Raw genomic sequence first — 56,209 nt, forward strand, 5'->3', positions numbered from 1 at the left:
CGGCTGAATTTATCCGAAGTCTCCGGAAAGACGAAGATCTCTGATTTAGCACTGTACTGAATTTGGGCCAGGGTCAGAAAGACGAAGATCTCTGATTTAGCACTGTACTGAATTTGGGCCAGGGTCATTTATCCGAAGTCTACAGAAAGACGAAGGCACTGATTTTGGGCCAAGGTCAGCAGCTTTTTAGGCATAAGTAAGTTAACATCTAAGTCACATTTCAAGCCGCGCACTCGTCGCGCGGTGACCACACTTGACAGGAGTATGTAATGTCCAAGCAACAGATCGGCGTCGTCGGTATGGCAGTGATGGGGCGTAACCTCGCGCTCAACATCGAAAGCCGTGGTTATACCGTCTCCGTTTTCAACCGCTCCCGTGAAAAGACCGAAGAAGTGATTGCCGAGAATCCCGGCAAAAAACTGGTGCCTTATTACACGGTGAAAGAGTTCGTTGAATCCCTTGAAACGCCTCGTCGTATCCTGTTAATGGTGAAAGCGGGCGCAGGTACTGACGCAACCATCGATTCGCTGAAACCGTATCTGGAAAAAGGCGATATCATTATTGATGGCGGTAACACCTTCTTCCAGGACACAATCCGTCGCAATCGCGAGCTGTCTGCTGAGGGTTTTAACTTTATCGGTACCGGTGTTTCCGGTGGCGAAGAGGGCGCGTTGAAAGGACCGTCCATTATGCCTGGCGGTCAGAAAGATGCCTATGAACTGGTGGCGCCGATTCTGACGAAGATTGCTGCCGTGGCGGAAGATGGCGAACCGTGCGTGACCTACATCGGTGCCGATGGCGCGGGTCACTATGTGAAAATGGTTCATAATGGTATTGAATATGGCGATATGCAGCTTATCGCTGAAGCCTATTCCCTGCTGAAAGGTGGCCTGAACCTCAGCAATGAAGAGTTGGCGAGCACCTTTACCGAGTGGAATAACGGCGAGCTGAGCAGTTATCTGATCGACATCACCAAAGACATCTTCACTAAAAAAGATGAAGACGGAAACTATCTGGTAGATGTCATTCTCGATGAGGCCGCCAACAAAGGGACCGGTAAATGGACCAGCCAGAGCGCGCTGGATCTTGGCGAACCGCTGTCGCTGATTACCGAATCCGTCTTTGCGCGTTACATCTCTTCGCTGAAAGCGCAACGTGTCGCCGCGTCTAAAGTGCTCTCCGGGCCGAAAGCGCAGCCTGTGGGTGACAAAGCGGAATTTATCGAGAAAGTGCGTCGCGCGCTGTATCTCGGCAAGATCGTTTCCTATGCGCAGGGCTTCTCGCAGTTACGCGCTGCGTCTGAGGAATACCACTGGGATCTGAACTACGGCGAGATCGCCAAAATTTTCCGTGCGGGCTGTATTATTCGCGCTCAGTTCCTGCAAAAGATCACCGATGCTTACGCAGAAAACGCCGGTATCGCTAACCTGCTGTTAGCGCCTTACTTCAGGAAAATTGCTGATGAGTACCAGCAGGCGCTGCGCGATGTCGTGGCTTACGCAGTGCAGAACGGCATTCCTGTTCCGACATTCTCTGCCGCGGTGGCCTACTATGACAGCTATCGTGCCGCGGTACTGCCAGCTAACCTGATTCAGGCGCAGCGTGACTATTTTGGTGCGCACACCTATAAACGTACTGATAAAGATGGTATTTTCCATACCGAATGGTTGGAATAATTTCTGCCAGCTTGTTTAAGCCCGGCTTAATGCCGGGCTTTTTTTTATCTATATTCTTATTGATTTATCGCGTTTGCTTAATATTAACTTAATAATCTGTGTTTATCGTAATGAAGATAATCTGAATTGTTCTCGTCTGCGTTGCAGTTTATTTACTCAGGCGCTAAAACTTTAATATCTTATCAGGATGCGAATACATCATGATTCATCATTAAGTTAATTCTGAGAGTAAATAATGAAAATCACGATATCCGGGACGGGTTATGTAGGCTTGTCTAATGGTTTGCTTATTGCACAACACCACGATGTGGTGGCGTTAGACATTGTTCCTTCCCGTGTTGAACTGTTAAATGATCGGATATCTCCGATTGTTGATAAAGAAATTCAGCAATTTTTAAAGGACGATAATATCAGATTCAGAGCAACGCTGGATAAGTTTGATGCGTACCAGAACGCAGATTACGTCATCATAGCTACGCCTACAGATTACGATCCAAAAACAAATTATTTTAATACGTCCAGTGTGGAATCGGTCATTCAGGATGTGGTAAGCATCAACCCTGCAGCTGTTATGATTATTAAGTCTACGGTACCGGTAGGCTTCACTGCGGCAATGCGTCGGCAGTTTGCGACAGAAAATATCATTTTCTCCCCGGAATTTTTACGTGAAGGTAAAGCGCTTTACGATAACCTTTATCCTTCACGTATCGTTATTGGCGAGCAGTCTGATCGCGCCAGAGAATTTGCCGCGTTACTCCAGGAAGGGGCTATTAAGCAGGGTATTCCAACGCTGTTTACAGACTCTAGTGAAGCGGAAGCCATTAAACTTTTTGCCAATACTTACCTCGCCATGCGAGTCGCTTATTTTAACGAATTAGACAGTTATGCTGAAACGTTAGGATTAAATACCCGACAAATTATTGAAGGGGTGTGCCTCGACCCGCGTATTGGTAATCATTACAATAATCCCTCGTTTGGTTATGGCGGATATTGCTTGCCAAAAGATACCAAACAGTTGCTGGCTAATTATCAGTCGGTACCTAATAATATTATCTCCGCCATCGTTGAAGCAAACCGTACGCGTAAAGATTTTATTGCCGATGCTATCCTCTCCAGAAAGCCAAAAGTGGTGGGAATTTTTCGCCTGATCATGAAGAGTGACTCCGATAATTTCCGCGCCTCATCGATTCAGGGGATCATGAAGCGCATTAAAGCGAAAGGCGTAGAGGTCATCATCTATGAACCCGTAATGAAAGAAGATACTTTCTTTAACACTCGCCTTGAACGTGATTTGCGCTGTTTTAAACAGCAGGCGGATGTCATTATTTCCAACAGGATGGCGACAGAGCTTTCGGATGTCGCTGAAAAAGTGTATACCCGCGATCTTTTCGGTAGTGACTAATAAAGAACCGGGGCTTGATAAGTCCCGGTGATTCATTGACCAAATAAATGGAAAAAAATATCTGTTTTTATCATTAATCCTATAGCATCTATTTTAGTTATGACTACACTATTTCCAGCTTCATCCTTTTTTAATTAGGGTATCTATGACAGTGGATAATAATACGTTTTCCGGGCGTGGGAACGATCCGGAACAGATTGATTTGATTGATTTATTACTACAGTTGTGGCGTGGGAAGATGACCATTATTGTAGCTGTTATTATCGCCATTTTACTGGCGGTAGGCTATCTGATGATAGCCAAAGAAAAATGGACATCCACGGCGATTCTCACCCAACCCGATGCTGGGCAGGTTGCCACCTATACCAATGCGCTCAACGTCTTGTATGGCGGGAATGCCCCCAAAATTTCGGAGGTTCAGACAAATTTTATAAGCCGCTTTAGCGCGGCGTTTTCCGCATTGGCGGAAGCGCTGGATAATCAAAAAGTACCGGAAAAGCTCACCATTGAACAGTCGGTAAAAGGGCAGGCGCTGCCGCTCTCGGTTTCTTACGTGAGTAACACCGCTGAAGGGGCGCAGCGTCGGCTGGCGGAATATATCCAACAGGTGGACGAAGAGGTCGCGAAGGAACTGGAAGTTGACCTTAAAGATAACATCACGCTGCAAACCAAAACGTTGCAGGAGTCCCTTGAAACGCAGGAAGTGGTGGCGCAGGAGCAAAAAGATCTGCGTATTAAGCAAATCGAAGAAGCGTTGCGCTACGCGGATGAAGCCAAAATCACGCAGCCGCAGATTCAGCAAACCCAGGATGTTACCCAGGATACCATGTTCCTGCTGGGGAGCGATGCGCTAAAATCGATGATACAGAACGAAGCGACGCGTCCACTGGTCTTTTCACCGGCCTATTACCAGACGAAGCAGACTCTGCTGGATATTAAAAATCTGAAAGTGACTGCCGATACGGTGCATGTCTATCGTTATGTAATGAAACCAACGCTGCCGGTTCGTCGCGATAGCCCGAAAAAAGCCATTACCCTTGTGCTGGCTGTATTACTGGGGGGGATGATCGGCGCCGGAATTGTGCTGGGACGTAATGCGCTACGTAGCTATAAGCCAAAAGCCTTGTAAGTTTCTTTGCCGGATGGCGGCTATCCAGCCTACGGAACGCAAAATTCCACCAAAAAACCGGGCGTTGCCCGGTTTTTTTTTACACTTATTGATGGCGCTTACGAAGATTATTAATCACGGTGGTAAGATTAAGATCCTGATCCTGCAACAGCACCAGCAAGTGATACATCAAATCAGACGCTTCGTTAGTCAGCTCAACACGATCGTTGACGGTTGCCGCCAGCGCGGTTTCTACACCTTCTTCGCCGACCTTTTGCGCAATACGTTTGGTACCGCTGGAGTACAGTTTCGCCGTATACGAGCTGGCCGGATCGGCGGTTTTGCGCTCTGCCAGCAGTTGCTCCAGTTGGTAGAGAAATAACCACTGATGGCTGGCGTCGCCAAAGCAGCTATTGGTGCCTTTGTGGCAGGTCGGCCCAACAGGATTTGCCAGCACCAGTAGCGTGTCGTTGTCGCAATCCGGCGCAATGCTAGCCACCTTCAGCACATGGCCTGAAGTTTCACCTTTAGTCCACAAACGCTGTTTTGTGCGTGAGAAGAAAGTAACGTTGCCGGATTCAATGGTCTTGTCCAGCGCTTGTGGATTCATGTAACCCAGCATTAATACTTCGCCAGATACCGCATGTTGCACGATGGCTGGCATCATGCCGTCAGTTTTTTCCCAGTCCAGCTCGCGGCGTTGTTGCTCTGTTAGCATATCCTGATCTCCACGCCCTGGCCTGCCAGGTACGCTTTTAATTCGCCAATATTGATGATTTGCTTGTGAAAAACGGAGGCGGCAAGCGCGCCGTCGACATCAGCATCACGGAATGCCTCAAGAAAGTGTTCCATCGTGCCCGCGCCACCGGAGGCGATCAGCGGCACGCGGCAAACGTCACGGACTTTTTTCAGTTGCGTCAGATCGTAACCGTTACGCACGCCGTCCTGGTTCATCATATTCAGGACGATTTCGCCCGCGCCGCGTTGTTGTACCTCTTGCACCCAGTCCAGCGTCTCCCACTGCGTCACGCGGGTACGGTTCTCATCGCCAGTATACTGGTTAACGTGGTATTTCCCCGTAGCGTCGTCAAACCAGGTATCAATTCCAACGACAATGCACTGTACACCAAAGCGGTCAGCCAGACGGGTAATCAGAGTTGGGTCAGCCAGGGCCGGGGAGTTCACGGAGATCTTATCCGCTCCGAAAGAGAGAATTTTGGCGGCGTCGTCAATTGACCGAATACCGCCCGCTACGCAAAACGGAATGTCGATCACCTCGGCTACGCGCGACACCCAGCTTTTATCCACTACACGGCCATCGCTGGAGGCGGTAATGTCATAGAACACCAGTTCGTCCGCGCCTTCGTCGGCATAGCGTTTAGCCAGCGGGACGATATCGCCAATGATCTCATGGTTGCGAAACTGTACGCCTTTCACCACCTGACCATCACGAACGTCCAGACACGGAATTATGCGTTTTGCCAGCATTGGATAGCCTCCTTAACGGTAAATTTCCCTTCCAGTAGCGCGCGTCCGACAATCACGCCGCGCACGCCGGTGCCGCGCAGGGCGGCGATATCATCGATATCGCCAATACCGCCGGAGGACTGAAAGGCGATCTGCGGATATCTGGCGCATACCTCTTGGTATAGCGAAACATTAGAACCCGCCAGCGTGCCGTCGCGAGAAATATCGGTACACAGCACATGTTTCAGGCCGACGGGGAGATAGGTTTCCACCAGTTGTTCCAGCGAGATGCCGGAGTTTTCCTGCCAGCCGCTAACCGCCACCTGTTTGTTGCCGTGTTCGTCTATGCGAACGTCCAGCGCCAGTACCAACGCCTGCGCGCCGAAACGTTCAAACCAACCTTTCACCACCTCAGGGGATTTTACTGCCGTTGAACCTACGACCACACGGGCAACGCCAGCCTCCAGTAATGCCGCAACGTCTTCTTCGGTACGCACGCCGCCGCCGACCTGAACAGGCACGTTCACGCCTGCGACCAGCGTTTTGATCAGCGATATCTGTCGATTAGCCGGATCTTTAGCGCCGGTCAGATCTACCAGATGCAGCACTTCAGCGCCCTGGGCGACGTAATCCTGCAAACGGGGCAGGGGATCGTTACCGTAATCCCGCTGCCGGGCATAGTCGCCCTGATGGAGACGCACCACGACGCCGTCGATTAAATCTAATGCCGGAATAATCATTACATCTCCAGGAAATTTTTCAGCAACTGCGCGCCCGCCGCGCCCGAACGTTCCGGGTGGAACTGCACGCCGAAGAAGTTGTCTTTCTGTACCGCGGCGGTGAACGGCTCGCCGTAATGACACTGAGCGATCGTCCACGGATTGACCGGCATCGCGTAGCTGTGAACAAAATAAAAATAGGCGCCATCTTCAATGCCCTGGAACAATCGATTGCCCGCCTGCGGATAAACGCGATTCCAGCCCATGTGCGGTAGCGGCAGACCAAAATCGGTCATTTTCGGCACATCTTGTTCGATAATGTTCAGCAGATCCACGCCGTGCGTCTCTTCGCTGCGACGCCCCAGCAGTTGCATACCCAGGCAGATACCCAGTACCGGCTGAGTACACGCTTTAATTAAGTCGATTAGTTCACGTTCGCGTAGTTGATCCATAGCGGCTTGCGCCGTGCCCACGCCCGGCAGAAAGAGTTTGTCAGCGCGTAATACGATTTCCGGTTCCCGGCTGACCACAGGAGCATAGCCGTGGCGCGCCACGGCGGATTTTACCGAGCTTAAATTGGCGCAGCCGGTGTCAAGGATGACGACGTTCATCACAGCACTCCTTTCGAGGACGGCAATGTATCGCCCTCCACGCGAATGGCCTGCCGTAGCGTACGACCAAAGGCTTTAAACAAGCTTTCAACGCGGTGGTGATCGTTCTTACCCTTAGTCTTAAGATGCAGGGTGACGCCCATGGTATAAGAGAGCGAGCGGAAAAAGTGTTCAATCATTTCTGTGCTCAGATCGCCCACGCGCTGGTAAGTAAATTCAGCTTTATATTCCAGGTGCGGACGACCGGAAATATCCAGCGCACAGCGCGCCAGGCACTCATCCATCGGCAATACAAAACCGAAACGGCAGATACCGCGCTTGTCGCCGAGCGCCAGCTTTAACGCCTCGCCGAGCGCCAGCCCGGTATCTTCTACCGTGTGATGATCGTCAATATAGAGATCACCCTTAACGGTAATCTCCATGCGAAAGCCGCCGTGGGTGGCGATTTGATCAAGCATATGGTCAAAGAAACCGACGCCGGTATTAATCTTGCTGTTGCCTTCGCGATCCAGCCAGACGCTGACATCAATCTGCGTTTCTTTAGTGTTGCGCGCCACATGCGCATAACGATCGCGTTTCGTTAGCTGTTTGCCAATCATCGACCAGTTCAGCGTTTCACGGTGATAGCGTAAACCCGTAATGCCCATATTATCAGCGAGCTGGATATCGGTCGCGCGATCGCCAATCACATAGCTATTGGCGCTATCCATCGCGTGCTCCGCCAGATAGCGCTCCACCAGCTTCACTTTGGGCTTACGGCAGTCGCAATCTTCTGCGGGCAGATGAGGGCAGATGAGCACGTCATCAAAGTGTATGCCCTGAGAGGTGAAAATCTGCATCATCAGGTTGTGTGGTCCGTCAAAGTCCGCCTGCGGGAAGCTTTGCGTGCCAAGCCCATCCTGGTTAGTGATCATCACCAGTTTAAAACCCGCTTTTTGCAGCGTCAGCAATACGGGAATGACCTCTGGCTCGAAGGCCAGCTTATAAAAGCTGTCTACCTGAAAATCACTCGGCGGTTCGGAAATTAAGGTTCCGTCCCGGTCGATGAAAAGATACTTCTGACTCATACTGGCTCCGCACGTAAGGCGTCAATGACGCGCTGGTTTTCCTGGCGGGTGCCGACCGTAATCCGCAGGCAGCCGCTTAAAGAAGGTTGTTTATTCTGATCGCGTAAGATAATGCCCTGATCCCATAATGATTTAAACACGCTGCTGGAGGCGGTAAACCGCGCCAGAATATAGTTGGTTTCAGAGTCAAAGACGTGTTCTAAGCAGGCGGCCTGTTGTAGGCCATTTACCAGATGCTGACGTTCCTGCACAATCAGCCTCACGCGCTCGCGCATCGCGTTTATTCCCCGCGGACTCAGCGCCTGGGCGGCGATATCCGCCACCGGCGTGGAGAGCGGATAAGGGGCGATCACTTTTAACAGCAGGTTAATCACCTCTTCATTGGCCAGAGTAAAGCCGCAGCGCAGACCCGCCAGCGCAAAAGCTTTCGACAATGTGCGCAGAATAACCAGATGAGGATATTCAACCAGCCAGCCTGCCAGCGTGGCCTGCGGGCAAAACTCAATATAGGCTTCATCGGCGACGACCATCGCTTTACCGCGCGTCAACTCCAGCAGCGTGCGCAGATCCTGCGGGTTGATAAGTTGTCCGGTGGGGTTATTGGGGCTACAAACGAACACCACTTTTGCGCCGTCAAGGTTGTCGTAAATCCCCTGTAGATCCAACTGCCAGTTTTCAAGCGTGGGAACCGTTCGGCGCGCTACGCCAATGGTTTCGGCGCTGACGCTGTACATACCGTAAGTGGGCGGGCAGTAGAGAATGGCATCTTTCCCCGGTTCGCAGAAGGCACGGATCATCAGTTCGATCCCTTCGTCCGCGCCGCGGCTGACCAGCACCTGCTCAGGCTTTACGCCAGCATATTGTGCGTAGTTTTCAATCACGGCCTTTGGCTGGCATTCCGGGTAGCGGTTAAGCGTTTGTTGGGTGAGCTGAAACTCCACCGCTGTCGGGAATTCATTAGCGTTCAGCCAGACATCGCCGTTACCGCCCAGACGGCGGGCGGACTGATACGGTATCAGGTTGCGGACATTTTCACGGGCTAAGTCAGCGACACTGAGAGTATTTTCAGTACTCATGCTTGCTCCTTGAGGACGTTTACGCGCAGGGTAACGGCATTTTTATGGGCGGTCAGGCGCTCTGCTGCCGCCAACGTTTCAATGGTTGGCGCCAGCGCGGAAAAGCCCGCTTTCGACAGCTCCTGAACGGTCATTCGTTTCTGAAAGTCCGCCAACCCAAGACTGGAACAGGTAGCAGTATAGCCATAGGTGGGTAAAACATGGTTGGTTCCGGAAGCGTAATCGCCTGCGGATTCCGGCGACCAGTCGCCGAGAAATACCGAGCCGGCGCTGGTAATCGCATCCACCAAATCACGCGCATTTCGCGTCTGGATGATTAAGTGTTCCGGCCCATATTGATTAGAGATAGCGACGCACTGCGCTAAATCTTTGGTCACAATCAGACGACTGGCGCGCAAAGCCTGACGGGCGGTTTCCGCGCGCGGCAGTTCAGCCAGTTGACGTTCTACCGCCTCCGCTACCTTGCGGGCGATGTCGGCATCCGGCGTCAGAAGAATCACCTGTGAATCCGGGCCGTGTTCTGCCTGGGAAAGCAGGTCAGAAGCGACGAAATCCGGCGTTGCGCCGCTGTCGGCGATCACCAATACTTCAGACGGCCCGGCAGGCATATCGATAGCCGCGCCGTCGAGACGCTGGCTGACCTGACGTTTGGCTTCGGTCACGAAGGCGTTGCCGGGGCCAAAAATTTTATCGACTTTCGGAACTGATTCGCTGCCGAAGGCCAGAGCAGCAATCGCCTGCGAGCCGCCGACGTTAAAGATCTCCTGTACGCCACACAGTTGTGCCGCATAGAGGATTTCATCGGCGATGGGCGGCGGCGAGCACAGAACCACTTTCTGACATCCCGCAATACGCGCCGGCGTTGCCAGCATTAGCACCGTTGAGAAGAGCGGAGCCGAGCCGCCGGGAATATACAGACCGACAGATGCGACGGGACGCGTAACCTGCTGGCAACGCACGCCAGGCTGGGTTTCCACATCTACTGGCGGCAGCGTTTGCGCGGAATGGAACGTTTCAATATTTTTGACGGCGGCGGCCATCGCCTGTTTTAATTCTTCGCTCAGACGCGCGCCGGCGGCGGCTATCTCTTCAGCGGTGACACGTAGTGATGTTACTTCAGTTTTATCAAATTTGGCGCCGTATTCACGCAGGGCGTCGTCACCGCGCGTTTTTACATTATCCAGAATATCGCTGACTGTACGGGTAATGCTATCAGAGGCGGAAATCGCCGGACGCGTCAGTAATTCACGCTGCTGTTCAGGGTTACAGTTGTTCCAGTCAATCAGGGTATTGAAGCCCATGGTTTTTACTCCATCATCTTCTCGATCGGCAGCACCAGAATCGAGCTGGCGCCAAGCGCTTTCAGTTTCTCCATGGTTTCCCAGAAGAGAGTCTCACTACTGACCATGTGCATCGCCACGCGCTGTTGCTCGCCCGCCAGCGGCAGAATCGTTGGTCGCTCGGCGCCTGGCAACAGGGCGATAACCTCTTCCAGGCGTTCGCTCGGCGCGTGCATCATGATGTATTTCGATTCGCGCGCCTGAATCACGCCCTGAATACGGGTCAGCAATTTATCGATCAGTTGTTGCTTACTCTCCGCTATTTCACCGTCGCGCTGGATAAGACAAGCTTTAGAGCGATAGATAACTTCGACTTCACGCAGGCCGTTAGCTTCAAGCGTCGCGCCGGTAGAGACTAAATCGCAGATAGCATCGGCCAGTCCCGCGCGCGGAGCGACTTCGACCGAGCCATTTAACAGACAGGATTTAAAAGAGACGCCTTTCTGGTCAAGGTAACGTTTGAGGAGATGCGGATAAGAGGTGGCGATACGTTTACCCTCCAGCGCCACCGGGCCGTCCCAGGCTTCGTCAACCGGCGTCGCCAGCGACAGGCGGCAGCCGCCGAAGTCAAGACGGCGCAGGGTAAAATAGCGCGGATCTTCGCCCTGCGCGCGGCGGTTAAGCAGCTCTTCTTCCAGTACGTTCTCGCCAATAATGCCGAGATCGACCACGCCATCCATTACCAGACCCGGAATGTCATCATCACGCACGCGCAGGATATCAATCGGCATATTCTCCGCCATCGCAATCAGGCGCTGGGTGTGTAAATTAATTTTTATGCCGCAGCGGGCCAGCAATTCTCGTGAATCATCGCTTAAACGACCTGATTTCTGAATAGCTATGCGTAAGCGGGTGTTGTCTAACATTTTGTGTTCCTCTTTATCCTGTCTGAACCGGTCTGTATCGCGCGCTAAAAAAAAGCCCCCGGAAGATGATCTTCCGGGGGCTTTCTCATGCGTTCATGCACCACTGGAAGATCTGAATGTCTCCCAGCACACATCGCCTGAAAGACTAGTCAGGGTGATGGTGATGATGGTGGTGTTTAAATTGAACGCGTGTCATAAAAATTCCGATGAATGCTTATTCATTTTATGCCTCTTAACCTAAACCACTTTTACGCCTTAAAGCAAGCGCTTTTTTCATTTCGTATTTATAGTATGAATTGTCAGTCACGGCGGGCTAGCGTAGCCTTATGTATAAGGCGTTAAAGTCAGGAGAAAATGGATGAAAAAGGTCGCAATTGTCGGTTTAGGTTGGTTAGGCATGCCGCTGGCAATGTCGCTGGCAGCGAGAGGCTGGCAGGTTACCGGCAGCAAAACCACCCTTGACGGGGTGGAAGCGGCCCGTATGAGTGGCATTGAAAGCTATCCGCTGCGTCTGGAGCCGGAGCTGGTCTGTGAAGCAGATGATCTTGACGCTCTGCTGGATGTCGATGCACTGGTGATAACGCTACCCGCGCGTCGTAGCGGGCCGGGAGAGGATTTTTATCTGCAGGCGATGCAGGAGCTGGTCGACAGCGCGCTGGCATACCGTATCCCGCGTATCATTTTTACCAGTTCGACATCTGTTTACGGCGATGTGCAAGGCGTGGTGAAAGAGAATACGCCGCGTAATCCGGTAACGGCCAGTGGGCGTACCCTGAAGGAACTGGAAGACTGGCTGCACAACCTGCCGGGCACGTCAGTGGATATTCTGCGGCTGGCGGGGTTGGTCGGGCCGGGACGGCATCCCGGACGTTTCTTTGCCGGAAAAACCGCGCCGGATGGTCAACACGGAGTCAATCTGGTGCATCTTGAAGATGTAGTCTGCGCAATTACTCTCTTGCTACAGGCGCCGAAAGGGGGGCACATCTATAATATATGTGCGCCGGCGCACCCGGCACGCAACGTGTTCTATCCGCAAATGGCGCGCTTGCTGGGAATGGAGCCGCCGCATTTTCGTGACGCGCCGGATAACGGCAAAGGGAAGGTTATCGACGGTAGCCGAATTTGTAATGAGCTTGGATTTGAATACCAGTATCCCGATCCGCTGGTGATGCCGATGGAATGAGTCGCTGTCCAGCAGGTGGTCTCCATATAGCGCAAGGGGACGAGTATGAAACCACTGCTGGACGTTCTGCTTATTCTTGATGCGTTAGAATTAGAAAAAGAGGGCAGCTTCGCGGCGGCATCGGCAAAATTATTCAAAACGCCGTCCGCCCTCAGTTATACCGTTCATAAGCTGGAAAACGATCTTAATATCTAACAGCTCGACCGTAGCGGTCATCGCGCGAGATTTACGCGAGTCGGTAAGATGCTACTGGAAAAATGCCGTGAAGTGCTGCACACCGTTCGCGAGCTGAAAAAGCAGGCAATTAAACTGCATGAAGGCTGGGAGAACGAACCGGTCATCAGTGTGGATGATACCTTTCCCTTTTCTCTTCTGGCCCCGCTTATTGACGCTTTTTATCAACGCCACAGCGTGACGCGCCTGAAATTTGTTAATGGCGTTCTCGGCGGCTCATGGGAGACGTTGACGCAGGGAGGGGCGGATATCATCGTTAGCGCCATGCGCGCGCCGCCGGCAGACACCGGCTTTGGCTTTGCAAGCCTGGGCGCTCTTGAACTGGTGTTTGCTGTCGCTCCTCATCATCCTCTGGTTCATGAAGAGGAACCGCTTAGCCGCCAGACGATTAAACGCTTTCGCGCGATTGTGGTTGGCGATAGCGCCCATTCATCACGAACGACAGGATCTGAATTGCTCGACGCTCAGGAAGCGATTACGGTTTTTGATTTTAAAACCAAGCTGGAGCTGCAAATTAGCGGCCTGGGATGCGGCTATTTACCGCGTTATCTGGCGCAGCGATTTTGGAAAGCGGCGCGCTTATAGAGAAGAACGTGGTGGCGCAAATCGCCTATGAACCGGTATGTATTGTCTGGAATGGACAGGCCGCCGGGCTGGCCAGCGGCTGGTGGTGGGATGAAATTTTAGCAAATCATGCTATTGCTGGGGGGGATGCAAAATCGCCGATTTAAAAATCAATCGCTTATGAAAAATAATTTTTTGATCGCGCTCTCATTCTCTTGTCATTTCACTTCAATTTAGGGCAGAATACGCCGCTTGCAAAAAATGACACTAACCGACGTTTTAATACGCGTCGGTTATTTTTTTGCTTCAAACACATCATTCAATACCAAGAGGCCGGGCTTCGTACCGGATAGATACTTACTTAAAAATCGACAGTTGTTGTCGCTGAGGAATCCAGAAAATGGGGCAATTTTTTGCTTACGCGACGGCATTCGCCGTAAAGGAGAATGACCATGTCGCATAACGTTACTCCAAACACCTCTCGCGTGGAATTACGTAAAACGCTTACGTTAGTTCCGGTTGTAATGATGGGTCTTGCCTATATGCAGCCGATGACGCTGTTCGATACATTTGGTATCGTTTCAGGCCTCACTGACGGTCACGTACCGACGGCATATGCATTCGCGTTAATCGCGATTCTGTTTACGGCATTGAGCTACGGGAAACTGGTGCGTCGTTACCCTTCTGCGGGGTCGGCGTACACCTATGCCCAGAAATCCATCAGCCCGACCGTTGGCTTTATGGTGGGTTGGTCTTCTCTACTCGATTATCTGTTCGCGCCGATGATCAACATTCTGTTGGCGAAAATTTATTTTGAAGCACTGGTGCCCTCCATTCCGTCATGGGTCTTTGTTGTGGCGCTGGTGGCCTTTATGACGGCCTTTAACCTGCGTAGCCTTAAATCGGTCGCTAACTTCAACACCGTGATTGTGGTGTTGCAGGTGGTGCTGATTGCGGTCATCCTGGGTATGGTGGTTTATGGCGTATTTGAAGGCGAAGGCGCCGGTACGCTGGCGAGTACCCGTCCGTTCTGGTCCGGCGATGCGCACGTTATCCCGATGATTACGGGGGCGACGATCCTGTGCTTCTCCTTTACCGGCTTTGACGGCATCAGTAACCTGTCGGAAGAGACCAAAGATGCTGAACGCGTGATCCCGCGTGCAATTTTCCTGACCGCGCTGATTGGCGGCCTGATCTTCATCTTTGCGACCTATTTCCTGCAACTGTATTTCCCGGATATTTCTCGCTTTAAAGATCCGGATGCGTCTCAGCCGGAAATCATGCTGTACGTGGCGGGTAAAGCCTTCCAGGTGGGCGCGCTGATTTTCTCTACTATCACCGTACTGGCTTCCGGTATGGCGGCGCACGCAGGCGTAGCGCGCCTGATGTACGTCATGGGGCGCGACGGCGTATTCCCGAAAAGCTTCTTCGGTTACGTTCATCCGAAATGGCGTACGCCAGCGATGAACATCATTCTGGTCGGGGCGATCGCGCTGCTGGCGATTAATTTTGACCTGGTGATGGCGACGGCGCTGATTAACTTTGGCGCGCTGGTTGCGTTCACCTTCGTTAACCTGTCCGTGATTTCGCAGTTCTGGATCCGTGAGAAGCGTAATAAAACGTTGAAAGATCACTTCCAGTATCTGTTCCTGCCGATGTGCGGCGCGCTGACGGTTGGCGCGTTGTGGGTTAACCTGGAAGAGAGCTCAATGGTACTGGGCCTGATCTGGGCGGGTATCGGGCTGATTTATCTGGCGTGCGTCACCAAAAGCTTCCGCAACCCGGTTCCACAGTACGAAGATGTCGCGTAATCGCGCGTATTATCGACAATAACAAAACCGGAGGCAGTGCCTCCGGTTTTTTCTCTGTTATCCGGCACGTTTGCCGGATGCGGCGTAAATATTTATCCGCTCTGGATTAACAATACCCGTCAGGCATTGGTCAATTACACAATCTCAGTTGCGTACTGCCACAGTGATTTCAGCAACCCCAGCTTCGTTTTATCTTCCGCATACTGCTGAGAAAGCATCTGCAATTCATTGGCATACTGTTGTAAAAACTCTGGCGTCAGCACCTGACGGCGATGCGCCAGCCAGCGCTGCTGCTCTGCGTCATCCAGCGTACCGGGAAAATTGCGCGCGCGGTAATTAAACAGCAGCTTCTCAATGCGTTTATCGACAAAGGTAATATCCAGCGCGGGCAGGTTACGTGGCTCGGTTTCGAGTACGATTTTCATGGCTGCGCGATCGGAATCGCTGAAGAAACCATCATAGAGCTGGGCATCGACGTTATCCGGGGAGGAAAAAGGTTCGGCTTCGGCGAAAATCGCCACCACTTTATCGCGAACCTGCGGGTTTTCACGCAATACTTTCAGGTTATCCAGGCAGTGCTGGCGATTAATTCCCAGCCGGTCCGCATCCTCCGGGCGCAACGTATTCGCCTGCGCCAGGACCGGACATTTATTGATATGCACCAGCTTTACCGGCACTGCGGCGTTATTGCCAAGATCGGCTTTGGCCGTATAAAGCCGATCGCGAAGGGTATCGCTGTCTAGTTCAAGAAGAGGGGAAATATCGCCTGCTAAATCGACCACGATCACCGCGTTCCGATTTTCAGGATGCCACGCCAGCGGCGCGACCCAGCTTGTATTGCCACGCCACGCTCCAAACATGCCGGAGATATGCACCAGCGGCTTCATTTGCGGAACGTCAATCAGCGCTGCCAGTTTATGTTTACTGCGGTGGCTATAAAGATAATCAAACAGACGCGGCTGGCGTGTTTTCACCAGTTGCGCCATCGCAATAGTGGCGTAGACATCGGCCATCGCATCGTGAGCGTTGCTGTGTTCGATATCGTTCGCTTGGGTTAAATGTTCCAGACGAAAGCTAGGCAGACCGTCGTCGTTTTCCGGCCAGTTTATCCCCTCAGGGCGCAGTGCATAACAGGCGCGCATGACATCCAATATATCCCAGCGTGAATTATCATGCTGCCAGCTCCAGGCGTAGGGATCGTAAAAGTTGCGATAAAAAATATTGCGCGTGACTTCATCATCAAAACGAACATTGTTGTAGCCCACAACGCAGGTTTTAGGAACGGTAAACAGCGCATGGATGCGTCTGGCGAAAGCGGCTTCGTTTTCTCCTTTCTCACACGCTTCCTGCGGCGTGATGCCGGTAATCAGCACCGCGCCGGGCTGTGGCAGATAATCATCGGCGGGTTTGCAGTAAAATACGTCCGGTTCGCCAACAATATTGAAGTCGTTATCTGTACGGATTGCGGCGAATTGCGCAGGTCTGTCGAGGGCCGGATGCGTACCGAAGGTTTCGTAATCGTGGAAGAGGAATGTGCTCTGTATGCTGTCGTTTTTAACTGTCACTTGATGTACACGCCTGATGTGATATGTATATGAAATAAGATGCTTTTAATGCTTTTAGTCATTGATTGCTTCTGTCTGTACACGTTTATATACTGTTGCTTATGCGATTTTGCGTACAGAAAATTAACATGGCGATCAGTGACGTTAAACTTCGCTCTACCTATGGTAAACCATATTCAGGTCCATCTGAAGTTATTGATTCTGATGGGCTGACTCTGGCCCAAAATCCGTGCAGTGCGTGACAGTCCAGCACTGACCGGCACGCCAACACCGGAGACCACTGCCGCAGGCCGGGATATTGCTACAACAGCGTTTGTGGCTGCGAAAGTGGTGCCGCTGGTGGGTTTTGCACCGGACGCGCTGAAACCAATGGCCTCCCGGTAGGGATACCATTATTAAAGTGGTATTTGTAATTAACGCGCCGCAAAAATATTATTTAAAGCGTATTTATAAGAGATATCAAGATTTTCTAATAATGACCGCATAACAATATCTGAAAGATATTTTATGGTTTTTACTTGTTCTTTAGATATATCCTGATTAATGAAGTATTCATATAGCGCACAATATGATTTCTGCTCTTCTGCTGATGAATGCTTTCCTGTCAGGTAAGGAAGTGAAATATTGCATTCACTTTCTGCCTGCATTGCTACCTGGCCAATAACAGAAAAAAATGATTTTCCACTTAATTCAAGTATCATCATAAACCAGAATCTGATAAGTGGATCTTTATTTTTCATTCCGTGCAGTGAAAAATTAACAAGATTTTTCCGGTGAGAGTCCATATCAGTATTCAGAAATATAAACTCAAGCGTATCACTTGCACTCCAGCGTAACATATCATCAAGTTTCAGAGCCTTCCAGTCATTATAAAATAAAGCACTATGGCAGGCCAGATGCCGGGCATAATCGTTAATAAGAAGCTCTCCCATTGAGCCAGGGCACATATAGGTAAAAATGTAATTATTGATATCTCTGTACATCATGATATCTACAATCCACAGAGGTATAAAGCATTTTATCTTTAATTCAGCATTTATTGTAGAGGATTTTACCCAGTCAAAGAAAGGGTGCTCATCAATTTCCCTGAGATAACTGTCCACATAATGTATAATTTCTTCGTTATTTTTTTGTGTCTGAGTAATGTTTATTTCAGAGGGGGGGGTCAGAATTTTCCCTTCCGTTTTGACAAGATTGCTGAAATTATGAACTTCATGTTTAACAATATACTTTAATGTATAGTGATAGAATGCATCATGTATTCCTGTAAAAATATCAAACATTCTCTGAGATAAATTTCTGACTTTATCATAATATTCCGGGAGCAGAACTTCATTTTCAAAGACGCCTTCTGACTTCCAGACATGCCCATTCTCAAGGCCAAGATGGAATGAACCAAAATAGCGTAATTGAACCCCCAGTTCATGGGCGACTTCATCTGCTATAGGACTTATTTTAGAAAAAAATACGTTACCGCAGGTTTCTCCGGATTCAGAGTGAGAATATCGCAATATTGGGTCATTGTTATCATCAACGCAAAGACGCATAAACTCGACGCCATATTTTCTGAAACATTCCATTTCAGGACTAATAAATAACCAGTATATAATGTCGCTGGCCTTCCAGTTTAACTTATCATCAAGATAGAGTTTTCTCCAGTCCTCAAGAAATAATCTTGAATGTGTTTCGTCTTCAGTAGTTCCTGCATTAATAACAGATTTGAATTTAGAATCTGTTGTTGCAAATCTTATGACCCATTTATTCATATCCCTGAAGTTCATCACAAAATGAGCCATCACAGGGGCAAACATTAGTTTGTTTTTTAACGGGATAATATCGGAATCAATAAGCTTATAGAACGCATGGCTTTCAAGCTTTGCTCTCTGATAATCACGGAAATGATAAAATTTTTTCATTTTTATTACGCCCCCCCCTTAATGAGGTACTTTATGATTTGATAGGTTGGTTTTTAGAGGTTTCACCTGCGAAGATGACATCGTTAATTGACAAATATTTGGGCTTATGTGTAAGTAAAACTACTGCATATCTATTTTGGCCATGAATAAAAACCGGACGCTCAACTCAATCTAATAGTTAGTTGAACAAAATTGTCAATACTAATATTATTAACAGTATAAAATTTTCTGACTGATTGCTGTAACGTTGAGAGTGCGGCCCAAATTTTTTACCTGACGATACCAGCCCTTATATCTTTTCCAAAAAAATAAAATCATATTTAGAAGTGTTTTGCTTTTTTAAGATTTCAACCGCTTCTTGACTAAGTCCGTCGATATGTTTTCCAGCGTCTGGTGATGCTGGGAAATGCTGATCGTAGAGATTTATACAGGAAACCTGTTCAAATACAGGTTGATGAATATCAACAGCGTGAACCCTGGAACCGAATCGAGGCCTTCTCATACACTTCTCCTGCTTCCAGGGCAAAGAAAAAATCGTCATTAGATAAAAATAAATATCATCAATTAAACTCCTTTCCGGAAATGGAATTTTATTGTTAATTAATAATTGTTTGGAGTATATATCAAAAGTGCCATTTCTATTTAACAGATTAGCATCCGAAGTATGCGGAGCACGAAGTTTGATTGTCAAAATTGAAACTAAGAATGCTTTTTCTTCGTTATCAAGTAGCCGCAGTTCCTTACAAAGATTGCTGATATTTTCTTTGAACGTTTTTCTGATTAATTCAAGACTTTTTTTCTGATGCTTTCCAAATAACATACTCCACAAAATGCCAATGGTAAAAATATAATAATATAATTTATCACTGATATGTTTACAATAAATTCTGTAATTATTTTTGAGGCGCTATCTTCTGAACTGTGTACTTGAGTAGTTTTCGTGAAGAAACTACTTTTATCTTTAGTGTTTGTAATGCCTGGCTCGACCTTATTAACCTCAATGTGATTATTTATATAAGCGAATCTCCGACTCTCTTTAGGTAAAAATAAACCCGCTGAGGGAGAGTAAGATAGTTTAATTTTTAGGTTTAATGATGCACCTGGGTTATTAAAACTAATGTTATGCCAAACATGATCATGTTTTTTGCTCTTTGGGGGGGGTGATGTCGCTTGGATGTGATTCGTGAAACAGATTTTATTTGCTGGCATCTTCATTACCCCCCTATCATCAAAAGAGTTTGATCAATAATTGATAAAATAAAGAAGTAATAATGGATGGCTGCTAAACGGCTGAACACCTCAAAACCCGACAAAATATGGTGTCCATATTAAGTGAAAAGGTAGGATGCTGCTTGCCGTCAATCATTGGTTCACGATGACTGGTATTAATTTTAGCGCTGCAGGAAGAGTACCAAAAGGCGCTATACACATCAGCACGGCATGTTAGGAGTACCGACAGTAAAAACTCAGTAGGAAAATTACTGGAATTAATTGACTTTTTTAAAATATTATTGTGCGTTATTAGAGTTATATTTTTCTTATCATTAAAAGGTAATTATTGGGTAATTATTGAATTTATTTAATCACATTCACCCTACGTGTTCAGAAGAATGTAAAGTTTTTATAAGACAAATGGTTTTGTTCTGTTGCGGCATTTTTTTAACAACTGTGTAAGTTTGTGATTAAAGCCGAAATTTCATAATACAACTTACATATAATCTTCAGTTATATCTAATAACAGGAGGTTATATGAGCATAAGTCGTCGTTCTTTTTTGCAGGGGGTAGGCATAGGCTGCTCTGCCTGCGCACTGGGCGCTTTTCCGCCTGGGGCGCTGGCGCGCAACCCGGTTGCCGGAATTAACGGTAAAACCACGCTAACGCCAAGTTTGTGCGAAATGTGTTCCTTTCGTTGTCCTGTTCAGGCGCAGGTAGTCAATAACAAGACCGTTTTTATCCAGGGCAATCCTTTTGCGCCGCAGCAGGGAACACGCGTATGCGCCAGGGGCGGGAGCGGCGTCAGCCTGGTTAATGACCCGCAACGGATTGTAAAACCCATGAAACGCAACGGACCGCGCGGCGGCGGTGAATGGCAAGTGATTAGCTGGCAACAGGCTTACCAGGAAATTGCGGCGAAAATGAATGCCATCAAAGCGCAGCATGGCCCGGAGTCCGTGGTTTTCTCTTCCAAATCGGGTTCGCTATCCAGCCATCTTTTCCATCTGGCGACTGCCTTTGGTTCGCCTAATACTTTTACTCATGCCTCAACATGCCCTGCCGGGAAAGCTATCGCGGCAAAAGTGATGATGGGCGGCGATCTGGCGATGGATATCGCCAACACGCGCTATCTGGTTTCGTTTGGCCACAATTTGTATGAAGGTATTGAAGTCGCGGATACCCATGAATTAATGACCGCGCAGGTGAAGGGGGCCAAAATGGTCAGCTTTGATCCGCGCTTGTCGATATTTTCCAGCAAGGCAGATGAATGGCACGCTATTCGCCCCGGCGGTGATTTAGCGGTTCTGCTGGCGATGTGTCACGTCATGATTGACGAACAACTCTACGATGCGTCTTTTGTCGAGCGTTATACTACCGGATTTGAACAATTAGCACAGGCGGTAAAAGAGGCGACGCCGGAATGGGCGGAAGCGCAGGCCGATGTCCCTGCCGACGCTATTGCGCGGGTGACGCGCGAACTGGCCGCCTGCGCTCCCCATGCTATTGTCAGCCCTGGCCATCGCGCGACGTTCTCCCAGGAAGAGATCGATATGCGGCGGATGATTTTTACGCTCAATGTACTGCTCGGTAATATTGAGCGCGAAGGTGGGCTGTATCAGAAAAAAGGCGCGTCGGTTTACAACAAACTGGCCGGGGAAAGGGTCGCGCCGACGCTGGCGAAACCCAACATTAAAAATATGCCGAAACCGACAGCGCAGCGTATCGATCTGGTCGCACCGCAATTTAAATATATCGCTGCTGGCGGCGGCGTGGTGCAAAGCATTATTGATGCGGCGTTAACCCAGAAGCCTTACCCGATAAAAGCGTGGATTATGTCACGGCATAATCCCTTCCAGACCGTCACCTGCCGCCCGGACCTGGTAAAAACCGTTGAGCAACTGGAGCTGGTGGTCAGTTGCGATGTCTATTTGAGCGAAAGCGCAGCACATGCCGACTATCTGCTGCCGGAATGTACCTATCTCGAACGGGATGAAGAGGTATCGGATATGTCGGGACTGCAACCGGCTTACGCTCTACGCCAACAGGTTGTAGAGCCGATTGGCGAGGCGCGTCCGAGTTGGCAAATCTGGAAAGAACTTGGCGAGCAGTTGGGGTTAGGGCAGTACTATCCGTGGCAGGATATGCAGACGCGTCAACTCTATCAGTTGAATGGTGACCATGCCTTAGCGAAAGAACTGCGGCAGAAAGGGTATCTTGAATGGGGCGTCCCGCTGCTATTACGCGAACCGGAATCCGTTCGCCAGTTTACGGCGCGTTATCCCGGCGCTATCGCGACGGACAGCGATAACACCTATGGCGAACAGCTTCGCTTCAAGTCGCCCTCTGGCAAAATAGAGCTTTATTCCGAAAATCTGGAGGGATTGCTCCCAGGCTACGGCGTTCCGCGCGTTCGTGATTTTGCGCTCAAAAAAGAGAATGAGCTTTACTTCATTCAGGGCAAGGTGGCCGTTCATACCAATGGCGCGACGCAATACGTACCTTTACTCAGCGAGTTGATGTGGGATAACGCGGTCTGGGTTCATCCGCAAACGGCACGAGAAAAAGGCATCAAGACTGGCGATGAGATCTGGCTGGAAAATGCCACGGGTAAAGAAAAAGGTAAGGCGCTGGTGACGCCCGGTATCCGTCCGGACACGCTATTCGTCTATATGGGATTCGGCGCTAAAGCCGGGGCCAAAACGGCGGCGACGACACACGGCATCCACTGCGGTAATTTACTACCGCACGTGACGAGCCCGGTATCCGGTACGGTAGTACATACCGCAGGCGTGACGCTGAGCCGGGCATGAGGAAGGAGGGAACCATGAATCATTTAACAACCCAGTACGTCATGCTGCATGATGAAAAGCGCTGTATTGGCTGCCAGGCATGTACCGTTGCCTGCAAAGTGCTTAATGACGTGCCGGAGGGGGTTAGCCGCGTACAGGTGCAAATTCGCGCGCCTGAACAGGCGTCTGACGCGCTCACGCATTTTCAATTTGTCCGCGTCTCCTGTCAGCACTGTGAAAATGCGCCATGTGTTAGCGTTTGTCCTACCGGAGCGTCATACCGCGATGAAAACGGTATCGTTCAGGTTGATAAATCGCGCTGCATTGGCTGCGATTATTGTGTTGCCGCTTGTTCTTTCCATGTGCGCTATCTGAATCCGCAAACCGGCATCGCCGACAAGTGTAACTTCTGTGCCGATACGCGGTTGGCCGAGGGGCAGTCTCCGGCGTGCGTATCCGTTTGCCCAACGGACGCGCTGAAATTCGGCAGACTGGATGAGAGCGAGATCCAGCGCTGGGTCAACCAGAAAGAGGTCTATCGCCAGCAGGAGGCGCGTAGTGGGGCTGTCAGTTTGTACCGTCGTAAAGAAGTCCATCAGGAGGGTAAAGCATGAATACTATCTGGGGAGCGGAACTACACTATGCGCCGGATTATTGGCCGCTGTGGTTAATTTACGCAGGAGTCGTGGTGCTGCTCATGCTTGTCGGACTGGTTGTCCATGCGTTATTGCGGCGGATGCTTGCGCCAAAAACGGCGGGCGGCGAAGAGCATCGTGACTATCTCTACTCGCTGGCGATTCGCCGTTGGCATTGGGGAAATGCGTTACTGTTTGTTTTATTACTGTTAAGCGGTTTATTTGGTCATTTTTCTCTCGGCCCTGTAGCGCTAATGGTGCAGGTGCATACCTGGTGTGGTTTTGCCTTACTGGCTTTCTGGGTCGGGTTTGTGCTGATCAATCTCACCACAGGTAACGGGCGTCACTATCGGGTAAATTTTTCCGGACTGGTGACGCGCTGCATACGCCAGACGCGTTTTTACCTTTTTGGCATCATGAAAGGGGAAGCGCATCCGTTCGCGGCAACAGAGCAGAATAAGTTCAATCCACTGCAACAACTGGCATATCTGGCGATTATGTACGCGCTGGTACCGCTGTTAATCATCACCGGTTTGCTGTGTCTCTATCCGCAGGTTGCGGGTCTGGGCCCTGTGATGCTGGTGCTGCATATGGCGCTTGCTATCATCGGCTTACTGTTTATTTGCGCGCATCTCTATCTGTGTACTCTTGGCGACACGCCGGGACAAATTTTCCGTAGCATGGTTGACGGCTATCACCGTCATCGTACCGCGCCGCGCGGGGATAAGTCCGCCGTCTGAGTATATCCATAAAATAAAGTCAGCAAGAAAATGTGCCTTGTGTCACATTTTCTTGCAATTTATCCATGTTTGTTTAACTGAACTTCCGTAAAAAGAACGGCAAATTGAGACCATCCTGAGGACATGCTGTTGAAACGCCGTTTGTTTATTGCCGCTTCTTTATTCGCGATGCACCTTTCTCCTGCGCTTGCGGCCGATGCCGTAAGTTTTGCTCCCCAACCGCCAGCCATTGATGCAGGCGCCTGGGTGTTGATGGATTACACTACGGGACAGGTTCTTACCGCCGGTAATGAACACCAGCAACGTAATCCCGCCAGCCTTACCAAGCTAATGACGGGCTACGTCGTCGATCGCGCCATCGATAGTCATCGTATCAGCCCTGACGATATCGTCACCGTTGGGCGCGACGCCTGGGCGAAGGATAATCCGGTGTTTGTCGGCTCCTCGTTGATGTTTTTAAAAGAAGGGGACCGCGTGTCGGTACGTGATTTAAGCCGTGGCTTAATTGTGGATTCTGGTAACGATGCTTGTGTGGCGCTGGCGGATTATATCGCGGGCGGGCAGCCGCAGTTTGTAGCGATGATGAACAGCTATGTGAAAAAACTCAATTTGCAGGATACCCATTTTGAAACCGTACACGGGCTGGACGCGCCGGGACAACATAGCTCCGCGTATGACCTGGCCGTACTCTCACGGGCGATTATTCACGGCGAGCCTGAATTTTATCATATGTACAGCGAGAAGAGCCTGACCTGGAACGGTATCACGCAGCAGAATCGCAACGGCTTATTGTGGGATAAGACAATGCATATCGACGGGCTTAAAACCGGACACACGTCGGGAGCGGGATTTAATCTTATCGCATCGGCGGTGGACGGGCAGCGTCGACTTATCGCCGTTGTCATGGGGGCGAAAAGTGCGAAAGGCCGTGAAGAACAGGCGCGAAAACTGTTGCAGTGGGGCCAGCAAAATTTTGCGACGGTGCAGATTTTGCACAGCGGCAAAAAAGTGGGCAGCGAGCGGATCTGGTACGGAGACAGAGAAAAGATTGCGCTGGGGACGGAACAAGACTTCTGGATGGCGCTGCCTAAAGCGGAAATTCCGCATATCAAAGCAAAATATGTGCTGGATAAAAAAGATCTGGAGGCGCCAATCGCCGCTCATCAACGGGTAGGTGAAATAGAGCTCTACGACCGGGATAAACTGATCGCCCAGTGGCCGCTGGTCACTCTGGAGTCGGTTGGTAAAGGCGGTATGTTCTCTCGACTGAGCGACTATTTTCAGCATAAAGCCTAAGCCGTTGTAACGTGCCATGCGCCTCAATCTCCGGCGTCGCAAATGGTGGGAGTGCGAGTCTGCTCACATAATAATCACTCTGTCCTTGTGACGATGAAAAGTAAAATTATACTGTATATAAGTACAGTAAAATGATGGAGGCAACATGGATTACGAAATCAGGCAGGAACAAAAACGTAAGATAGCCGGTTTCCACATGGTCGGCCCATGGGAACAAACCGTAAAGCAGGGTTTTAAACAACTGATGATGTGGGTAGACGGAAAGCAAATCGTCCCGATTGAATGGATAGCCGTTTACTACGATAATCCGGATGAAGTGCCTGCGGAAAAACTCCGCTGCGATACCGTGGTTTCCGTAGCGGAGAATTTTGTCCTGCCGGACAATAGCGAAGGCGTAATCGTGACTGAAATCGAAGGCGGCGAATACGCCACCGCTGTCGCACGCGTTGAAGATCACGATTTTGCGACGCCGTGGTATCAGTTTTTTGACGCTTTGCTACAGGACAGCGCTTACCAGATAACCTCTGAGCCCTGTTTTGAAACCTATCTGAATAACGGCGTCGAAGACGGATACTGGGATATTGAAATGTATATTCCGGTACGGCGGAAGTGATTGATTCGTTTTCAACCTGAAAATAGCGGACGGGTAGGTTGTTCCGTCCGCCAGTGCTCATTTTTGCTATAAAGCAGGTACAATGCTTTTTTTGCCATTCCCGTAAGGAGTGCAAGAATGCGTGCCGATAAGTCATTAAGCCCTTTTGAAATAAGGTTGTACCTTCATTATCGCATCGTGCATGGCATACGTATCGCCCTGGCATTCATTTTTACCTTTTTGCTGGTTCGTCTGTTTTCTATTCCCGAAGGCACATGGCCGCTTATCACTTTAGTGGTGATCATGGGGCCCATCTCGTTTTGGGGTAATGTGGCGCCTCGCGCTTTTGAGCGCATAGGCGGTACGATTTTGGGTGCCGCATTGGGACTAGTGGCGCTACGCCTGGAGCTCTTTTCCTTACCGCTGATGCTGGTGTGGTGTGCGGTAGCCATGTTTTTATGCGGGTGGCTGACCTTAGGGAAAAAACCGTATCAGGCATTACTGATAGGTATAACACTCGCTGTTGTTGTCGGCGCTCCCGCGGGCGATATGGATACGGCATTATGGCGTGGCGGGGATGTGATTTTGGGGTCGCTACTGGCGATGTTGTTTACCGGCATCTGGCCGCAGCGCGCCTTTTTGCACTGGCGCATCCAACTGGCGCATTGCGTCACGGCATATAATCGGGTGTATCAGGCGGCGCTGTCGCCGAATTTGCTGGAGCGTCCCCGGCTGGATAGGCATTTGCAACAGTTGCTTAATAATGTGGTCAAAATGCGCGGGCTGATAACGCCCGCCAGTAAAGAAACCCGGATACAAAAATCTGTTTTCGAGGCCATTCAGACCATTAACCGCAATCTGGTCTGTATGCTTGAATTACAAATCAATGCCCACTGGGCGACGCGCGCCAGCCATTATGTGATGCTTAACGCGCAAACATTGCGTGAAACCCAGCAGATGACGCAGCAAACCTTGTTAACCATCGCACACGCCTTGTACGAAGGCAATCCGCAGCCGGTAATGGCAAATACCGGTAAACTGAATGATATCGTTGCTGAGCTGCGGCAATTAATGAACGAGCAGCAGGGTGACACGGTGGCTGAGACGCCCATCCACGGCTATGTCTGGCTAAGTATGGAAACGGCGCGACAGTTGGAACTGCTTTCGCATTTGATCTGCCGGGCTTTGCGCAAATAAAAAAAGATGGGGCGAATGATTTCGTTGCTGCTTCGATTCAGCAAAGATTAAGAGTATGATACTAATAAAGGATAAAATGAGTATTACTGGCAACGGTTTTATCCCCGAACGTTCAGGTTCCCGCAGGCGGCGACGTAACGGCGTTTCTTCTGACGGCTTGAAGTATCACGGGGATAAACGTAATGTTTATCCACTAGCGGTTGCTTAACGAATCCGAATCTCACATTATCAGGGGTGTAAAAATGGAAACAACCAAGCCTTCTTTCCAGGACGTGCTGGAGTTTGTTCGTCTGTTCCGTCGCAAAAATAAACTGCAGCGTGAAATTCAGGACATTGAGAAGAAGATCCGTGACAACCAGAAGCGCGTGCTGCTGCTGGACAACCTGAGCGACTATATCAAGCCGGGTATGAGCGTTGAGGCGATTCAGGGCATCATCGCCAGTATGAAAAGCGACTATGAAGATCGCGTTGATGATTACATCATCAAAAATGCCGAAATCTCCAAAGAGCGTCGCGACATTTCCAAAAAGCTGAAAGCGATGGGCGAAATGAAACACGCCGATGTAAAAGCCGAATAATGCGCTACGGCAGTGGGAGCGTATATCAGGCTCTCACTGCAGTTTGACCCCGCCAGTTACCATCTTGAGTAAATGTTGTTTTGGCCAGTGTCGGGTAAGTTTTTTCTCTGCCAGCTTACTTTTCAGGCGCGCAATGTCATGACGTTTCCGGTCCAGCATCAGACCCACCACGCTACCGCTATGCGCCACATTCAATCCGTATAAATCGCACTCTTCGACCAGCGACAGCAGGGCGGTAAATCCCGGCTTAGGTAACAGAGTCTGGCTGGCGATAGCGCTAAGTGTTGCCGCCTCACCCAGTCGGAGCGGATTTTGCGTTATACAGGCCTCCTGCACCAGACTCCAGGCCTGCTGCAAGGTAGCTGAACTTGCTAGTAATTTCTGCCGCCGGGGGAGACGGTGATAATCTTGCGTGCGTAGCGTGGCCGGGCTTTCCAGCACCAGCAAATCGAGTGGCGGCGGTGGTTCGCAGGCGATTTGCGTGGCCGCATTATTGTGATCAAACAGCGTTAATTGATGAAAAACGGTGCTATCGGTGGGTTCTATTGAGACACAAAGCCGTGCAAGGGTAGCTTCATCCAGCGAATGGCCAAGATGATGCGCCGTTGCCACCGCCGTAGCGGCGATATCTGCGGTGCTGCTGGCCATGCCTTTGGCAATGGGAATTGACGAACGCACGTCGACGCGAATCTCGTTACTCCAGTGCGCAGGATACTGCCAGTGCGCCAGAATGCGCTCCACCATCGCCCGCGACAATGGGCGCTCGTTTACCAACGGCGGCGCAGCCGTGACTGCTACGGTGCTGTACCAGTCAACCGGGCAGGAGACCAGTTTCTCACTGCCCAGAATCCATCCCTGGATAAGTTCCCCGCATGAGGCGGGGCATTGCGCAACAGCCACGTTATCACCTTTCAGGTACGAATAGGGTGCGCGCATAGTGTCATGGTAAAAGTGTTATTACCATGACTTGCCGCAATTCGTCGTATAACGCTCTCAGGCTGGTACACAAAGCCCTTCCGTGGCCGGTAGCGCAATGCGCATAACGTCTTGTGCGATCATTAACTCTTCGTTGGTGTTGATGACGGCGACTTTCACCAGGGCGTTCTCCGTCTGGATAAATGTCGCATTACGCTGATTTTTCTCTTCATCAACGGCTAAGCCTAAAAATTGCAAATTATGGCAAACCGCCGATCTGGCGCACGCTGAGTTCTCACCAATGCCCCCAGTGAATACCAGCGCATCCAGTCCACCCATTTGCATGATATAACTGCCAATGGTGGCGCGAATGCGTTCGGCAAACAGGGTGAGAGCGAGTTTAGCCTGCCGGTTACCGGTATCGGCTGCCTGTTCGACATCGCGGTAATCAGACGACACGCCAGAAACGCCCAGTAAGCCTGACTCATTATTTAATAACTGATTCAACTGTTGCGGCGTTTTGCTTTCGCGCTGGGCTATCCACGGCAGAATAGAGGGATCAATATCTCCGCTACGGGTGCCCATCATCACGCCTGACTGCGGCGTAAAGCCCATCGACGTATTGACCGAATGCCCGTTTTTGATGGCGCAGACGCTGCTACCGTTTCCAAGATGACAACAAATCACCCGTAATGTGCTGAGTGGTACGCCCAGCTTTTCAGCCAGAACGCCGCTGACATACTTATGGCTGGTGCCATGAAAGCCATAACGGCGAATCCCCAGTTCGGCGTAATAACGCCAGGGAAGCGGGTAAATATAGGCGGGTTCATCCAGCGTCTGGTGAAATGCCGTATCAAACACGGCTACGGAAGGGGCATCAGGCAACAGTTGACGAAAAACGTGAATACCCAATGCGTTTACCGGGTTGTGAAGTGGAGCCAGTTCAGCAAGACGTTCGATTTGCGCTAACGTTTCATCAGTGACCAGCGTCGAGTCTTTAAAAAACTCACCGCCGTGCGCCACACGATGGCCCACCCCGTCAATGTCCCGCAGACTGTTAATGATTTGATAACCCAGCAACTTTTCCAGCAGCAGCGTTACCGCATCGCGATGATCGGCAACGGGGACGGTTTCCTGCCATTTTTGGCTGAGCGTCTTAATTGTCACCTGCGCATCCGCCATTCCAATACGCTCAATCAACCCCTGGCAGCGCATGTCGCCTTGCGGCATCGCCAGTAACTGAAATTTCAGCGATGAGCTGCCCGCGTTAATTGCCATTATGTTGTGCGTCATAAAGATTCCTTAGCATTCAAAAAAGCAGCCATTTCATCAAATCCGGATTTTGTTACCGAGCTGGTGATAAAAACCTGTTGCGCGCCAGCCTGTTCCAGCCAGGTGCGGACACAGGAAATTAGCGGTGGACTGGCTAAATCAGATTTGGTGACGATCCCGATCGTGGGGCGGTTCATCGGTGCGGTAAACCCCGGTGAAAAAGGCGACCACGCGGCGTCAGCGTTAAGTACCAGTGCGATAACCTCCGCGTCGCAGGCGCTGGTCAGCAGGGCGCTGTAGAGACAGCGGTTTTCCAGATATTCCCCTGGCGTGTCGATGGCGGCGGGGGACCAGATAATCGTCTGCGTTTTTTGATAATGGAGCGTCTCTCCACGCCAGCACTGCATTAATGAGATTTTACCGCATCGCGAAGGGCCAATGAGCATGATGCGTTTCATGGCATTACGTCCGCGTAACGGGGCATGAGGTGAAACGCATCATTTCGCTCAGCGTGCGCGTGACTTGTTTAAGCGCATACTCAACGGCTGAAACATCGCCGGTCAACACCACTGCGCCCGTGAAACGATCCAGAAAACCGATCTCGACGGCGCCTGATTTTGTGGCGATATCGCAGGCAATGATAGACGCCTCGCTGGGCGTAATCGTTAAAATGCCGATGGCGGCAACCGCATCAGGCAGGCCCAGTTTTTTAAATAAATCCTTACCGGGATTGGCGATCAGATGCGCCAGCGTCACTTGTTTACCGGGGACGTACTCCTGAATCATACGTTCGGTCGTGGTGTGTATTTCCATTATCCCTCCACCATCTGTCGCCACATAGCCTCATGCGGACGCGGGATCACAGAACGGTAAACTAATAGCCCTTTCTCTCCGGCGCTTTCGCTGGCTACCGTCACGGCGTTATTAACGTCAGAGATATCACCCGCCACGACCATATAGCACTTCCCGCCAATGCCGAAGGCCATGTGGACGCGTACCAATGTCACACTGGAGGCTTTTACCGCCCGATCGGCGGCGCTGATACAGGCAGCCACGCTCCAGGTTTCAACAATACCAATCGCCTGACGCTGCTCCACGGCGTTTAACCCGCTAATGGCGGGTAAGACGCTGGCATGGATGTTCGCCAGCACCAGGCTGTCGACGAGCATCTCGCCTGCCAGAGAGACGCCCGCGGCTATTGCCTGTTGCACTGCGCCGACATCGCCGCCCAGCATCAATAAAAACTTACCCGGACAGATTGTTTTGCTCATCAGGAGCGACACATTGGCGCTTTTTAGCATCGCATCGCCAGCTTCCATTCCTTTGGCGATGCTGGTGAGTTCTAAAATACCTATTGCCTGAGACATAATTAACCTCTTACGACCGTGATGGCCTCATTGGTGATTTCGTGAACGATGCCATCAATACTGGCGTGAATGGGCGCGCCTAATGCGTCTTGCGGGATGTCAGCGATACATTGTCCTCTCACTACGCGATCGCCTTTTTGTACGCAGGGGATCGCGCTGGCGCCGATATGCTGGCGCAGCAGTAATATGACCCTGTCAGGCTGCGGTTCGAACGGGGTGAATGGCGCGTCGTGATACCAGTCGTTTAAACCCAGTTTGGCGATCAGCCGTTTGATGGGAATCAGACGGTACTTCGCCATCTCATCCGCCGGGTGGAGCGGTCCTTCGTAGCGCTGATGCTGCGCCCTGAGTTCGCGCTTAAGCATCCGATTGATGCGAACCGGGGAGATGCCCACCGGGCAGGCGACGCTTTCACAAACGTTACATTCCGAGCAGGTCAGCGCGCTGAGTAAGAGCTGGGGCGTCGCGGCCTGGTGATAATTAACGGCGCGCACCAGCAGATGCGGCGATAGCTCATGACCGATTAAGTGTCTTGGGCAGAGCTCCGTACATAACCGACATTGCTCGCAAACCGTCCTGGCGATCGCGAGAATTGTGCGATCGTCTTGCATCCGACGCGCGATCAAAGGATGTGTTTTGGGTAATACCAGCAGGCCGCCAGTCGTCTTCGTAACGGGCGCATCCAGAGAAGGGATGAGACTTCCCATCATCGGACCGCCATTAATAAAACCAGGATTGTCCACCGTTGCGCCGCCCGCAATCGCCAACACCTCGCGTAACGGCATCCCCAGCGGAACCGTTAATGTCAGAGGTCTTGCTACTGCGCCATTGACCGTTAACGTTCGACGGGTAACCGGATACTGCTGCTCAACTGCCCTGGCGATATTCAGTACCGTCTGTACATTGTTCACCACCACGCCAACGCTGACAGGCAGCGCGGCTGGCGGGACGCGACGACCTGTTGCCAGCCATATCGTTAATACTTCATCACCGGCAGGGTAGACATCCGGCAGCATATGCAATCGGATGGCTGGCGTCAGTAACGGCGTCAACGCTTTGATTGCCGTCTGATATTTTTCTTTAAGCGCGATGATGCCCTCACGCGCGCCGGTTGCTCTCATGGCGTACTGCACGCCACGAATCAGCCGTGAAGCTTGTAAGGCCATCAGTTGCTGATCGACTTTGAGCATAGGTTCGCATTCGGCGGCGTTAACCAAAAATGTGTCGACCTGCGCCTGTAATTTTACGTGAGTAGGAAATCCTGCGCCGCCAGCGCCTGTCACGCCAGCGGCGCGCACGCGATCGCGGATAGTTTGCGCGTCGCAATCGGCGAGGTTGACGGTTGAAGCAGTATTCATAACAGCGCCTCCAGTAGCTCTCTTATAGCGCTGGCATCAGTGGTTCGCGGGTTGGTTTGCAATGTGATATCCGCCAACGCCGCTTCCGCCATAGCAGGAATACGCGGTGTATAAGCCTGTTTTTGGTCTTTCAGCGCTTCAGCAAGCGTTGGGATGGCGCACTGCTTTTTGAGCTGTTCAATGCGCTGCGTTAAGGCATTGAGACAAGTGGTTTCGTTAGCGCTTTCCGGGCATAAACGGCAGACTTTGGCGAGTCTGGCGTATCGCTTCGCAGCGCGTGGGTCGCGTGCATTAAAGCGGATAACGGAGGGAAGCAATAAAGCGTTGGCAAGCCCGTGCGGCAGATGAAACTGCCCGCCTAACTGGTGGGCAATCGCATGGTTTAAACCAAGTCCGGCCTGGCTGAACGCCATACCGGCTAACGTTGACGCATTGTGCATTTTGCCGCGTGTTGCCAGACAATCGCCTTTGTTTACCGCCACGGGAAGATACTGAAAGACGATTTGCGTCGCTTTTTCCGCCAGGGCATCTGTGAAGTCGTTGGCGCGTAGCGAAACATAGGCTTCCAGCGCGTGGGTCAATACATCCACGCCCGTATTCGCCGTAATAGTGGCGGGTACGCTGACCACCAGCATCGGATCGAGAATAGCCATATCCGGATAAAGCGAGTTATTAAATAATGGATATTTAATTCCTTTATCAGGATCGCTAATAACACAGGCGCACGTGACTTCAGATCCCGTTCCGCTGGTGGTAGGGATAGCCACGCAGGTTTCAATTTCGATGCCAAATTCTCGGCTGAACCAGACGATAGCTTTTGCGGCATCCAGCGCGGAACCGCCGCCAAAACCAATGACAACATCAGGATTCAGGGACTGCATTTGCGTAATACCCTGTACGACCGTACCGATAGTAGGATCCGGCGTAATGTCGCTAAAAACGCTGAGACGATTATTTGCTGGCAAGGCATTACGTAGCGTATCAAGCAGCGGCGATCGCGCCAGAAAAGCATCACAGATAATCCAGATATGTTTATTCGTAAAACGCTTAAGCGCCTTCAGACTGCCCTGACCGCTATACAGCCTGGTTTGTAGTGAAAAGGTATTCATTACAACCTCGTTAGCGGATAGAAAAGCCGTTAGTGAGTACGCAACGCCGCGAACGGGCGAATGTGCGTGCTGACGTCGTACCTTCTCCGGTCGGCGTGGCGATAGTGAAAGTGGTAAAACCTTCTCCGCCGACGCCGATACCCGCATATGACGGGCCATTTTTAACGAATATGGAGGTCTGTAAGGTACGCGCCGCCAGATTCAGTCGTGACACATTTTCTGAATGCATAATCGCGGTATGGTGAAGGCCCGCTTCGACTTTTAGCGCCAACGCCAGCGCGCTATCAAAATCGCTGACTTTCACAATGGGCAGCATGGGCATCAGTTGTTCACACGTGACCCACGGATCGTTGGCATTCACCGCCGCGATGAGCAGGCGAGGCGTTTTTGCTGGTGTTGCGATGCCTGATGCTTCCAGTAGCGTCGCCGGGCTCTTACCCACCAGTTTTTTATTCGCATGACCATCCTGTAGACAGACGGTACGTAATTTATCCGTGTCCGACGGGCTGAGAAGCAGCGCGCCAAACGCTTGCATCTGCTGAATCAGGCGTTCTGCAACGCTCTCGACAACAATCAGGCTTTTCTCGGCAATACAGGGCAGATTGTAATCAAAGGCGGCGCCGTTAATGATATCCTCCGCCGCTTTAACCAGATCGGCGGTTTCATCGACGATGCAGGGCGGATTCCCTGCGCCAGCGCCAATCACTTTTTTGCCGCTTTTCATGCCCATCGCGACAATACCCGGGCCGCCCGTAATCGCCAGCACGGCGATATCAGGATGCGACATCATCTGCTGTGTCGCTTCAAAGGTAGGTTCTGCCACGGTGACGAGCAGATTACGTATGCCGCAGCAGCGAAAAGCGATCTCTTCGATCATCCCGATCAGCTTGAGCGACACTGATTTTGCGCCGGGATGAGGGCTAAAATAAACGCTGTTTCCCGCCGCCAGCATACTGATGCTGTTGTTAATAATCGTTTCTGTCGGGTTAGTGCTGGGCGCAACGGAGCCGATAACGCCAAACGGCGAATATTCAAACAGCACCATCCCGCCGTCGCCGGTGAGCGCCGTTGTGGTGAGATCTTCAATACCCGGTGTGTTATCCAGCGCGGCTTTGTTTTTGAGGAGTTTATCTTCTTTATTGCCCATTCCCGTTTCGGCTGCGCTTTCTTCCGCCAGCGAAGCCAGATGCGGCGCCAACTCCTCGCGCATAGCGTGAATAATGGCGCTGCGCGTTTTTAGCGGGCATTGTTGGTAGCGTAAGAAAGCCTGATGCGCGGCGCGAATCGCCTCATCAACAGTCTGAAAAATGCCGTTTCCTTTCGTTTGCGTTTTTTCCGGCGTTAGCTGTTCGCTTAAAATATTGCGGATCAGCATCTCAAGTTCAGATGTATTCATTGATATGTTCTCACGTCAATCGCCGCAATGGCGGCTTGTGCAATATCCATGTCCTGTTCAACGCTTCCGCCGCTGATACCAAGGCCGCCAATCAGTACACCGTTACGCCACAAGGCGAATCCGCCGCCAAAGGTGACGATTTTCCCCTGCATATGGGTGTCCAGACCATAAAGCGCAGCGCCAGGCTGGACGGCGGAGGCGAGTTCATGGGTGGCGGATTTCATGGCCACGGCGGTCCAGGCTTTTTTGGGCGCCAGTTCGCTGCTGACCAGCAACGCGTCGGGCATCCGCCAGGTCACGGTTGGCGTGCCGTTACCATCGACAATACTGATAACAACCGGAACATGAAGCTCTTCTGCCCGCGCCACGGCGGAGCGAATTAGCTGATGGAGCTCCTGAAACGAAAGGGACATAGAAGATTCCTTAATGGTTGAGGGATAAGTTGAGGCGAGATAACGTCTGGTCACTTCGTTAATAATGTGGCGCTGGTGAGCGTCATGATCTTCTGCACGCGCCAGTGCGTACAGACAGTCGGACAGACGGTTGATATAACGCATCAGTACCTGTCTGACGGCAATGTCCGCGCTCAGTTCCACCAGGCGTCTTTCAGCTCTACGCGCAAGCGTTCGCGCAAAGTGCAGTCGGCTCGCCGCTTCGCAGCGACCCGGTAAAATAAAGCTGTGTACAACGGCAACGCGTGACATTGCCGCATCTATCGCCGCTTCCAGTACGGCAATTTCTTCGGTGCTGATATAACGCTGACCTGGATTAGGCTGTTCACTTTCACTGGCCAGTTCGGCGCTAAACCAGAAGATCTGCTGCTGGATAGATTCGATAAAGCGACGATGCTGTGGATGGTGCGTGGCGCAAGCGCATAAGCTTAATGCGGCATTAAGTTCATCCAGCGTGCCATACGCTTCGACGCGTGGATGCGTTTTACTGACGCGTTGTCCGCTAAATAAAGCCGTGGTGCCTGCATCGCCAGTTCGGGTGTAAATCGCCATAGTTCACCTCAATGTGAAAGCGTATCGACAATGCCGACAACCGCGAGATCGATGGCTTCGTTAGGACCGGAAAAAACATGCCTGGCGCTGGAGCCGCTACTGAGCAGAACCAGTTCGCCAACGCCAGCGCCTACGGAGTCAACGGCTACTTCGTCGCCATTAACAGGCTGTGGCGGAAGCTGTTCGTCAGCACTGACTCTGCGTACCAGCAAGAGCTTTTTCCCGACCAAAGAGGGTGATTTTTGCGTGGAAACCACTGCGCCTGTGACACGAGCCAGATACATGATTTACTCCTGCCTAATCAGTTGAATGTTTCGGACGCTGGCCGCTTCGTAGGCCGGTGCGGTAACGATGCATCGGCGACGAAGTACCAGAATCTGGCACGTTAGCCGGACAATGTCGGAATAACTCAGGAGTTGACCCGAGTGCAGAATGATGGCTTGGCCTTTTTCATCACAAAAGCTCAACGGCAGACGCGCCAGTCTTTTCACCGGTAAGGATGCTAACAAAGTACGCCGCAGCGATATTTGTACGTTGACCCCCAGCGCAAGTGCGCAGTGGATCTTCATAGCGGTAATATCGCTGTCGTTTTGTTCAGCGATCCTCCTGAGCAGAGGCAGTTCCGCCAGCAAAATGCGCAGATTGCCATACCGGGAAAACAGCGTGCGTGAATCGGCGTCCCGGAGCTGGGCTGTGCTAAGCGTAATTTTGCTTTGCGCCCGTCGCTGCAGACGAAAGACGACCTCTTCAACAATGCGTTGTACTTTGTCTTCGTTCATCGTCGGGCTACCAAAGAAGCGAAAGTATGAGGATCGTCGGCACCAGCGGCATTAGCTTCATCCGTGTCGATATGCATCTCCAGACGCATATCCGGCGAGACGCGAATCGCGACATTGTCGAAAATAAGCCTGCGTTCGCTGCCTTCAATGGCGACAGAAACGGTATCGCCATGCGCCACGCGGAAGATCAGCGCATCAAGCGGGGACATATGAATGTGGCGTTGAGCGACGATGACGCCGGACGCTAACTCCAGTTCGGCGAACGGGCTTATCAGACGAATGCCCGGCGTTCCCTGCAAATCACCAGACATACGTAGCGGCGCGGCGATACCTAATGTCCTGGCGTCGGTCCGGGATATTTCAACCTGGCTTACGTTTCGCAGCGGGCCCAGCAGTCGAACCTTTTTTAACTGACGTTTAGGGCCAGCCAGCGTGATGGTCTGTTCCGCCGCGTATTGTCCCGGTTGTAGCAGCGCTTTTTTTTCGCGGATGGCCTGTTCGGGGAAAAGTCGCGCGTAATCTGCGGCGCAGAGATGGATATGCCGATTTGAAACACCGAGCGGAATGGGGCGATTGCGCAGCTCATCCAGCACTTTATGAACCGTGGATTCAAGAAGCGTTTTATCCATTACGCGTCACCTCGTTTTCCTGAATGCAGACATTGCGTGCGGGGTTCGCCCTTTTGGCGCTTGCAGGCAGGGTCCAGGCATAAATTGCAGCTAATAAGAGGCGATAAATCTTGCTGTACTTCCGGCGCTGCCTGCGCAATGGCGGGAGCGGATTCGGGGATAACGGCTAAAATACCGTCTCCTGGCCTGGCGATCACTTTATGAGCAACCAGACCATGCCGTTGGTCGGCAAAACTTGCGCCGGTGATGATGGCCGCCTGAATGGAGGCCACATCACCGGTGATTTTGATCACCGTCCAGCCTGAGCCGTGAGTTTTTTCGAGGCCCACCAGCGTGATGGAAGCGGCTTTCGCCATGACATCCGCGCAACTGATGGCTAATGCCAGACCACTAACTTCAAGTAATCCCAGTGATTGCTTCACGCTGTGCTCCTTATTTGCTGCCAGTCAGGCGGATTTAGGTAAAATATCCTCAACGTCGCTATGCGGACGCGGAATAACATGGCAGGATTTCACTTCGCCTACCGCGCTTGCCGCGACGCTGCCCGCATCAACGGCTGCTTTCACCGCGCCGACATCGCCGCGAACCATAACGGTGACGAGACCGGAGCCAATTTTTTCATAGCCAACCAGTTGCACATTGGCAGATTTCACCATGGCATCGGCGGCTTCAATGGCGCCGACCAGCCCCTTTGTTTCAACCAGTCCTAGTGCGTTATTCATACTGCTTTTCTCCTGTCGATGATGAGTCACATTCCCTGAAAGGAATGCCTTTAACCAGTCGCGCAGCGTTATTGCCGGTGCATCGCTGAGCGCAGTTGTTTTGGTGATACGTCAGCGTAAAAAGCGGCGCTGATGGGGGAAGGTTTTTGTAATGCACTATCAGTTTTTCCCGATCGCAAGCGATGCCGACGAGCAAGGGGGAGCGGCTGGCGGCAAGCCATGCCTGATAGATCACCTCGCCAGCCTCTTGTTCCTGCACGACCCAAGGTATGCCTTCTTCCTCAATACCCAGCAATACGTGTTGCCAGTCGGATATATGGCATCCCAGAGTGGTGATAACGATAGCGGGTAAATTGTGATTACTTTCCATGAGCAAATGCCTTATGCCAGGAGAGAATCAGCCCTGTGGCGACAGCGTTTCTTGGTCCTTCTGTCCCACGAATATTGCCGCGTCCGGCCACCAGACGATAATGCGCCAGCGCGTCGGTAACGAGTTGCGGTACTTCGAAATCAAGCGCCGAACCACCGACCAGGACAACAAACGGAATGTCGCGGATATTGCCCGTTGGGCTGACCTGGCGTAGCGCCCGCAATGCATTGGTGACAAATACGCGCTCTTTTGCGCTGCGGCGAATAGCGCGCACTTTTTCCAGCGCTATATCTCCCGTAAGCGGCACCAGTTCATTGGGTTTGACGACGCAGACACGAGCGAATACTTCAGGAGGAAGCGGAGCGGGGAAGAACTGAACGCTGCCATCCTCATGGCGAAGGTGAAAAAGACTTTCCACTTTTGCTAACGGGTATTTTTTGATCTCTTCCGCAAGGTAGCGATCGTTAAGTCCCAGCTCACGCGCAATAATCATCGTGACCATATCGCCCGCGCCAGCGAGATGCGTGGCGATAATTTCACCTTTGGGATTAATGATGGAAGCATCTGTTGAGCCTGCGCCTAAATCCAGAATAGCCAGTGGGCGCGTTGTGCCGGGCGTGGTTAGTGCGCCCAAAATAGCGGCTTCCGCTTCTGCGCCGCCGACCTGGACGTCAATGCTGAGTTTTTGCTCAATCTCACGTGCAATCATGGCCATCTGGAGACGGTCCGATTTCACCATTGAGGCTATGCCTACTGCCTGCTCCAGGGAAAACTCTCCGGCCAGTCCGCCCGTCACGCTCACCGGTACGGAGGTATCAACAGCCAATAAATCCTGGATAAAGATTTCAGCGCTGGGTTTGTTGGTCAGTTCCGCCATCGTTTGACGGACATGCTCCAGCATTCCGCCGATGTTGGTGCCAGCTTCGCCTGTGACATTATCAAGCTGGGGACAGTTGCTCACAGCTTTCATAATGGCATCGGCGCCAGCGGCGACGTCAATGCGCAGAGTGCGTCCCTGTGAAAGTAGCTCAATATTGCCAGCGGGTATCGCGCGGGCTTTCACATCCCCTGAAGGCGTTTTCACCACCACCGCCGAGCGGTTGCCAATGAGCGCGCGTGCCATCGGCACAATATTTTTGGTTTCTTCCGAATTAAGATTAAAGACGGTGGCAATGCCGTAAGGATTAGACAGCGTTTCGATTACTTTTCCAGGAACGGCAACTTCTATTGCCGCCAACATTCCCAGTGGAATTCGGTCGATATACCGTACTTCATCTACGACAGGCAGCGGTTTTTCCAGCCGGTTACTGACCAGCACGCCATCATCTTGCTGTAAAATAGCGCCGGTTAGCTGATAACCGGCGCGTACAGTGGCATTGATCATGGTGGCGACGTCAGCAAAGTCAAAAGCGGAAGACACCACCAGAATGTAAGGTTTATCTGCCGGGCAGGTGAGCAGTTCTTGCGGCGTAATCGTTACGCCAACGCCCAAACCCACGCCGCCTGGGGTCTTGGGGTTATGGCCGATCATCGTTGATTCGGTGATGATGGTTTCCGTTATGGTCTCCATCGCTACATCGCCGATAACCGGGGTAGCTTCATTGATGCGAATAAGTGAAATATCGCTGACATTGATGCCTGCGTTTTTTGCGGCAAGCGCAAGCGCCTCCTGAATGCCGAACACATTCCGCAATGTGCCTTTGATTCCGGTGGTTTCGGCTAGCGCGCTGCTTTTTATTATCAGCTCGCCTGAATCACTCAACGCTGCCAGTGCGACTTCCGTTGAGGAGTTACCGATGTCTATGCCAGCTATATATTGCATATCCGCTCCCGCGCTTAATCGTCGCCTTTGAGTTTTTTGCGTTCGACATACAGCGTCGCGGCTTCACGAACGAAAGCAGCGCATATCTTTGCCTGATAGCGTGATTCCAGATCGTCCGCGATGGCCATCAGCTCTTCTTTTGTGGAGCGATAGGGACGCAGGGCGTTGTAGATTTCCAGGATGCGATCGTCGGGTACGGCGGTTAACTCTGCCGCACGTTCGAAGTTCATCGCGAGGCGATCGCGCCCGGCATCTTTAGCGATAGCCGCCTGAATACGCAGTGTTTCTGGCGTAATTCGCATATCCTGGGCGGTGACGTTGTCGCTCAGTACGTTTTCCAGCGTGAAATCATCCAGCGTTTTATTGGTGGCGGTTTTGACCCATTCCGGATGTTTATTTGCCAGCGGATAATCGCTGACTTTCGCCGTGTGCGTTGACGTTCCCACGGCGGCCGACACAGAGGTTTGCCCCTGCAGGCTATTCATGCGGCTTAACACGTCCCGAACCATCGATTCAATTGCTTCGGTATTCATGGAGGTATCCTTTTTTAAAGCGCCACGCGCAGTTCTTGCGGGTTTTTACCCGTCACAACGTATTTCGTTTCTTTAATGTGCAAAATGGCCGATTTTGCCTGATATTTCGGCCGAGCCATTTGATCGTTCAGCGTTGGGACTGGCTGTGGTGATTCGCGTTTTGCGTAGCGCGCGGCGTTCTTACCAATCTGGCGATAGGTCTCCAGCGTCAGAAGCGGCGCCTGTGGAAACAGCTCCAGGTTAGAAAGCGGCGGCAGGCCTTGCTGATGAATCACCGTTGTACCCTTTGACTGAATGCCGATAGAAATACCAGACCCGCTCAGTCGGTTGCCCTCAACGGCTACAAAGGCGACATCGGAAGATTTAAAACAGCGAATGACACGCGCTTTGATACCTTCTTCTTCAATTCCGGCAATGACTTCACGCAGAATGCTTTTATGCGGTAATCCGACAATATTGACGGTCTGTGACAGGCCAAACGCTGGTCCAACGGCAATGACGACTTCATCCTGCTGCGTTCCCTGTTTCGCTTCGCCAATCTCCGTCAGAAAACTTTCTCCGCCAGGTGCTGCTTTCTGCGCAACGGCGGTTGCTGAGGGGGCATGAAACGAAACCGGCGTGTCGCTGGTTTGCATTTCTGACAGTACGTCTTCGATTATCTGACGCAGCAGCTTTTCATTAATTTCCATTTTTCACCCCTTAGCCAAGTTCGTTGGGATCGAGTGCGCCAGGGATATTTTTAATCTCTTCCCAGCGTTCGCCTTGCAGGCGATAACCTGTTGCCGGTCCGGCATAATCATTAACGTCGTTCACCGCCGAGAGCACTTGTCCACTGCCGACGATAATGGCGGAAGTATGCAGGTAGTCTCCGGTCAGCTTGGCTTTCTGAATGTTGAGCATGTCCTGAGCGACATCCGGGAAGCCGCCTTTGGCAAGCGCTTTCACCACTTCCAGACCGTTACGGTTTTTGTTGATGATGTCCTGCGCGAACTTAATATCTTCAACGATGTTGCGTTCAGGCATATCTTTCGAACCGTGAGCGTAAGTTGCGGCCTCAACCTCTTCATCGGTGATCGGCGGCAACCCCATACCGGCAAAGACGGCCTGTAGCGCGCGGGCGGCTTTATTGCGGATAGCGATAACGTCTTCTTCGCGAACCGGGCGCAGACCGCCGTCGACTTTCAGGTCGCGTTGAATGACGTTGTAATCGTCAAAGTCTTCGGCATCTTCATTAGAGCCGGCGAACATGTTGTCGTAGTTCGGTACCGCGGAATAGCCGGAGGAAATAAAGTCGGTCCCCGGCAGAAACTGCATCAGCAGGCGCGCAGTACGGCGCATATCCGAGTGCGTGAAGGTCTGATCGTTGCTGGAGGCGCATTCCAGATCTAACGACGAGCAGATTAAGTTTTCCGCCAATACGGCGCGGATGCCTGACGGTACCGCGGACGGTACGCCAATACAGCTGACCGATCCGTTTTGCAGCCCCTGAACGCCAGCCGCTTTGGTGATGTAAATGCAGCGCGCTTCCAGATAAAGCATGGATTTGCCTTCGGCATAGCCCATCTGCACTTCTGAGCCGGAGCCGGAGGTAAAGCGCATTTTCAGGCCACGAGAGGCGTAAGAAGAGGCCAAAAAGCCTTTCGACCACGGCGTATCATCGCCATCGGTAAAGACCGGTTCAGTACCGTAAACGGAAATTGTTTCGGCGTAGCAGGTATGGCCCAGCATCCCGAGTTTGAGCTCGGTGGCTTCTTCCAGCGAACACTGGGTCAGTACGCCGGGACGACCCACCTGTGAGCCGACAAGAAGGGCAATAGCGTTGAACGGCGCATAACGCGCTACTGCTACCGTGGTCTCCTGTTCATCAAATCCACGCCATGCGCCTTCGGCGGCATCCGCAGCTATCTGTACCGGATTATCTTTGACGTTGGTGACGTGCGCCTGCTGAGATGGTGTGCGACGAGCGCGCATTTTTTGCATCGCCATCATCATCTCAACCACATTCATCTGCGAGACGACTTCGACAATTTTTGCCGGCGTCATGGCGGTAGTGAGTGGAACAATGTCGCTGCGTTTCACATTAGGGTCACACAGCATATTGGCGAGCTTTACGGAGTCCATCGCCATAACTTCTTCCGCCCGCGCCAGATTGATGCCGTAACGGGCAATAAAGTGGTCAATCAGGTCAAAATCACTCACCGGTTTACCGTCTAACTCCGTGACGGCGCCGTTAACGATTTTGATAGACGGTTTTGGGTCGTTCGGGCTTTCCATTGCAATGAAGCCTTCTTCGATCCACTCCTTAACGAAACCGTCCTGGTTTACAGGGCGTTTCGCCAGCGCTTCAAATCTTTTCGATCTCATGAATCAGCCTCACGGATATCAGATATAGGACGGGCGATCGTTTTTCGGTTCGTCACCGAGAGTCGCAAGGACGGTTTTGCCAATTTCACGAGCGGAGATCACGGCCTGACGCACTGCGCCGGAATCACCGGAAATGACCAGAATCGCTTCGTTGCTAAAGCTGGTGCCGTGTGCCGGAGAGCTATACGCTACGACGTCAACGTTGGCGGATTTCAACGCGGTATCAGCCATCAGTACGCCGACGGAAGCAGGGGCGCCGACAATTACGCCGCAGGCGCGTCCAACCGGCGCGCCAAAGGCTTTTTCAAGCGCATAGCTGGCGCGTGCGGTATATTGCAGCTCAATGTGTCCAGCTTCATTGGCGTAAACATCGCCGAAGGTACGGTCGAGCTCTTTCAGTGCGACTTCGATCCCGCGTTTTACGTCGGAAACGTCGTTTCCGCCTAAAATGATCAGCGAGCCGTGACCCGCGCCGCCATTGGTATCGCGGGGTAGCTCAATACTGACCACCTCAGTGTTAGTCGCTTTGACCGCTTCATCCGCGGCCATAATATGGGGGCCTGCGCCAGTACGGGCGCCAAGAATACCGATGGAGCGGTAGCATTTTTCGAGTTTCATCGCCTCTAACAAGGCGCTGTCTACATTGGCGATCACCAGACCGATGGTGTCGCCAATCGCGGTACCGACGAATTCCGTTAAACTGCAGCTTTTTTCTGCCATAGCTGTCTCTCGTTTGGGATGGGGGGTATCAGAACTAACCGTTTTTTCCGGCGTCGCCACACGGGCAATCACTTGCGCCATGATCTGTTCCACCAGTTCATTGCTACTCATGGGTTAATTCCTTTTGGTAAGATTTTTTCTACATCGGTATGTGGGCGTGGGATAACGTGTACGGCTTTTACGTCTCCTACATTTCGGGCGGCTGCCGCGCCAGCGTCGGTAGCCGCTTTTACCGCGCCGACGTCGCCGCGAACGATAACCGTCACCAGCCCTGAGCCAATTTTTTCGTAGCCGACCAACATCACATTGGCTGATTTCACCATTGCGTCTGCGGCCTCTATGGCGGCAGTTAAGCCTTTGGTTTCTACCATTCCTAACGCTTCTTGTTGCATAAAGACCTCGCCTGGGTTTTCCCGATAGTGATGACTATAAGAAGATGCGAGGAAAAAGAATGGCTGACTTGCTGTTGAGCATCAGAAAATAATGGAGGAGCAATATGACTAAATTGCTTTTTGTTTTTATAACCTATTGATAATTAATGTTTAATATATTCTTATTTATATGATTATTTTGCTTTCGTTATTTCATTTTTACATTTTTGTTAGTGACGTAAGTATTTTTATTTGATATGGCGAAGGACGCAAAATGTGATGCTTATTCGAAATTGATAAGTTGGCTTGCGCAATATTTTATTATTTTCACAGGCGTATTTTATAGCTCAAATTTCCCGTATGACGGGCTGCTAAAAATATCGGGAAAGCAAAATTTTGCTATCGCAACACGATTTTTCAGGGAGACAGGTCCGCAGGTTGCCAACAATTTACAGGCGGCATTTTTTATAGTGAGGTTAGCTGTACTCTACCGCCAGCCGAAACTTGCGCTGGTCAGGACACGAACTTTGCTCAGAAGGTGTCACATGAATGATTCTCTAAAAGCGCAATGCGGTGCGGAATTTTTAGGCACCGGACTCTTTTTGTTTTTTGGTATCGGTTGTTTGAGCGCGCTCAAAGTCGCAGGCGCCAGCCTTGGATTATGGGAGATTTGCATTATTTGGGGGCTTGGGATTTCACTGGCCGTTTACCTTACGGCCGGGATCTCCGGCGGACATCTTAATCCTGCGGTGACGATCGCGCTGTGGCTGTTTGCCTGCTTTCCCAGGCAGAAAGTATTGCCTTATATTATTGCCCAAGTTGCCGGCGCTTTTGGCGGCGCTCTGCTGGCGTATGTGCTTTATAGTAGCCTTTTTACTGAATTTGAGACTGCGCATCATATGGTGCGCGGTAGCGTTGAAAGTTTGCAATTAGCCAGTATTTTCAGTACCTATCCGGCCGCAGCGCTAAATGTATTGCAGGCGGCGTTGGTGGAAGTGGTAATTACGTCGATTCTGATGGGCATGATCATGGCATTGACGGATGATGGCAATGGCGTTCCTAAAGGGCCGCTTGCGCCTTTGCTTATTGGGATACTGGTTGCCGTTATCGGTGCGTCTACCGGGCCTCTTACCGGTTTTGCAATGAACCCGGCGCGTGATTTCGGCCCTAAGCTGTTCACATGGTTAGCGGGGTGGGGGAACATGGCGATGAGCGGTGGGCGAGAGAGCCCTTACTTTATCGTGCCGATTGTCGCGCCTGTTATCGGCGCCTGTGCCGGAGCGGCCATATATCGCTATTTTATTGGTAAGAATTTACCTTGTAATCGCTGTAAACCGGAAGAAAATGCGAACCAGATTCACAGCAATGATGTATCGTAAAAACAGGTGAGATAATTTCGTGATCTGCTTTCACGAACTGATCAAAACGTCTCCCTGCAATGGGAGACTTTTGGTATTGTCATTGTACTTTTTATCAGGGCCAGGATAATGGTAATAAAAAGTGAATGTAAATAATGTGTTTTGTTTATAACAATAAATTAACTGAGGGGTTTTATCATGATTTCTGCGAGCGCTCTGAACTCAGAACTCATTAATAAAATCGCACAGGATTTTGCACAAGCCACCGGTCTGGCGGTTGTGGTTGTCAATATTCATGGTGATGAAATATCTGAGCTATTCAATTTCACGCCGTTTTGTCAGTTGATGCGGCAACATCCCCAGCATAGTACACGTTGTCGTATGAGCGATCGCTGCGGGGGACTGGAGGCATCGAAGTCCGATCAACCCTGTATTTATCGTTGTCATGCTGGGCTAACGGATTTTTCTATTCCGCTGGTAATTGCAGGGCATTTAGTTGGCTTTGTTTTATGCGGACAGGTTCGATTAAGTAATGACGTGGAGCTAGTAGACATTCTTAATGTCGACGATCGCTGGCAGGCTGACCCTGAGCTGTTGAATGAATTTCGGAATGTGCCAGAGATGGACTATTCACGAGTTATCGCCTCCGCCGATCTGCTTAAACTGATTGTTGAGAATTGCCTGAAAAAACAACTCAATTTTGTGGTTATCAAAGACAATCCGCAGCAATCGGAGGCAAATAAAACCGCTCGTGGCCCCAGTCCGCATGACAGTAAAATGAAAAAAGCGCTTCGCTATATTGATGCGCATTTGTCCGACGATCTTCGTCTGGAAGATGTCGCCTCACATGTCTATCTCAGCCCCTATTACTTCAGCAAGTTATTCAAGAAATATCAGGGGATCGGGTTTAATGCATGGGTGAACCGCCAAAGAATGGTTAGCGCCAGAGAATTGCTTTGCCATAGTGGCTGGAGTATTGCCAGTATTGCGCGTAATTTAGGCTTTTCGCAAACCAGCTATTTTTGCAAAGTCTTCCGCCAGACCTATCAGATTACACCGCAGGCTTACCGCCAGCAGATAAATGAGAGTTCTCGCCCTCCATCGATATAAATAGCAATATTTTGCTATTGCCGATTTTTGATAGTGTTTGTATCTGAATCATTTCAGAAAGAAAATGTATCTGGTGTGACAATAAATTGTCATAGCGCAACAAAATAATAAAAATTAGGGCATAAACTGCACCAGTTTTTATTTTTGTGATGAGGTACAGTGTTGGGAAAGATAACTTTTATTACGCTTTGTCGACACGTTCTATCGTCAATATACCGATATAGGGTGAGTAGATTAAAGTCAGATGAGCAGCCGCTCAGGTTATTGCTCATTAAAATGTAAAACATAGCACATTATAAATTGCTGTTATGGGTGTGCCGTACAGCCATAACGTAAACCAACAGGTTTACCACATTTGTGGTAGGGAAGGGGGTTAAAATCCCCCGCAGCCCCCGCTGCTGTGATGCTGACGACCCCGTAAAAACCACTGATCGCAAGATTGGGAAGGACGGGCGAGGATGACGCTAAGCCAGAAGACCTGCCTGTCGGTGATAACCAACAACTTCGGTGGGAAGTGGGTTGCGAAGACGCGTACAGTCGAAAGACTGAACATGTGCGTACCTGTATACCCCTACCACCCTGAACAGGATCAGGGTAATGGCGGCAAGGCATCACGCATTTATTCTTGCAGGCACAGGAAGCGGTTGCGGCAAAACCACGGTAACGCTTGGTTTGCTGAGGCTGCTGCAAAAACGCGCGCTGCGCGTACAGCCGTTTAAAGTCGGACCAGATTACCTTGATACCGGCTGGCATACCGCTATCTGCGGTGTGGCGTCCCGTAATCTTGATAGTTTCATGCTTCCTCCTCCTGTTCTCAATGCATTATTTTGCGAACAAATGCGGCAGGCGGATATCGCTGTCATTGAGGGAGTAATGGGGCTGTACGACGGCTATGGCGTCGATCCCAATTATTGCAGCACAGCCGCAATGGCGAAACAGTTGGGTTGCCCGGTTATACTGCTGGTGGATGGTAAAGCCGTTTCAACGTCGCTTGCTGCTACCGTCATGGGGTTTCAGCAATTCGACCCTACCCTCAACCTCGCCGGCGTGATTGTGAATCGCGTTAATAGCGAAGCCCACTATCAGCTTCTTAAAAATGCCATTGAGCATTATTGCTCACTGCCGGTACTGGGCTATGTCCCTCCTTGCGATGGCGTCGCATTACCTGAACGGCACCTGGGATTGATTACCGCCAAAGAATCCTTTGTCAATCAGCAATCGTGGCATGAATTCGCCGTCACGCTGGAACAGACACTGGATGTGGATGCGTTACTCTCGCTGAGCCTGTTATCAGCGCTTCCGGCGGGAATATGGCCTGAACGCCCTGGTCAGACGGCGGGGGCAGGGCTGACGCTTGCTCTGGCGGATGATGAAGCCTTTAACTTTTATTACCCCGATAACATCGATTTGCTGGAACGTACTGGCGTTGAGATCGTGCGCTTTAGCCCACTGCATGACCGCGTATTGCCTGACTGTCAGATGATCTGGCTGGGCGGTGGATATCCTGAATTATACGCCGCGGATCTGGCGGCAAATACGATGATGTTAAAACATTTGCGAGCTGCGCATCAGCGCGGCGCGGCGATTTATGCGGAGTGTGGCGGTCTGATGTATCTGGGGAGCACCCTGGAGGATAGCGGCGGAGAAATTCATCAGATGGCGGATATTATCCCCGGCCACAGCAAAATGGGTAAGCGACTTACCCGCTTTGGTTACTGTGAAGCGCGGGCTATGCAGCCAACGCTATTGGCGGCGCCTGGTGAGATAGTGCGCGGCCATGAATTTCACTACTCAGATTTTATCCCCGAAACGCCCGCCGTTATGGCCTGTCGTAAGGTTCGCGATGGCCGCGTGTTACAAGAATGGACCGGTGGTTGGCGGAAAGGCAACACGTTTGCCAGCTACCTGCATGTCCATTTCGCCCAGCGTCCGGAAATGTTGCAGCACTGGCTGGCGGCGGCGAGGCGCGTATCATGACGATCCTTGCCTGGTGTATCGCCTGGGTGCTGGATTTTATCATCGGCGACCCTCAACACTGGCCCCATCCGGTACGCTGGATAGGCCGTTTAATCACGTTTGTGCAGCACATTGTGCGTCGCTATTGTCACAGCGACAAAGCGCTGCGGATTGGCGGCGGCGTAATGTGGATTGTGGTTGTCGGGGCGACCTGGGGCATGGCATGGGGCGTACTGGCGCTGGCGCAGCGGATTCATCCCTGGTTTGGCTGGTGCGTCGACGTCTGGATGATCTTTACTGTGCTCGCCGGTCGCTCTCTGGCCCGCGCCGCACAGGATGTTGAACGGCCGTTACGGGAGGGCGACCTTGCGGAAAGCCGAATGAAACTCTCCTGGATCGTCGGGCGCGATACGTCGCAACTTCAGCCTGAGCAGATCAATCGCGCCGTGGTGGAAACGGTTGCAGAAAACACCGTTGACGGCATTATCGCGCCGCTCTTTTTCCTCCTTCTCGGCGGCGCGCCGCTGGCGATGGCCTACAAAGCCGTCAATACCCTGGATTCGATGGTGGGCTACAAACATGAACAGTACCGGGCAATAGGTATGGTTAGCGCCCGCATGGACGACGTAGCGAACTACCTTCCCGCCCGTCTGAGCTGGCTGTTGCTGGGCATTGCAGCAGGACTTTGTCGCCTGAGTGGTTGGCGTGCGCTGCGTATTGGCTGGCGTGACCGTTATAGCCATAGTAGCCCAAATTGCGCCTGGTCGGAAGCGTGTGTGGCTGGCGCCTTAGGTATCCAGCTAGGGGGCCCAAATAGCTACTTTGGCGAGCGTGTGGACAAACCCTGGATCGGCGACGCGCAGCGCAATATTTCCGTAGACGATATTTCCAGAACGATTCGATTGATGTGGGTCGCTTCAACCCTGGCGCTGGCGCTGTTTATTGCGGCGCGGTGTTGGTTATCTGGCGCGGCCTGAGGACGACAGTATGCATTATATCCAGCACCCCCAAACCATTGAGGCCAACAGTTTCGCCATTATTGGCGACATTATTTGCGAAACGCGTCCTGATTATCGTTTTGTCAGTCCGCTCCATGAGGCCATTATCAAGCGGGTTATTCATACCACCGCCGATTTCGACTGGCTGGACATTTTGTGGTTCTCTGCCGATGCGCTGGAGCAGCTTTGTGATGCGCTACGCCATTCATGCATTATTTATACCGATACCACGATGGCGCTGTCCGGCATTAATAAAAGATTGCTGGCGACGTTTGGCGGCGAGTGTCGTTGTTATATCAGCGATCCGCGCGTGGTGCGCGCCGCAAAAACGCAGGGGATTACCCGCTCAATGGCCGCCGTCGATATCGCTATTGCCGAGGAGGAGAAAAACAAGCTCTTTGTTTTCGGTAATGCACCGACAGCCCTGTTCCGTTTGCTTGAACATAACGTGACGGTGAGCGGCGTGGTGGGCGTACCGGTAGGCTTTGTCGGCGCGGCAGAGTCCAAAGAGGCGCTCACCCATAGCCATTTCCCGGCGATTGCCGCGTTAGGGCGTAAAGGCGGCAGTAACGTGGCTGCTGCTATCGTCAATGCGCTGCTTTATCACCTCCGGGAGGCCTGATGAGCGAGCTTTCCTTTGACGCGCCGGTCTGGCACCACGGTAAAGCGTTACGTAAAGGATATACCACCGGTTCCTGCGCGACGGCGGCGGCAAAAGTCGCCGCGCTGATGGTATTGCGTCAACATCTGATTCATCAGGTCTCCATCGTTACGCCGTCGGGTGTCACGCTATGTCTGAACGTGGAGTCGCCGCATATTGAAGGCCAGCAGGCGATAGCCGCAATTCGTAAAGATGGCGGCGATGACGTGGATGCCACGCACGGGATGTTGATTTTTGCCCGCGTTACGCTCAACGACAGCGGTGAGATTACGCTCACTGGCGGCGAAGGTATCGGTACGGTAACGCGTAAAGGGGTCGGACTGCCGCTCGGGAGCGCCGCCATCAATCGTACGCCGCGCCATACCATTGAGTCTGCGGTGCGCGAAGCGATAGGCCCGGCGCGTGGGGCCGATGTGGAGATTTTTGCCCCGGAAGGCGAAGCGCGGGCGCAAAAAACGTATAACTCGCGGCTTGGCATTCTTGGCGGCATTTCCATTATTGGCACTACCGGCATTGTGACGCCGATGTCGGAAGAAAGCTGGAAACGTTCGCTGTCGCTGGAACTGGAGATCAAACGGGCGTCAGGATTAATGCGGGTGATACTCGTGCCGGGCAACCACGGCGAACGGTTTGTTCGTGAACAAATGGGCGTCGACACACAGGCGGTCGTCACCATGAGCAATTTTGTCGGCTACATGATTGAAGAGGCGGTACGGTTGGGATTTCGCCAGATAGTGCTGGTGGGCCATCCTGGCAAATTGATCAAAATCGCCGCCGGGATCTTTCATACCCATAGCCATATTGCCGATGCGCGGATGGAAACGCTGGTCGCGCATTTAGCTCTACTGGGCGCGCCGCTGGAGTTACTCACCCTGGTCGGTGATTGCGACACCACCGAAGCGGCAATGGAGCACATTGAAGCATATGGCTTCGGGCATATCTATAACCATCTTGCCAAACGTATTTGCTGGCGAGTCATGCAGATGCTGCGCTTTACCAAAACGCCGCCTGTCTGCGACGCCATCCTGTTTTCTTTTGATAACCATATTCTCGGCAGTAATCGTCCCGTCGATGAGATTGCTAAGGAACTGCAATGCTAACGGTCGTGGGAATGGGACCCGCCGGACGGCATCTGATGACGCCTGCGGCGCTGGAAGCGATAGACCATGCCGATGCGCTGGCGGGCGGTAAACGCCATTTGGCGCAGTTTCCGACGTTTGGCGGCGAACGATTTACGCTGGGCGCGGATATTGGCGCGTTATTGTTCTGGATTGCCGCCCGTCGGGATAAAGGGATCGTGGTGCTGGCCTCCGGCGATCCGCTGTTTTATGGCATCGGTACACGCATGGTGGCGCATTTTGGTATCGAACAGGTTCGCATTATCCCTGGTATCAGCGCCGTACAGTATCTGTGCGCGCAGGCTGGAATTGATATGAATGACATGTGGTTGACCAGTAGCCACGGTCGTTGCGTCAGCTTCGGGCAGCTGGCGAGCCATCGCAAAGTGGCGATGGTCACGGATGCTCGCTGCGGGCCGCGGGAAATCGCGCGGGAACTGGTCGCGCGCGGTAAAGGGCATCGCTTAATGGTGATTGGTGAAAATCTGGCGATGGAAAATGAGCGGATCCACTGGCTACCTGTCAGTGCGGTCAACGCCGACTATGAAATGAATGCAGTGGTGATCCTGGATGAAAGATGAGCTTTTTCTGCGCGGCGAGAACGTGCCGATGACCAAAGAGGCGGTACGGGCGCTGGCACTGTCGAAACTTGAGCTCCACCGCGCCAGTCACCTGATTGACGTCGGGGCGGGAACGGGAAGCGTCTCAATTGAAGCGGCGCTGCAATTTCCTTCGTTGCAGGTGACAGCTATCGAGCGTAATCCCGCCGCGCTACGGTTGCTTGATGAGAATCGCCAGCGTTTTGCCTGCGGCAATATCGATATTCTCCCCGGCGAAGCACCCATGACCATAACCGGGAAAGCCGATGCGGTGTTTATGGGCGGCAGCGGCGGACATCTGACGGCGCTGATTGACTGGGCGATGGGCCATCTGCATCCCGGTGGCCGTCTGGTGATGACCTTTATCTTGCAGGAAAACCTCCATAGCGCGCTGGTGCATCTTGCGCGCATCGGCGCATGTCGAATGGACTGTGTACAGCTTCAGCTTTCATCGTTAACGCCGCTGGGGGCGGGGCACTATTTCAAACCTAACAACCCAGTTTTTGTTATCGCCTGTCAGAAGGAAGAAAACCATGTCTGAGACATTTGATCCCCGCTGTGTGTGGTTCGTCGGCGCCGGGCCGGGCGATCGCGAGCTGATCACGCTTAAAGGATACCGCCTGCTGCAACAAGCGCAGGTGGTTATCTATGCCGGTTCGCTGATCAATACCGAACTGCTGGATTACTGCCCCGCGCAGGCAGAACGCTACGACAGCGCCGAACTGCATCTTGAGCAGATTATCGAGCTGATGGCGGCGGGCGTGAAAGCGGGAAAAACGGTGGTGCGTTTGCAAACGGGCGATGTCTCGCTGTACGGCTCCGTACGTGAGCAAGGCGAGGAGTTAACCCGCCGTGGTATCGACTGGCAGGTAGTGCCTGGCGTCAGCGCGTTTCTCGGCGCGGCGGCGGAGCTGGGTGTGGAATATACCGTACCGGAAGTATCGCAAAGTCTCATTATTACCCGTCTGGAAGGGCGTACGCCAGTACCGGCGCGCGAACAACTGGAGGCTTTCGCCAGCCACCAGACGTCAATGGCGATTTATCTCTCCGTTCAGCGTATTCACCGGGTGGCCGAACGTCTCATTGCAGGCGGTTATCCGGCAACTACGCCTGTCGTGGTCATCTATAAGGCTACCTGGCCGGAAAGTCAGACCGTTCGCGGCACATTAGCGGATATTAGCGACAAAGTCCGTGATGCTGGCATCCGTAAGACGGCGCTAATCCTGGTCGGGAATTTTCTCGGTAAGGAGTATCACTACTCAAGACTCTATGCCGCGGACTTTAGCCATGAATACCGTAAAGCCTGAATCCATTGCGTTGTTTTGCCTGACGCCCGGCGGCGTGGCGCTGGCAAAGAGACTCGCCGCGATGCTGCCGTTAACCTGCTTTACCAGTGAAAAACTGCGGGAAGAGGGATTTATTCCCTTCGATGGCGGATTCGCTAATACCGCGCGGCAGGCTTTTACCACTTATACCGCGCTCATTTTTATCGGCGCGACCGGTATTGCCGTTCGTGTCCTGGCGCCGTTAGTGAACGACAAGTTCAGCGATCCGGCGGTGGTCGTCATTGATGAACGTGGTCAACATGTCATTAGCCTGCTTTCCGGTCATGCGGGCGGGGCTAATGCCTTGACGCGCTACCTGGCTGGAATGTTAGGCGCCGATCCGGTGATTACCACGGCAACGGATGTCAATGAGATGTCCGCGTTGGACACCTTAGCTTTCCAGCTTAACGCCCGCATGACCGATCTTCGAACGGCGGTAAAAACCGTTAACCAGATGTTGGTCAGTCATCAACGTGTGGGGTTATGGTGGGATGCCGAACTGACGGAAGAGATCGGCCAGTGCGATATTCGCGGTTTTATCCCTGTTGATGATTTGCAGCGGTTGCCCGAACTGGATGCGCTTATCTGCGTCTCTTTGCGTAATGACCTCCCTGAGCTTTCCGTACTGCACTGGAAACTGGTACCCCAGCGCGTGGTGGCGGGAATTGGCTGTCGCCGCGATACGCCATTTCCCCTGTTAGCGACATTACTGGCGCGCCAGCTTGAAGCGCAAAAACTCGATCCGCTGGCGTTAAAAGCGATTGGCAGCGTCACGCTCAAAAAAGGGGAGCCGGGGCTTATTCAGCTCGCCTCCTGCTGCCGCGTGCCTTTTAAAACCTTTACCGCCGAAGCGTTGCGTGAATTCGAACACCATTTTCCCGGTTCTGGCTTCGTCAGAAAAACGGTGGGCGTCGGCAGTGTATCCGGCCCGGCAGCATGGTTATTAAGCCAGGGACAATTGTTAGGCGAGACCCTGCGAGAACAGGGCGTCACTATTACTTTAGGAGTTGCACACTGATGTTGAGCGTAATTGGTATTGGCCCCGGTTCGCAGGCAATGATGACGATGGAGGCTATCGACGCGCTTCAGGCGGCGGAAATCGTCGTGGGCTACAAAACCTATACCCATCTGGTTAAAGCATTTACCGGCGACAAACAGGTGATCAAGACCGGCATGTGTAAGGAAATTGAACGCTGCCAGGCGGCTATTGAACTGGCGCAGGCCGGGCATAACGTAGCGCTCATCAGCAGCGGCGATGCGGGAATTTACGGCATGGCGGGTCTGGTGCTGGAACTGGTCGGCAAGCAAAAACTGGACGTCGAGGTGCGGCTCATTCCTGGCATGACCGCCAGCATCGCCGCCGCCTCTTTACTGGGCGCGCCGCTGATGCATGACTTCTGCCATATCAGCCTCAGCGACCTGCTGACCCCGTGGCCGGTTATTGAAAAACGCATCGTTGCCGCTGGGGAAGCCGACTTTGTTATCTGTTTTTACAACCCGCGCAGCCGCGGGCGCGAAGGGCATCTGGCGCGCGCGTTTGACCTGCTTGCCGCCAGTAAAAGCGCGCAAACGCCGGTTGGCGTGGTGAAATCCGCCGGACGTAAGAAAGAAGAAAAATGGCTGGCTACGCTCGGCGATATGGATTTTGAACCAGTGGATATGACCAGCCTGGTCATCGTCGGTAATAAAACGACCTATGTTCAGGATGGGCTGATGATCACGCCGCGAGGTTACACGCTGTGAATGAGGGGGCGGTGCTGGTAGTGGGCGGTACCAGCGATGCGCGCGCGTTATGCCGACAACTGGACGCGGCGAATGTCGCATACACCTTATCCGTTGCGACCGCGGCCGGAAAACAACTGGCTGGCGACATCAAAGGGCAGGTGCGCTGCGGCCGACTGGAATACGGACAGATGGTCGCCTGGCTAAAAGAAAACCGCACTCGCTGGGTAATAGATGCATCGCATCCTTATGCGGAAATGGTCAGCTATAACCTCCTTCGCGCCTGTGAAACGGCGGGCGTGTTGTTAAGCCGTTATCAGCGTCCGGATCAGCTTAGCAATCTGACGCATCCGCTTCTCTATACGGCGCGCAGTATTGCCGATGCCTGCGAAATAGCGAGGCGTTTTGGTCCGCGCGTGTTACTGACGACCGGCAGTAAAGATCTGGCCGTCTGGCGTGCCGGGCTGGCGGAAAAAACGTTGCTGGCGCGCGTACTGCCCGTGGCGGAGGTGATTCAACATTGCAGCGAACTGGGGTTCGGCGTCGGAGAAATTTTCGCTCTGTGCGGGCCGTTCAGCGCGGATTTCAACACCGCGTTTTACCACCAGTGCCGGGCCGACGTGGTCATTACCAAAGCGTCCGGCGCGGAGGGGGGATTTCAGGAAAAAGTCCGGCCCTGTCTGGATGCGGGCATTCCCTGCATCGTTATTGCGCGCCCGACGCCGCTTGTGACGGGTGATGAATTACTGGAAAGCCAGGCCGCCTTTGCACAGCGTTTATCGCGCTGGCTGGCCGCAGCTAAGGAGTAAAAATGAAAAAAGCGCTTCTGGTGGTCAGTTTTGGCACCAGCTATCACGACACCTGTGAAAAAAATATTGTGGCGTGCGAGCGCGATCTGGCGGCATCCTGTCCCGATCGCGACCTGTTTCGCGCCTTCACTTCCGGAATGATCATTCGCAAGCTTCGCCAGCGTGACGGTATCG

At 51.9% G+C, this 56,209-nt stretch carries 60 protein-coding genes, 2 pseudogenes, 1 riboswitch and 1 other annotated feature (1 of these 64 cut by a window edge); of the genes and pseudogenes, 29 read left to right on the plus strand and 33 right to left on the minus strand.

Annotation, left to right across the window (positions count from 1 at the left end; translation table 11 throughout):
* The first annotated feature begins 269 nt into the window (after positions 1-269).
* From gndA to wzzB, 3 genes are all read left to right on the plus strand, one after another.
* Complete coding sequence (gndA, locus tag F4V61_RS19305) at positions 270-1,676, plus strand: NADP-dependent phosphogluconate dehydrogenase (RefSeq protein ID WP_058819954.1); 1,407 nt, start codon at positions 270-272, stop codon at positions 1,674-1,676.
* Positions 1,677-1,911: 235 nt separating this feature from the next.
* Entirely contained in the window at positions 1,912-3,078 is a 1,167-nt protein-coding gene (gene ugd, locus F4V61_RS19310; protein WP_000704819.1) for a UDP-glucose 6-dehydrogenase, read from the plus strand.
* A gap of 145 nt (positions 3,079-3,223) precedes the next feature.
* Positions 3,224-4,207, plus strand: coding sequence for an LPS O-antigen chain length determinant protein WzzB (gene wzzB, locus F4V61_RS19315; RefSeq protein WP_000215237.1), 984 nt, complete (start codon positions 3,224-3,226; stop codon positions 4,205-4,207).
* Positions 4,208-4,292: 85 nt separating this feature from the next.
* Here the strand turns inward: wzzB and hisIE are convergent, their stop codons facing one another.
* The 9 genes from hisIE to hisL form a co-directional block, all read right to left on the minus strand.
* Positions 4,293-4,904, minus strand: a complete 612-nt coding sequence (hisIE, locus tag F4V61_RS19320) for a bifunctional phosphoribosyl-AMP cyclohydrolase/phosphoribosyl-ATP diphosphatase HisIE (RefSeq protein ID WP_038395444.1) — start codon at positions 4,902-4,904, stop codon at positions 4,293-4,295.
* Entirely contained in the window at positions 4,898-5,674 is a 777-nt protein-coding gene (gene hisF, locus F4V61_RS19325) for an imidazole glycerol phosphate synthase subunit HisF (protein WP_038395446.1), read from the minus strand. Before hisF ends, hisIE begins: the two co-directional genes overlap by 7 nt.
* Complete coding sequence (hisA, locus tag F4V61_RS19330) at positions 5,656-6,393, minus strand: 1-(5-phosphoribosyl)-5-[(5-phosphoribosylamino)methylideneamino]imidazole-4-carboxamide isomerase (protein WP_038395448.1); 738 nt, start codon at positions 6,391-6,393, stop codon at positions 5,656-5,658. Before hisA ends, hisF begins: the two co-directional genes overlap by 19 nt.
* The gene (gene hisH / locus F4V61_RS19335; protein WP_001103589.1) at positions 6,393-6,983 is read right to left on the minus strand and encodes an imidazole glycerol phosphate synthase subunit HisH; all 591 of its coding nucleotides are present in this window, start codon (positions 6,981-6,983) and stop codon (positions 6,393-6,395) included. Before hisH ends, hisA begins: the two co-directional genes overlap by 1 nt.
* The gene (gene hisB, locus F4V61_RS19340) at positions 6,983-8,050 is read right to left on the minus strand and encodes a bifunctional histidinol-phosphatase/imidazoleglycerol-phosphate dehydratase HisB (RefSeq protein ID WP_058819952.1); all 1,068 of its coding nucleotides are present in this window, start codon (positions 8,048-8,050) and stop codon (positions 6,983-6,985) included. The genes hisH and hisB overlap by 1 nt, the downstream gene beginning before the upstream one ends.
* Positions 8,047-9,126 (minus strand): histidinol-phosphate transaminase, encoded by a 1,080-nt coding sequence (gene hisC, locus F4V61_RS19345; RefSeq protein ID WP_000102700.1) that lies wholly within the window; start codon positions 9,124-9,126, stop codon positions 8,047-8,049. Before hisC ends, hisB begins: the two co-directional genes overlap by 4 nt.
* Positions 9,123-10,427, minus strand: coding sequence for a histidinol dehydrogenase (gene hisD / locus F4V61_RS19350; protein ID WP_000506611.1), 1,305 nt, complete (start codon positions 10,425-10,427; stop codon positions 9,123-9,125). Before hisD ends, hisC begins: the two co-directional genes overlap by 4 nt.
* Before the next feature lie 5 nt (positions 10,428-10,432).
* The gene (gene hisG / locus F4V61_RS19355; protein WP_038395454.1) at positions 10,433-11,332 is read right to left on the minus strand and encodes an ATP phosphoribosyltransferase; all 900 of its coding nucleotides are present in this window, start codon (positions 11,330-11,332) and stop codon (positions 10,433-10,435) included.
* 46 nt (positions 11,333-11,378) lie between these two features.
* Positions 11,379-11,502: a sequence feature (His leader region), on the minus strand.
* Positions 11,478-11,528, minus strand: a complete 51-nt coding sequence (hisL, locus tag F4V61_RS19360) for a his operon leader peptide (RefSeq protein WP_001364200.1) — start codon at positions 11,526-11,528, stop codon at positions 11,478-11,480. It overlaps the preceding feature by 25 nt.
* Before the next feature lie 162 nt (positions 11,529-11,690).
* On the opposite strand from hisL, the gene F4V61_RS19365 reads away from it, so the two are divergent.
* The 4 genes and pseudogenes from F4V61_RS19365 to plaP all read left to right on the plus strand — a co-directional run bounded on the left by F4V61_RS19365 (position 11,691) and on the right by plaP (position 15,124).
* Positions 11,691-12,515 carry an SDR family oxidoreductase gene (locus F4V61_RS19365; protein WP_000754717.1) on the plus strand — a complete coding sequence of 275 codons (825 nt, stop codon included), beginning with the start codon at positions 11,691-11,693 and terminating at the stop codon, positions 12,513-12,515.
* Positions 12,516-12,560: 45 nt separating this feature from the next.
* Positions 12,561-13,480: pseudogene (locus F4V61_RS19370) on the plus strand (LysR substrate-binding domain-containing protein).
* A 233-nt stretch (positions 13,481-13,713) separates the two neighbouring features.
* The gene (gene yoeI, locus F4V61_RS19375) at positions 13,714-13,776 is read left to right on the plus strand and encodes a membrane protein YoeI (protein WP_096335044.1); all 63 of its coding nucleotides are present in this window, start codon (positions 13,714-13,716) and stop codon (positions 13,774-13,776) included.
* Positions 13,766-15,124, plus strand: a complete 1,359-nt coding sequence (plaP, locus tag F4V61_RS19380; RefSeq protein ID WP_000019204.1) for a putrescine/proton symporter PlaP — start codon at positions 13,766-13,768, stop codon at positions 15,122-15,124. The genes yoeI and plaP overlap by 11 nt, the downstream gene beginning before the upstream one ends.
* 134 nt (positions 15,125-15,258) lie before the next feature.
* On the opposite strand, the gene sbcB is transcribed toward plaP, so the two are convergent.
* On the minus strand, positions 15,259-16,689 hold the full coding sequence (sbcB, locus tag F4V61_RS19385) for an exodeoxyribonuclease I (protein WP_038395456.1): 1,431 nt from the start codon (positions 16,687-16,689) through the stop codon (positions 15,259-15,261).
* 128 nt (positions 16,690-16,817) lie between these two features.
* On the opposite strand from sbcB, the pseudogene F4V61_RS22535 reads away from it, so the two are divergent.
* Together F4V61_RS22535 and F4V61_RS22105 are read left to right on the plus strand one after the other, a co-directional pair.
* A pseudogene (locus F4V61_RS22535) lies at positions 16,818-16,919 on the plus strand (hypothetical protein); the annotation flags it as partial.
* A 4-nt stretch (positions 16,920-16,923) separates the two neighbouring features.
* Entirely contained in the window at positions 16,924-17,073 is a 150-nt protein-coding gene (locus tag F4V61_RS22105) for a hypothetical protein (protein ID WP_012210004.1), read from the plus strand.
* 29 nt (positions 17,074-17,102) lie between these two features.
* Here F4V61_RS22105 and F4V61_RS19395 read toward each other — a convergent pair whose 3' ends face one another.
* Positions 17,103-18,605 carry a hypothetical protein gene (locus F4V61_RS19395; protein ID WP_079828167.1) on the minus strand — a complete coding sequence of 501 codons (1,503 nt, stop codon included), beginning with the start codon at positions 18,603-18,605 and terminating at the stop codon, positions 17,103-17,105.
* A 289-nt stretch (positions 18,606-18,894) separates the two neighbouring features.
* Positions 18,895-19,425 (minus strand): hypothetical protein, encoded by a 531-nt coding sequence (locus F4V61_RS19400; RefSeq protein WP_079828169.1) that lies wholly within the window; start codon positions 19,423-19,425, stop codon positions 18,895-18,897.
* A gap of 929 nt (positions 19,426-20,354) precedes the next feature.
* Between F4V61_RS19400 and phsA the strand changes: the two genes are divergently transcribed.
* The 7 genes from phsA (at position 20,355) to F4V61_RS19435 (ending at position 27,648) form a co-directional block, all read left to right on the plus strand.
* Complete coding sequence (gene phsA, locus F4V61_RS19405; RefSeq protein ID WP_079781403.1) at positions 20,355-22,631, plus strand: thiosulfate reductase PhsA; 2,277 nt, start codon at positions 20,355-20,357, stop codon at positions 22,629-22,631.
* Between the two features lie 14 nt (positions 22,632-22,645).
* The gene (phsB, locus tag F4V61_RS19410) at positions 22,646-23,224 is read left to right on the plus strand and encodes a thiosulfate reductase electron transport protein PhsB (RefSeq protein ID WP_058345089.1); all 579 of its coding nucleotides are present in this window, start codon (positions 22,646-22,648) and stop codon (positions 23,222-23,224) included.
* Positions 23,221-23,985 carry a thiosulfate reductase cytochrome B subunit gene (gene phsC / locus F4V61_RS19415; RefSeq protein WP_058345088.1) on the plus strand — a complete coding sequence of 255 codons (765 nt, stop codon included), beginning with the start codon at positions 23,221-23,223 and terminating at the stop codon, positions 23,983-23,985. Before phsB ends, phsC begins: the two co-directional genes overlap by 4 nt.
* A 123-nt stretch (positions 23,986-24,108) precedes the next feature.
* Complete coding sequence (gene dacD / locus F4V61_RS19420; protein ID WP_038395558.1) at positions 24,109-25,281, plus strand: serine-type D-Ala-D-Ala carboxypeptidase DacD; 1,173 nt, start codon at positions 24,109-24,111, stop codon at positions 25,279-25,281.
* A gap of 145 nt (positions 25,282-25,426) precedes the next feature.
* Positions 25,427-25,894, plus strand: coding sequence for a DNA gyrase inhibitor SbmC (gene sbmC, locus F4V61_RS19425; protein ID WP_079799011.1), 468 nt, complete (start codon positions 25,427-25,429; stop codon positions 25,892-25,894).
* Between the two features lie 117 nt (positions 25,895-26,011).
* The gene (locus F4V61_RS19430) at positions 26,012-27,070 is read left to right on the plus strand and encodes an FUSC family protein (RefSeq protein WP_038395561.1); all 1,059 of its coding nucleotides are present in this window, start codon (positions 26,012-26,014) and stop codon (positions 27,068-27,070) included.
* A 242-nt stretch (positions 27,071-27,312) separates the two neighbouring features.
* Positions 27,313-27,648, plus strand: a complete 336-nt coding sequence (locus F4V61_RS19435) for a DUF496 family protein (RefSeq protein WP_000450405.1) — start codon at positions 27,313-27,315, stop codon at positions 27,646-27,648.
* Between the two features lie 33 nt (positions 27,649-27,681).
* Here the strand turns inward: F4V61_RS19435 and pduX are convergent, their stop codons facing one another.
* The 21 genes from pduX to pduA form a co-directional block, all read right to left on the minus strand.
* A complete protein-coding gene (pduX, locus tag F4V61_RS19440; RefSeq protein ID WP_038397750.1) occupies positions 27,682-28,548 on the minus strand; it encodes an L-threonine kinase PduX in 867 nt (288 codons plus the stop codon).
* Between the two features lie 93 nt (positions 28,549-28,641).
* Entirely contained in the window at positions 28,642-29,856 is a 1,215-nt protein-coding gene (pduW, locus tag F4V61_RS19445; protein WP_038395563.1) for a propanediol utilization propionate kinase PduW, read from the minus strand.
* Positions 29,853-30,293, minus strand: coding sequence for a EutP/PduV family microcompartment system protein (gene pduV, locus F4V61_RS19450; protein WP_080161273.1), 441 nt, complete (start codon positions 30,291-30,293; stop codon positions 29,853-29,855). The genes pduW and pduV overlap by 4 nt, the downstream gene beginning before the upstream one ends.
* A gap of 4 nt (positions 30,294-30,297) precedes the next feature.
* Positions 30,298-30,648 carry a propanediol utilization microcompartment protein PduU gene (pduU, locus tag F4V61_RS19455; protein ID WP_000402456.1) on the minus strand — a complete coding sequence of 117 codons (351 nt, stop codon included), beginning with the start codon at positions 30,646-30,648 and terminating at the stop codon, positions 30,298-30,300.
* Positions 30,648-31,202, minus strand: coding sequence for a propanediol utilization microcompartment protein PduT (pduT, locus tag F4V61_RS19460; protein ID WP_000075769.1), 555 nt, complete (start codon positions 31,200-31,202; stop codon positions 30,648-30,650). Before pduT ends, pduU begins: the two co-directional genes overlap by 1 nt.
* Before the next feature lie 2 nt (positions 31,203-31,204).
* A complete protein-coding gene (locus F4V61_RS19465; protein WP_038395566.1) occupies positions 31,205-32,560 on the minus strand; it encodes a 4Fe-4S dicluster domain-containing protein in 1,356 nt (451 codons plus the stop codon).
* Positions 32,557-33,669 (minus strand): 1-propanol dehydrogenase PduQ, encoded by a 1,113-nt coding sequence (locus F4V61_RS19470; RefSeq protein WP_001091471.1) that lies wholly within the window; start codon positions 33,667-33,669, stop codon positions 32,557-32,559. Before F4V61_RS19470 ends, F4V61_RS19465 begins: the two co-directional genes overlap by 4 nt.
* Positions 33,670-33,679: 10 nt before the next feature.
* Positions 33,680-35,065, minus strand: a complete 1,386-nt coding sequence (gene pduP, locus F4V61_RS19475) for a CoA-acylating propionaldehyde dehydrogenase PduP (RefSeq protein ID WP_001097661.1) — start codon at positions 35,063-35,065, stop codon at positions 33,680-33,682.
* Positions 35,062-36,069: a two-domain cob(I)yrinic acid a,c-diamide adenosyltransferase PduO gene (gene pduO / locus F4V61_RS19480; protein WP_058819943.1), complete on the minus strand. Its 1,008-nt coding sequence runs from the start codon at positions 36,067-36,069 to the stop codon at positions 35,062-35,064. The genes pduP and pduO overlap by 4 nt, the downstream gene beginning before the upstream one ends.
* 8 nt (positions 36,070-36,077) lie before the next feature.
* On the minus strand, positions 36,078-36,353 hold the full coding sequence (locus tag F4V61_RS19485) for a EutN/CcmL family microcompartment protein (RefSeq protein ID WP_000280332.1): 276 nt from the start codon (positions 36,351-36,353) through the stop codon (positions 36,078-36,080).
* A gap of 3 nt (positions 36,354-36,356) precedes the next feature.
* A complete protein-coding gene (pduM, locus tag F4V61_RS19490) occupies positions 36,357-36,848 on the minus strand; it encodes a microcompartment protein PduM (RefSeq protein WP_001001293.1) in 492 nt (163 codons plus the stop codon).
* A complete protein-coding gene (locus tag F4V61_RS19495) occupies positions 36,845-37,477 on the minus strand; it encodes a phosphate propanoyltransferase (RefSeq protein WP_058819942.1) in 633 nt (210 codons plus the stop codon). Before F4V61_RS19495 ends, pduM begins: the two co-directional genes overlap by 4 nt.
* A complete protein-coding gene (locus F4V61_RS19500) occupies positions 37,477-37,923 on the minus strand; it encodes a BMC domain-containing protein (RefSeq protein WP_269059857.1) in 447 nt (148 codons plus the stop codon). The genes F4V61_RS19495 and F4V61_RS19500 overlap by 1 nt, the downstream gene beginning before the upstream one ends.
* Entirely contained in the window at positions 37,924-38,199 is a 276-nt protein-coding gene (gene pduJ / locus F4V61_RS19505; protein ID WP_080161271.1) for a propanediol utilization microcompartment protein PduJ, read from the minus strand. It lies immediately after the preceding gene.
* Positions 38,192-38,569, minus strand: coding sequence for a glycerol dehydratase reactivase beta/small subunit family protein (locus tag F4V61_RS19510; RefSeq protein ID WP_058345079.1), 378 nt, complete (start codon positions 38,567-38,569; stop codon positions 38,192-38,194). Before F4V61_RS19510 ends, pduJ begins: the two co-directional genes overlap by 8 nt.
* Positions 38,559-40,391 (minus strand): diol dehydratase reactivase subunit alpha, encoded by a 1,833-nt coding sequence (locus F4V61_RS19515; protein ID WP_080161270.1) that lies wholly within the window; start codon positions 40,389-40,391, stop codon positions 38,559-38,561. The genes F4V61_RS19510 and F4V61_RS19515 overlap by 11 nt, the downstream gene beginning before the upstream one ends.
* Before the next feature lie 14 nt (positions 40,392-40,405).
* On the minus strand, positions 40,406-40,924 hold the full coding sequence (gene pduE, locus F4V61_RS19520) for a propanediol dehydratase small subunit PduE (protein WP_001090816.1): 519 nt from the start codon (positions 40,922-40,924) through the stop codon (positions 40,406-40,408).
* 14 nt (positions 40,925-40,938) lie between these two features.
* Positions 40,939-41,613 carry a propanediol dehydratase medium subunit PduD gene (pduD, locus tag F4V61_RS19525; protein WP_000405057.1) on the minus strand — a complete coding sequence of 225 codons (675 nt, stop codon included), beginning with the start codon at positions 41,611-41,613 and terminating at the stop codon, positions 40,939-40,941.
* Between the two features lie 10 nt (positions 41,614-41,623).
* Positions 41,624-43,288: a propanediol dehydratase large subunit PduC gene (gene pduC / locus F4V61_RS19530; protein WP_001256883.1), complete on the minus strand. Its 1,665-nt coding sequence runs from the start codon at positions 43,286-43,288 to the stop codon at positions 41,624-41,626.
* Between the two features lie 18 nt (positions 43,289-43,306).
* Positions 43,307-44,119, minus strand: coding sequence for a propanediol utilization microcompartment protein PduB (gene pduB, locus F4V61_RS19535; protein ID WP_080161269.1), 813 nt, complete (start codon positions 44,117-44,119; stop codon positions 43,307-43,309).
* A complete protein-coding gene (pduA, locus tag F4V61_RS19540) occupies positions 44,116-44,400 on the minus strand; it encodes a propanediol utilization microcompartment protein PduA (protein WP_001183617.1) in 285 nt (94 codons plus the stop codon). The genes pduB and pduA overlap by 4 nt, the downstream gene beginning before the upstream one ends.
* 524 nt (positions 44,401-44,924) lie before the next feature.
* Between pduA and pduF the strand changes: the two genes are divergently transcribed.
* From pduF to cbiK, 13 genes are all read left to right on the plus strand, one after another.
* A complete protein-coding gene (gene pduF, locus F4V61_RS19545; RefSeq protein ID WP_079828178.1) occupies positions 44,925-45,758 on the plus strand; it encodes a propanediol diffusion facilitator PduF in 834 nt (277 codons plus the stop codon).
* A 177-nt stretch (positions 45,759-45,935) separates the two neighbouring features.
* Positions 45,936-46,847 carry a transcriptional regulator PocR gene (pocR, locus tag F4V61_RS19550; protein ID WP_000622322.1) on the plus strand — a complete coding sequence of 304 codons (912 nt, stop codon included), beginning with the start codon at positions 45,936-45,938 and terminating at the stop codon, positions 46,845-46,847.
* Positions 46,848-47,172: 325 nt separating this feature from the next.
* Positions 47,173-47,347, plus strand: a riboswitch (cobalamin riboswitch).
* Between the two features lie 97 nt (positions 47,348-47,444).
* Positions 47,445-48,824, plus strand: coding sequence for a cobyrinate a,c-diamide synthase (locus tag F4V61_RS19555; protein WP_079832709.1), 1,380 nt, complete (start codon positions 47,445-47,447; stop codon positions 48,822-48,824).
* The gene (cbiB, locus tag F4V61_RS19560; RefSeq protein ID WP_038395607.1) at positions 48,821-49,780 is read left to right on the plus strand and encodes an adenosylcobinamide-phosphate synthase CbiB; all 960 of its coding nucleotides are present in this window, start codon (positions 48,821-48,823) and stop codon (positions 49,778-49,780) included. The genes F4V61_RS19555 and cbiB overlap by 4 nt, the downstream gene beginning before the upstream one ends.
* A gap of 10 nt (positions 49,781-49,790) precedes the next feature.
* Positions 49,791-50,423, plus strand: coding sequence for a cobalt-precorrin-8 methylmutase (locus F4V61_RS19565; protein WP_080161268.1), 633 nt, complete (start codon positions 49,791-49,793; stop codon positions 50,421-50,423).
* Positions 50,423-51,562 carry a cobalt-precorrin-5B (C(1))-methyltransferase CbiD gene (gene cbiD / locus F4V61_RS19570; RefSeq protein ID WP_001292913.1) on the plus strand — a complete coding sequence of 380 codons (1,140 nt, stop codon included), beginning with the start codon at positions 50,423-50,425 and terminating at the stop codon, positions 51,560-51,562. Before F4V61_RS19565 ends, cbiD begins: the two co-directional genes overlap by 1 nt.
* On the plus strand, positions 51,556-52,161 hold the full coding sequence (locus F4V61_RS19575) for a cobalt-precorrin-7 (C(5))-methyltransferase (protein ID WP_080161267.1): 606 nt from the start codon (positions 51,556-51,558) through the stop codon (positions 52,159-52,161). The genes cbiD and F4V61_RS19575 overlap by 7 nt, the downstream gene beginning before the upstream one ends.
* On the plus strand, positions 52,151-52,720 hold the full coding sequence (locus tag F4V61_RS19580; protein ID WP_000650992.1) for a decarboxylating cobalt-precorrin-6B (C(15))-methyltransferase: 570 nt from the start codon (positions 52,151-52,153) through the stop codon (positions 52,718-52,720). The genes F4V61_RS19575 and F4V61_RS19580 overlap by 11 nt, the downstream gene beginning before the upstream one ends.
* Positions 52,713-53,486 (plus strand): cobalt-precorrin-4 methyltransferase, encoded by a 774-nt coding sequence (locus F4V61_RS19585; RefSeq protein ID WP_000004871.1) that lies wholly within the window; start codon positions 52,713-52,715, stop codon positions 53,484-53,486. Before F4V61_RS19580 ends, F4V61_RS19585 begins: the two co-directional genes overlap by 8 nt.
* A complete protein-coding gene (cbiG, locus tag F4V61_RS19590) occupies positions 53,467-54,522 on the plus strand; it encodes a cobalt-precorrin 5A hydrolase (RefSeq protein WP_001098924.1) in 1,056 nt (351 codons plus the stop codon). Before F4V61_RS19585 ends, cbiG begins: the two co-directional genes overlap by 20 nt.
* On the plus strand, positions 54,522-55,247 hold the full coding sequence (locus F4V61_RS19595; protein WP_079799024.1) for a precorrin-3B C(17)-methyltransferase: 726 nt from the start codon (positions 54,522-54,524) through the stop codon (positions 55,245-55,247). Before cbiG ends, F4V61_RS19595 begins: the two co-directional genes overlap by 1 nt.
* Entirely contained in the window at positions 55,244-56,035 is a 792-nt protein-coding gene (locus tag F4V61_RS19600) for a cobalt-precorrin-6A reductase (RefSeq protein WP_080161266.1), read from the plus strand. Before F4V61_RS19595 ends, F4V61_RS19600 begins: the two co-directional genes overlap by 4 nt.
* A 2-nt stretch (positions 56,036-56,037) precedes the next feature.
* Positions 56,038-56,209, plus strand: partial view of a sirohydrochlorin cobaltochelatase gene (gene cbiK / locus F4V61_RS19605; RefSeq protein ID WP_038395621.1) — the start only. The gene runs 623 nt beyond the window's last position; 172 of the gene's 795 nt are visible here — the first part of the coding sequence; its start codon is at positions 56,038-56,040; its stop codon lies off the right edge, out of view.

Source organism: Salmonella enterica subsp. arizonae (assembly GCF_008692845.1).
GTDB lineage: Bacteria > Pseudomonadota > Gammaproteobacteria > Enterobacterales > Enterobacteriaceae > Salmonella > Salmonella arizonae.

Excerpts from the sequence above, each read along its gene's own strand:
- ugd (WP_000704819.1), top strand. The coding sequence starts at position 1,912 with ATGAAAATCACGATATCCGGGACGGGTTATGTAGGCTTGTCTAATGGT.
- pduC (WP_001256883.1), bottom strand. The coding sequence starts at position 43,288 with ATGAGATCGAAAAGATTTGAAGCGCTGGCGAAACGCCCTGTAAACCAG.
- F4V61_RS19515 (WP_080161270.1), bottom strand. The coding sequence starts at position 40,391 with ATGCAATATATAGCTGGCATAGACATCGGTAACTCCTCAACGGAAGTC.
- F4V61_RS19510 (WP_058345079.1), bottom strand. The coding sequence starts at position 38,569 with ATGGAAAGTAATCACAATTTACCCGCTATCGTTATCACCACTCTGGGA.
- hisG (WP_038395454.1), bottom strand. The coding sequence starts at position 11,332 with ATGTTAGACAACACCCGCTTACGCATAGCTATTCAGAAATCAGGTCGT.
- sbmC (WP_079799011.1), top strand. The coding sequence starts at position 25,427 with ATGGATTACGAAATCAGGCAGGAACAAAAACGTAAGATAGCCGGTTTC.
- F4V61_RS19575 (WP_080161267.1), top strand. The coding sequence starts at position 51,556 with ATGCTAACGGTCGTGGGAATGGGACCCGCCGGACGGCATCTGATGACG.
- F4V61_RS19365 (WP_000754717.1), top strand. The coding sequence starts at position 11,691 with ATGAAAAAGGTCGCAATTGTCGGTTTAGGTTGGTTAGGCATGCCGCTG.
- pduW (WP_038395563.1), bottom strand. The coding sequence starts at position 29,856 with ATGACGCACAACATAATGGCAATTAACGCGGGCAGCTCATCGCTGAAA.
- hisB (WP_058819952.1), bottom strand. The coding sequence starts at position 8,050 with ATGAGTCAGAAGTATCTTTTCATCGACCGGGACGGAACCTTAATTTCC.
- gndA (WP_058819954.1), top strand. The coding sequence starts at position 270 with ATGTCCAAGCAACAGATCGGCGTCGTCGGTATGGCAGTGATGGGGCGT.
- pduO (WP_058819943.1), bottom strand. The coding sequence starts at position 36,069 with ATGGCGATTTACACCCGAACTGGCGATGCAGGCACCACGGCTTTATTT.
- phsC (WP_058345088.1), top strand. The coding sequence starts at position 23,221 with ATGAATACTATCTGGGGAGCGGAACTACACTATGCGCCGGATTATTGG.
- F4V61_RS19595 (WP_079799024.1), top strand. The coding sequence starts at position 54,522 with ATGTTGAGCGTAATTGGTATTGGCCCCGGTTCGCAGGCAATGATGACG.
- cbiG (WP_001098924.1), top strand. The coding sequence starts at position 53,467 with ATGAATACCGTAAAGCCTGAATCCATTGCGTTGTTTTGCCTGACGCCC.
- pduP (WP_001097661.1), bottom strand. The coding sequence starts at position 35,065 with ATGAATACATCTGAACTTGAGATGCTGATCCGCAATATTTTAAGCGAA.
- phsB (WP_058345089.1), top strand. The coding sequence starts at position 22,646 with ATGAATCATTTAACAACCCAGTACGTCATGCTGCATGATGAAAAGCGC.
- F4V61_RS19565 (WP_080161268.1), top strand. The coding sequence starts at position 49,791 with ATGCATTATATCCAGCACCCCCAAACCATTGAGGCCAACAGTTTCGCC.
- F4V61_RS19555 (WP_079832709.1), top strand. The coding sequence starts at position 47,445 with ATGGCGGCAAGGCATCACGCATTTATTCTTGCAGGCACAGGAAGCGGT.
- hisF (WP_038395446.1), bottom strand. The coding sequence starts at position 5,674 with ATGCTGGCAAAACGCATAATTCCGTGTCTGGACGTTCGTGATGGTCAG.
- F4V61_RS19435 (WP_000450405.1), top strand. The coding sequence starts at position 27,313 with ATGGAAACAACCAAGCCTTCTTTCCAGGACGTGCTGGAGTTTGTTCGT.
- F4V61_RS19495 (WP_058819942.1), bottom strand. The coding sequence starts at position 37,477 with ATGGATAAAACGCTTCTTGAATCCACGGTTCATAAAGTGCTGGATGAG.
- F4V61_RS19465 (WP_038395566.1), bottom strand. The coding sequence starts at position 32,560 with ATGAATACTGCTTCAACCGTCAACCTCGCCGATTGCGACGCGCAAACT.
- pduE (WP_001090816.1), bottom strand. The coding sequence starts at position 40,924 with ATGAATACCGAAGCAATTGAATCGATGGTTCGGGACGTGTTAAGCCGC.
- pduA (WP_001183617.1), bottom strand. The coding sequence starts at position 44,400 with ATGCAACAAGAAGCGTTAGGAATGGTAGAAACCAAAGGCTTAACTGCC.
- pduJ (WP_080161271.1), bottom strand. The coding sequence starts at position 38,199 with ATGAATAACGCACTAGGACTGGTTGAAACAAAGGGGCTGGTCGGCGCC.
- hisIE (WP_038395444.1), bottom strand. The coding sequence starts at position 4,904 with ATGCTAACAGAGCAACAACGCCGCGAGCTGGACTGGGAAAAAACTGAC.
- hisH (WP_001103589.1), bottom strand. The coding sequence starts at position 6,983 with ATGAACGTCGTCATCCTTGACACCGGCTGCGCCAATTTAAGCTCGGTA.
- hisD (WP_000506611.1), bottom strand. The coding sequence starts at position 10,427 with ATGGGCTTCAATACCCTGATTGACTGGAACAACTGTAACCCTGAACAG.
- F4V61_RS19430 (WP_038395561.1), top strand. The coding sequence starts at position 26,012 with ATGCGTGCCGATAAGTCATTAAGCCCTTTTGAAATAAGGTTGTACCTT.
- F4V61_RS19485 (WP_000280332.1), bottom strand. The coding sequence starts at position 36,353 with ATGTATCTGGCTCGTGTCACAGGCGCAGTGGTTTCCACGCAAAAATCA.
- wzzB (WP_000215237.1), top strand. The coding sequence starts at position 3,224 with ATGACAGTGGATAATAATACGTTTTCCGGGCGTGGGAACGATCCGGAA.
- pduB (WP_080161269.1), bottom strand. The coding sequence starts at position 44,119 with ATGAGTAGCAATGAACTGGTGGAACAGATCATGGCGCAAGTGATTGCC.
- F4V61_RS19585 (WP_000004871.1), top strand. The coding sequence starts at position 52,713 with ATGTCTGAGACATTTGATCCCCGCTGTGTGTGGTTCGTCGGCGCCGGG.
- F4V61_RS19400 (WP_079828169.1), bottom strand. The coding sequence starts at position 19,425 with ATGTTATTTGGAAAGCATCAGAAAAAAAGTCTTGAATTAATCAGAAAA.
- cbiB (WP_038395607.1), top strand. The coding sequence starts at position 48,821 with ATGACGATCCTTGCCTGGTGTATCGCCTGGGTGCTGGATTTTATCATC.
- pocR (WP_000622322.1), top strand. The coding sequence starts at position 45,936 with ATGATTTCTGCGAGCGCTCTGAACTCAGAACTCATTAATAAAATCGCA.
- pduU (WP_000402456.1), bottom strand. The coding sequence starts at position 30,648 with ATGGAAATACACACCACGACCGAACGTATGATTCAGGAGTACGTCCCC.
- F4V61_RS19395 (WP_079828167.1), bottom strand. The coding sequence starts at position 18,605 with ATGAAAAAATTTTATCATTTCCGTGATTATCAGAGAGCAAAGCTTGAA.
- dacD (WP_038395558.1), top strand. The coding sequence starts at position 24,109 with ATGCTGTTGAAACGCCGTTTGTTTATTGCCGCTTCTTTATTCGCGATG.
- hisA (WP_038395448.1), bottom strand. The coding sequence starts at position 6,393 with ATGATTATTCCGGCATTAGATTTAATCGACGGCGTCGTGGTGCGTCTC.
- pduD (WP_000405057.1), bottom strand. The coding sequence starts at position 41,613 with ATGGAAATTAATGAAAAGCTGCTGCGTCAGATAATCGAAGACGTACTG.
- pduF (WP_079828178.1), top strand. The coding sequence starts at position 44,925 with ATGAATGATTCTCTAAAAGCGCAATGCGGTGCGGAATTTTTAGGCACC.
- plaP (WP_000019204.1), top strand. The coding sequence starts at position 13,766 with ATGTCGCATAACGTTACTCCAAACACCTCTCGCGTGGAATTACGTAAA.
- F4V61_RS19580 (WP_000650992.1), top strand. The coding sequence starts at position 52,151 with ATGAAAGATGAGCTTTTTCTGCGCGGCGAGAACGTGCCGATGACCAAA.
- phsA (WP_079781403.1), top strand. The coding sequence starts at position 20,355 with ATGAGCATAAGTCGTCGTTCTTTTTTGCAGGGGGTAGGCATAGGCTGC.
- pduV (WP_080161273.1), bottom strand. The coding sequence starts at position 30,293 with ATGAAACGCATCATGCTCATTGGCCCTTCGCGATGCGGTAAAATCTCA.
- pduM (WP_001001293.1), bottom strand. The coding sequence starts at position 36,848 with ATGAACGAAGACAAAGTACAACGCATTGTTGAAGAGGTCGTCTTTCGT.
- F4V61_RS19470 (WP_001091471.1), bottom strand. The coding sequence starts at position 33,669 with ATGAATACCTTTTCACTACAAACCAGGCTGTATAGCGGTCAGGGCAGT.
- pduT (WP_000075769.1), bottom strand. The coding sequence starts at position 31,202 with ATGTCTCAGGCAATAGGTATTTTAGAACTCACCAGCATCGCCAAAGGA.
- hisC (WP_000102700.1), bottom strand. The coding sequence starts at position 9,126 with ATGAGTACTGAAAATACTCTCAGTGTCGCTGACTTAGCCCGTGAAAAT.
- cbiD (WP_001292913.1), top strand. The coding sequence starts at position 50,423 with ATGAGCGAGCTTTCCTTTGACGCGCCGGTCTGGCACCACGGTAAAGCG.